Below are 44,609 nucleotides of genomic sequence, written 5' to 3'. Positions count from 1 at the left end.
GCGGCTGCCCTCGGCGTCATACATGTACGCGCCCTGCGCACGCGCGATGAAGCGCGGCGTGCCGCCGACGGCGCGGAATGCGCGCACCGGCGAGTTGACGCCGCCGGGGATCACGCGCCGCGCGCGCTCGAACAGACTCTCGTTGGTTTTCGTCATCTCACGCCGTCTCAATGCACATGCCGGGGGTCCTTGGGGGCCTCATCGTCGTTGGCGGCGCCGCCGCTGCCGGGCTCGCCTTCCTCGCCTTCTTCTCCAGGCGGCAGCGCCCAGAAGAAGCGGTCGGGAATCACGTTGCCCATGCCGGGGCGGAAGCCGGCGTCCAGCGCCTGGTCGAGGAACGCCAGCGATTCGCCGACGGCCGCGTGCAACTCGCTGCCGGCGGCCAGCAGCGCGGCCAGTGCCGACGACAGCGTGTCGCCGGCACCGACGAAGCTCACCTCGAAGCGCTCGAACTTCTCGCCGGTGATCGCGCCCTGCGGCGAGGCCAGCACGTTGTCCATGAACTGGTCGGGAAGCGGCACGCTCGTGACCAGCACGAAGCGCGTGCCATGCTGCGCGGCGGCCACCGCCAGCTCGCGCGGCGAGGCCGGGCGCTCGCTGCTCCACTCGGGCAGCAGGAAATCGGTCAGCGTCTGGTGGCTGCCGACCAGCACCTCGGTCTGCGGCAGCACCAGCTCGCGGAACGAGTCGAGGTAGGCCTGCTGGTCATCCTCTTCGAGCCACGACAGGTTGGGCATGTACGCGACCAGCGGCACCTCGGGGTAGTCGGACAGCACCTCGGCCACCGCGCTGACACCCTCGGCAGACCCGAGGAAACCGACCTTCCAGGCGGCGATGCTCACGTCCTCGAGGATGCTGCGGGCCTGCTCGACCACCACGTCGGCGTCGATCGCGCTGTGGTCGAACACCTCGGCGGTGTCGCGCAGCACGATCGAGGTGACCACCGGCAGCGCGTGCGCGCCCATCGCCGCGATCGTCGCGACATCGCCGGCCAGGCCGCCGGCGCCGCTCGGGTCGCTCGCGTTGAAGGTCATCACGCAGGCGGGGGCGGGCGCTTCCTGGTTCGGGTCGGCCTGAGGGTCCGCGGGGGGGGCGTCTGGGGTCATGGGGGGTCCGTCAGGAAGGTGAAGACGAGTCGGGTTTGCCGGCACTGACTTCTAGAAAAATGTGAGGAATGTGGCGTAGGTGCCCAGGAATCAATGGTTTTTTGTCAATCTGCGTCGCTACAATCTTTTCTCATTGTAGTGAAGCGACAAAAACAAAGTGAGCAATGACCTCAGCGGTACCCGAACCTGGATGTGCCTGATCTGCGGCTGGATTTACGACGAAGCGGCAGGGGATCCTGAACACGGTATCGCGCCGGGCACCGCATGGGAATCCGTTCCCATGAACTGGACCTGCCCGGAATGCGGCGCACGCAAGGAAGATTTCGAAATGGTCCAGATCTGATGGTCGCTGGGGCTCTTACATGGTGTGCCGGGCAGGTGCCACGGCCGCTTTCAGTCATTGAGGGGATTCTCGGTGAGCAATGAAGCCATCGCAGGCATCAAGGTGCTGGTGATCGACGACAGCAACACGATCCGCCGCAGCGCGGAAATCTTCCTGAAGCAGGGCGGCCATACCGTGCTGCTCGCGGAAGATGGTTTCGACGCGCTGTCCAAGGTCAACGACCACGATCCGGACCTGATCTTCTGCGACATCCTGATGCCGCGCCTGGACGGGTATCAGACCTGCGCCATCATCAAGCGAAACGCGAAATTTGCCGACGTGCCGGTCATCATGCTGTCCTCGAAGGACGGCCTGTTCGACAAGGCGCGCGGACGGATGGTCGGCTCGGAGGACTACCTCACGAAGCCGTTCACCAAGGACCAGTTGCTGCAAGCCGTGGCACAGCACCGGCCGGCCCGCGCCTGATGCGCACACCTGCTGTTTCCCGGTAACGTTGCCCTGCAAGAGAGTTGAAGGAGTAAGACGATGGCGATTCAGAAGATTCTGTTGGTCGACGATTCGAAGACCGAACTGCACTACCTGTCGGAGCTGCTGACCAAGCGCGGCTACGCGGTGCGAACTGCCGAGAACGGCGAAGACGCGATGCGCCGGCTGGGCGAGGAAAAGCCCGACCTGATCCTGATGGACGTGGTCATGCCGGGCCAGAACGGCTTCCAGCTGACCCGTGCGATCACGCGCGACCCGCGTTTCACCGACGTGCCGGTGATCATGTGCACGAGCAAGAACCAGGAAACCGACAAGGTGTGGGGCATGCGCCAGGGCGCACGCGACTACATCGTCAAGCCCGTCGACGCCGACGAGCTGGTGTCGAAGATCCGCGCGTTCGATTGAACGCCGCCGGCATCCGTCACTCCACCTCACCGTCACACGTCGCCCCGCAGGCAGAGAACTGAATGGCCAACAAGGAAGCATTGCGCGAACTGCAAAGTCGCCTGGCCGAGAGGCTGCAGGCGGCGCGTACGCAGGAGCGCGGCCGCGCCTGGCTGGCCGTCGAGTGCGGCAGCCACGGGTTCCTGTTCCCGCTGCAGGAGGCCGGTGAAATTTTCCCGTTCGCGCCCGCCATGCAGGTGCCGTACACCAGCCGCTGGTTCATGGGCGTGGCCAACCTGCGCGGCCGGCTGCACGGGGTGGTCGACCTGGCCGGCTTCCTGGGTGTGCGCGGCAACGAGCCGGTGCGCGAGCAGTCCTGGTTCGTCGCGTTCAACTCCGACCTGAACATCAACTGCGCGGTGTTGGTGGACCGGCTTGCCGGGCTGCGCAACCTGCAGCAGCTGACGCCCGAACCCGACGACGGACAGGCCAAGCCGGCCTTCGTCGGAACGCATTACCGCGACGAAGGCAAACGCCTCTGGCGCGAACTGAACCTGGCACAGCTGGCCACCGAGGCCGCTTTCCTGAAGATCGCAGGCTGAGGCGCACCCGCGCCGGCCCTCCTGACTGCATTACCCAAGACGACGCAACGAGGCACCTATGAGCTTCCTGAACAAAATCAAAGGCAAGGGCAAAGGCCGTGACGACGCATATGGCGCCGACGGTGCCGTTGCGCTGGACGACGTGGCCGGCCTCGACCTGGGGCACGGTGACGACGGGCGGCCGGACGGCGGTGCCAACACGGTGAACCTCGACTCGTCGATCATCTCGGAGGCTGCGCCGTCCGAACTCGCCGATTTCTCCGAAACCCGGCTGCCGAGCGGCGACAACGCCGCGCTGATGTCGGGCACCGGCGTGCCGCTGATCGGCAACCGGCCGGTCGGGCAGCAGCAGCGCGTGCTGGGCGTCATGGTGCTGCTCGGCCTGGTCGGCCTGGTCGGCATGACGATCAGCTCGCTGAACCAGGCCAACAAGGGCGCGGCCCAGGTGGGCTACTCCGGTCAGGCGCTGATGCAGTCRCAGCGTCTGGCGAAGTCGGTGTCGCAGGCCCTGATCGGCAGTGCGCAGGCCTTCCCCGAGGTGAAGGAAAGTACCGAGGTGCTGGCGCGCAACGTGCGCGGCCTGGCCAAGGGCGACCAGAACGTCGATGCGGCGCCGGGCGTCGTGCAGGACACGCTGGAGCCGCTGCTGCCGCTGATCGACCGCGCCGAGAAGAACGCGAACACCGTGCTGGCACAGCAGAAGATCCTGACGCAGGTCGGCCAGGCGCTGCGCGCGATCAACCGCCAGTCGTCCGACCTGCTGGAAATCGCCGAGACGGTGTCGTCGCTGAAGCTGCAGCAGGAAGCCTCGCCGGCCGAGCTGTCGGCGGTCGGCCAGCTCGTGATGCTGACGCAGCGCATCGGCAAGTCGGCCAACGAATTCCTGACCATGGAAGGCGTGAGCCCCGAGGCCGTGTTCCTGCTGGGCAAGGACCTGAACTCGTTCCGCGAAATCGCCGACGGCCTGTCGAACGGCAACGCCGAACTGCGCCTGCCGGGCACCAAGGATCCGCAGACCAAGGAGCGCCTGACCGCGCTGCTGAAGCAATACGAAGAGACGCGGACCCAGGCCAGCTCGATTCTGGGCAACCTGCAGGGCCTGGTGTCGGCCCGTGAAGCGCAGTCCGCGATCATTGGCGACAGCGAACCGCTGCGCAAGGGCCTGGAAACGGTGCAGGACCGCCTGTCCACCGTCACCGGCTTCAACGTCGTGAACCTGGGCCTGCTGGTGCTGTCGGCCGTCGTGCTGGCCCTCGGCGGCGCGGGCTTCCTGCAGCTGTWTGTGCGAGACCAGGCGCAACGTGCCGCGCTCGCCGAAAACCAGCGGCTCGAAGCCGAACGCCAGGAACAGGAAGCCAAGCGCGTCAACGACGCGAACCAGGCGGCCATTCTGCGATTGATGAACGAACTGCAGACGGTTGCTGAAGGCGACCTGACGCAGCAGGCCACCGTGACGGAAGACATCACGGGCGCCATCGCCGACTCGGTGAACTACACGGTGGAAGAGCTGCGCACGCTGGTGTCGCAGGTGCAGGGCACGGTGGGTCGGGTGACCGAAACGACGCAGCAGGTGGAAGCCACGTCGACCGAACTGCTGGCCGCGTCCGACGAACAGCTGCGCGAGATTCGCGAAACCGGCGAGTCGGTGCTGCAGATGGCCGGCCGAATCAACGACGTGTCGAGCCAGGCGCAGCAGACGGCCCAGGTGGCGCGTCAATCGCTGCAGGCTGCCGAGACCGGCCTGACCGCGGTGCAGAACACGATCGGCGGCATGAACTCGATCCGTGACCAGATCCAGGAAACCTCCAAGCGGATCAAGCGGCTGGGCGAGTCGTCGCAGGAGATTGGCGAAATCACCGAACTGATTTCCGACATTACCGAACAGACCAACGTGCTGGCACTGAACGCCGCCATCCAGGCCGCATCGGCCGGTGAAGCGGGTCGAGGCTTCTCGGTGGTTGCGGAAGAAGTGCAACGGCTGGCAGAACGTTCCGGCGACGCCACGCGGCAGATTGCGGCCCTGGTGAAGACCATTCAGACCGACACCCAGGATGCTGCGGCGGCCATGGAACGCTCGACGCAGGGCGTGGTGGAAGGAACCCGGCTGTCCGACGCGGCAGGTAACGCACTGGGCGACATCGACCGCGTGTCACGCCAGCTTGCCGACCTGATTGCGCACATTTCCAGCCAGGCGTCCCGCGAAGCCGAATCGGCCAACGTGGTGGCGGCCAACATCCAGCACATTTTCGCGGTGACCGAGCAGAYCGGTGAAGGTACCCGTTCCACCGCACAGATGGTGCGCGAGCTGTCCCGGACGGCCGAGGAACTGAAGCAATCGGTTGCACGGTTCAAGATCGGTTGAGCTAGTGTGTTGCCTGCGGCCCTGAATGGGCCGCAGCCCCTCACCCCACACAGGCATCAGATGGATTGCCACCGCCCCCAACGCGACGATGAGCGACACCATGAGTGAGACGACAGACGACCTCAGCGCGCTCGCGTGGGTTCACGAAGAACTGCGCAAGTCCCTGGACACCGCCCACAAGGCGCTGCGCCGCTACGTGAAGGAAGCCGAGGCGAACAGCGGCTCCGACGTCGACGCCGTCGATCCGTCGGTGCTGCGCACGGCGCGGCAGCAGATCCACCAGGGGGTGGGTGCGCTCGAACTGGTCGGCCTGCCGGCCGTCGCACGCCTGCTGGCCGCCAGCGAGGCGGCGGTGCAGCGCTTCGTCGCGAAGCCGCAGAAGCTCACGTCGGCCGAGGTCGACACCATCGAGCGCGCGTCGTTCGCGCTGCTCGACTACCTGCAGCGCCTGCTGGCCGACAAGCCGGTCTCGCCGCTCGCGCTGTTCCCGCAGTACCAGGCGGTGCAGACGCTGGCCGGTGCCGAGCGCGTGCACCCCGCCGACCTGTGGAACATCGACTGGCGCTGGCGCGAGCTGCCGACCGACACCACGGTCAAGCCGCGCGCCCCCGATTCGATCGCCCGCGGCCTGATGGAACGCCAGCTGCTGCTGATCATGCGCGGCGAGCCGATGCCGGCCGTGCAGCGCATGAGCGACATCTGCGCCGGTCTCGGCGCGCAGGCGTCCGATCTGACCCACTCCACGCTGTGGAAGCTCGCGGCCGCCTTCTTCGAAGGCCAGGCCAACGGCCTGCTGAAGGGCGACGTGCACACCAAGCGCGTGGCCTCGCGGCTGCTCGCGCAGCTGCGCACGCTGGAGCGCGGCCAGCCCGACGTCTCCGAGCGCCTCGCCCAGGACCTGCTGTTCTTCTGCGCGCAGGCCGCCTCGCCCGGCGACGGCCGCAAGACGCCGCGCCTGGCGGCCGTTCGCCTGGCCTACGGCCTCGCGCAACACCTGCCGGTCGACTACGACACCAGCCGCCTCGGTCGCTTCGACCCGGCGCTGATCGTGCAGGCCCGCAAGCGCGTCTCCACCGCCAAGGACGCCTGGTCGTCGGTGGCCGGCGGCGAAATGCACCGCATGAGCGGCCTGGCCGAACAGTTCTCGCTGGTCGGCGATTCGGTCAAGCGGCTGTACCCGAGCGGCGAGCTGCTGGCCGATGAGCTGCAGCAGGCCGTCGTGCAGACGCAGCAGTCGAATGTCGCGCCGGAAGCCGCGCTCGCGATGGAAGTCGCGACCAGCGTGCTGTACCTCGAAGCCTCGCTCGAGGATGCCGATTTCGACCACCCCGAGCAGGCCGCCCGCGTGCGCCGGCTCGCACAGCGCATCGCCTCGGTGCGCGCCGGCAACACCCCCGACCCGCTCGAAGCGTGGATGGAGGAGCTGTACCGCCGCGTCTCCGACCGCCAGACCATGGGCAGCGTCGTGCAGGAACYGCGCGCCTCGCTGTCCGAGGCCGAGAAGTCGATCGACCAGTTCTTCCGCAACCCGGCGCAGCGCGAGCTGCTGGTGCCGGTGCCGAACCAGCTGTCCGCGATGCGCGGGGTGCTGTCGGTGCTGGGCATGGACCAGGCCTCGCATGCCGTGCTGCGCATGCGCGAAGACGTCGATGGCCTCATCACGACCGAGGTCGACCCGCAGCAGGTCGTGCAGTCGGGCACCTTCGACCGGCTGGCCGGCAACCTGGGTGCGCTCGGCTTCCTGATCGACATGCTCAGCGTGCAGCCGCAGATGGCGAAGTCGCTGTTCGTGTTCGACGCCAAGTCCGGCACGCTGAGCCCGCTGATGGGCCGCAGCGCCGCCGCGCGCCAGGCCTCCAACCTCGCGATGGCGCATGCGCCTGCACCGGTGGAGCCGCGCCTGATCGAGCAGGCCCAGTCGCTGTCGCTCACCGCGGCGAGCGACAACGTGCCGCTCGATGAAGTCACGCGTGACCTCGACCGCCTGTCGCATGAAGCGCAGGCCGCGGCGCAGCCCGAACTGGTCGCCGCCGTCGAGCATGCCAAGGACGCGATCGCGCATTCGCACAACACCGAAGAGGTGGCGGCCGCGCGCGAACAGCTCTCCGAGGCGCTGTCCGATTTCGTCCACACCGCCACCGACCCGGTGCTCGACATGCCCGAGGCCGCGCCGGCCAAGGTGCAGCCGGCCCTGTCGACGGCCCCGGCCGGCACGGCCACCGACCTCGGCGACGATCCCGAGATGCGCGAGATCTTCCTCGAGGAAGCGCGCGAGGTGATCGAGACCGCCGAGACGGCGCTGAAGACCCTGGCGCATGCCAGCGCCGACGTCGAACAGCAGACCACCGTGCGCCGCGCGTTCCACACGCTGAAGGGCAGCTCGCGCATGGTCGGGCTGAAGGACTTCGGCGATGCCGCGTGGGCCTGCGAGCAGGTCTACAACACCTGGCTGGCCGGCCAGAAGGCGGCCGACCCGACGCTGCTGAATTTCTCCAACGAAGCGCTCGCCTACTTCGCGAAGTGGGTCGATGCGATCGCCGCCCAGAACGTCACCGGCTTCCATGCCGCGGTGGTGAAGGCCGCCGCCGACGCGCTCGGCCGTGGCGATCCGGTGCCGCCGATCAAGGCCGGCCCGGCCGCGCCGGTCCCGCTGATGTCGCTGTCGTTCGGCGACGCCACCGCGGCGAAGCCGGCCGCCGTGGCGCCGGTGGCCGCCAGGCCGGTGGTCACCGCGCCGGTGTCGGCACCGGCTCCGCTGACGCCGCTGTCGATCACGCCGCCACCCGCGGCCCGCCCGGTGGCGCCGCCGCCGGTCGCTGCTGCGCCGGTTGCCGCTCCAATCTCCCAGCCGCTCCCGCTGGCCGACCTGTCGTTCGACCTCGACCTGGGCGCGTTCGACGAGGCCCCGGCCGCTGCGCCGGCCGCCATGGCGCCGACCGGCACGCTGCCGAGCATCGAACTGCCCGACACCTCGATGCTCGACCAGCTCGGCGCGGCCGCGCCGATCGACGCCGTGCTCGAGCCGCTGCCGGTCGCCGAGAGCAGCGAGCCGCAGCTGCTGTCGGCCGATTCGGTCGAGCTGATCGAACTCGACCTGGGCGACGACTTCTTCGGCAGCGCACCGGCCGTCGAGGCCACGCCGCTGGTCACCGAGCTGTCGCCGTCATCGGCCGCGGCGCCGCTGTCCGACGACGACCAGGTCAAGATCGTCGGCCCGCTGCGCATCGGCATCCCGCTGTTCAACATCTACCTGAACGAAGCCGACGAACTGTCGCGCCGCCTGACGACCGAAGTCGCCGAGTGGGCGATGGAGCTGCACCGCCCGATCGGCGAGATGCCGATCGCGCTCGCGCACTCGCTGGCAGGCAGTTCGGCCACGGTCGGTTTCAGCGAGCTGTCGCATCTCGCGCGGCTGCTCGAGCATTCGCTGATGCGTTCGCAGGCGATCGGCGCCGGCACGACCGACGAAGCCCGCCTGTTCGTCGACTCGGCCGAAGAAGTGCGCCGCCTGCTGCACCAGTTCGCCGCCGGCTTCCTGAAGCCCGCCGCACCGGAACTGCTGGAGCGCCTGGCCGCACACGAGATCAGCTCGGCCCGTCGCCTCGAGGCCGCCAACGCGGCGGCCGAGGTGGCGCAGGCCTCGCCGTCGACCGACGACATCCCGGCACCGCAGCCGGAAGAAGGCTTCGGCGACCTCGACGTGTCGTTCGACGACCTGGCCGCCTTCGAAGCGGCCCCCGAGATCGTGCTGAGCGAGCCGATGGCGCTGGCGCCGGAGCTGCCGGCCGTGCCCGAGGTTCCCGAGGTTCCTGAGGCATTCGACCCCGAAGCGCTGTCGGCCGCGGCCGAAGGCTCGTTCGGCACCAACGACACCAACTTCGCCGGCCTCGGCCTGCCCGAGCTGAAGGCGTTCTCGCCGCTCGCCRCCGAGCCGCAGCGCTCGGCACCGGTGCGCGTCGACGTCGACGACGAGGGTGACGACGATGACGACGACATCGATGCGATCGATGCCGTCGACGCCGAGCTGTTCCCGATCTTCGAGGAAGAGGGCGAGGAACTGATCCCCGAGCTGGCGACCAAGCTGCGCGAGTGGTCGCGCCGCCCGACCGACAACTCGGCGGCCGCGGCCTGCATGCGCACGCTGCACACGCTGAAGGGCGGTGCCCGCCTGGCCGGCGCCATGCGGCTGGGTGAAATGGCCCACCGCCTGGAAACCCGCATCGAGCACCTGCTGCAGCAAGCGGCACCGGCGACCACTCAGGACGTCGAGGCGCTGCAAGGCCGTGCCGACGGCCTGGCGCATGCCTTCGAGACGCTGCGCTCGCGCGACGCCCAGGCTTACGCCGAAGCGGCCGCTGCGCCGGTCGCACCGCCGCCCGCACCGGTCGCCCGTCCGCCGGTCGCCCCGCCGGTGGTGTTGGCACCGATGACGGTGGCCGCGCCGGTGATGCCGGTGTTCACCGCGCCGCCGATGGTGGCTGCTCCTGTCGTGGCGGCCCCTGCAGTTGCAAGCCCTGTGGCGCCCGTCGCCCCGCCGGTGGCCGAGCCGGCCCCTGCGCCGGTGACCCAACCGACGCCGCTGGCCGCCGAGGCCGCGCCGTTCATCGAGCCGCTGGCACCGACCCTCCCTGCGCCGGTGGTGGCCGCGCCGGTGGCGGCACCGGTCGCCCCGGTGGCCAAGCCGGCGACCCCGCCGGTTGCCGCTCCGGTGCTGACACCGGCACGCGCTGCCGCCCAGGCCCAGGTGCCGGGCGGCGACATCGACTGGTCGCGCTTCGCCGCCTCGCCGACGGCGGTGGCTGCGGCGGTCGAACAGGCCGTTTCGCCGACGCACTCCGCGGTGCGCGTGCGCGGCCCGCTGCTCGAACGGCTGGTCAACCAGGCCGGTGAGGTCAGCATCACGCGCTCGCGGATCGAGGCCGAAGTCGGCAACATCCGCGGCTCGCTGTCCGACCTGACGGACAACCTGGAGCGTCTGCGCGGCCAGCTGCGCGACATCGAGCTGCAGGCCGAGACGCAGATGAGCTCGCGGCTGGAGCAGGCGAAGGCGCAGGCCCAGTCGTTCGATCCGCTGGAGTTCGACCGTTTCACGCGCTTCCAGGAACTGACGCGGATGATGGCCGAGTCGGTGAACGACGTGGCCACCGTGCAGCGCACGCTGCACCGCACGCTGGAAACGACCGAAGACGAACTGGCGGCACAGGCCCGCCTGACGCGCGACCTGCAGGATGACCTGCTCCGCACCCGGATGGTCGAGTTCGAAAGCGCCTCCGACCGCCTGTACCGCGTGGTGCGGCAGGCCGCGAAGGAAACCGGCAAGCAGGTGCGCCTGGACATCGTCGGCGGCTCGATCGAAATCGACCGCGGCGTGCTGGACCRCATGACGCCGGCCTTCGAGCACCTGCTGCGCAACTGCGTGACGCACGGCATCGAGCGCCCCGACGTGCGCACCGGCATCGGCAAGGAAGCAGCCGGCAGCATCGTCGTGTCGCTGCACCAGGAAGGCAACGAAGTCGGCGTGGAATTCCGCGACGACGGCGCCGGCCTGAACCTGATGCGCATCCGCGACAAGGGCATCGCGATGGGCCTGATCAAGGCCGATGAATCGAAGAGCGACGCCGAGCTGGCCAACCTGATCTTCACGCCGGGCTTCTCGACCGCCGACCAGGTGACCGAGCTGGCCGGCCGCGGGGTCGGGATGGACGTGGTCCGCTCCGAAGTGAACGCGATGGGCGGCCGCATCGAGACCGCGACCTCGGTCGGCCAGGGCACCAGCTTCAAGCTGCTGCTGCCGTTGACGACCGCGGTGACGCAGGTCGTGATGCTGCGCTGCGGCAGCACGGTGGTCGCGGTTCCCGCGACGCTGATCGAGATCGTGCGCCGCGCCAAGGTGGACGAACTGGAGCACGCCTACGCGAGCGGCACCTTCACGGTCGGCGACCGTTCGCTGCTGTTCTTCTGGCTGGGCGCCTTGCTGCAGCAGACGGCCATCAGCCAGGAAGTGACCCGCATGCGCCCGGTGGTGGTGGTGCGCAGCGCGCAGCAACGCATCGCGCTGCACGTCGACGAAGTGCTGGGCAACCAGGAAGTGGTCGTGAAGAACCTCGGGCCGCAACTGTCGCGCCTGCCGGGTCTCGCGGGCATGACGCTGCTGGCCTCCGGTGCGGTCGCGCTGATCTACAACCCGGTGGCGCTGGCCACGCTGTATGGCGATGCGGCCCGTGCCGCGACGCTGGCGGCACGCCACGCGCCGACGCAGGCGCAGATCATCGAGGCCGCGGCGGCCGAGGCGCCGCAACGCCTGGCACCGCTGGTGCTGGTGGTCGACGATTCGCTGACGGTGCGCCGCGTCACGCAGCGCCTGCTGGTGCGCGAAGGCTACCGCGTGCAGCTCGCCAAGGACGGCATCGACGCGCTGGAGCGCCTGGCCGAAGACCTGCCGCAGGTCGTGCTGAGCGACATCGAGATGCCGCGCATGGACGGCTTCGACCTGGTGCGCAACATCCGCGCCGACGCGCGCCTGCGCGACCTGCCGGTGATCATGATCACCTCGCGGATCGCGCAGAAGCACCGCGACTACGCGGCCGAACTGGGCGTCGACCACTATCTGGGCAAGCCGTATTCGGAAGAAGACCTGCTGGCCTTGATCGGGCGCTACACGGCCGACGTCACCTTGGTGTAATCCGGCCACCATGCGCTCACACGAGAACACCCGATGTCCGAGCTGGTCGACCATCTCGCCGAGCTGACGGGGTTTCGCGACCGCGACATTCTCGATGTGACGCTGGTGGGCGCGCTGCGCGACTTGTTGCGCCCGCTGTCGGTGGCGATCTACCGCAGCGTCGGCGACCAGGGGCAGGAGCGCTGGCTGACACGGGCCCACCTGGGCCTGCACGACGCGGTGGCGCGTGCCGATCCGGTGTGGGCCGATGTCGACAGCCTGCCCGCGCTCGACGCCTTCCCGGCGCGGCTGCAGGCGATGAACGGGCAGACGGTGCTCGCGGTGCCCGGCACGCCGAACCTCACGGTCTTCGCCGTCAGCACCGACCGCGAGGTGGTCGGCGTGCTCGAGGTCGAGACCGAGGCGGCGATGAGCGATGAGTCGCAGCGGCTGGTCTGCAGCATCCTGCGCATCTACCGCAACTTCGAAGGCCTGCTCGACTACAGCGAACGCGACACGCTGACCGGCCTGCTGAACCGCAAGACCTTCGACGAGAGCTTCCTGAAGGCGACCAACACGCCGGTGCTGGTGTCGCATGCCGACACGCGCCGCGCGCCGCCGTCATCGCACCAGCACTACTGGCTGGGCGTGATCGACATCGACCACTTCAAGTCGGTCAACGACAGCTATGGCCACCTGATCGGCGACGAGGTGCTGCTGCTGCTGTCGCGGCTGATGCGCAGCAGCTTCCGCTTCCACGACCGCCTGTACCGGTTCGGCGGCGAAGAGTTCGTCGTGCTGATGCGCTGCGCCCGCGAGGAAGACACGGCCATGGCGCTGGAGCGGATGCGGCAGAACACCGAGGCCTATGCGTTCCCGCAGGTCGGGCGCATCACGATCAGCATCGGTTTCACCGAGGTGAAGCCCGGCGACACCCCGAGCGGTGCGTTCGAGCGGGCCGACAAGGCGGTGTACTACGCGAAGGGCCACGGCCGCAACCAGGTGCGCAGCCATGCGGCGCTGGTGGCCAGCGGCGCGCTCGAGGACGACTCGATCATCGGGGACGTCGAGCTGTTCTAGCCCGGGCGTTCGTCGCTGCCGGTGGCCTGGCGGTTCGCCGTCGAATCCACGGGCTGGACTGACGACTGGTGCATCGCTTCGGCACTGCGCACCACGCCCGAGACGACCGCGCAGAACGCGATCAGCAAGACAGCCGACAGGGTCAGGCCCGCCAGCATCAGCGCGTTCTCCGAACGCCAGTGCGGGGGAATGGCCGGCCTGCGATTCCAGAAAGCGGCCGCACCGCCAGGTGACGTGGGCGACGACGCAACGGCGCTCATGGCTTCGACGGCAAGGCGTCAGGCCAGTGGCGCGCCTGCAGGGCCGGGTGGGCCGCTTCGTAGCCCAGATCGTCCGGCAAGGCCGCTGCCGGCACATCGGAGGGCTCGGCTGCCGGCCGGTGCGGCTGCGGGTCACCCAGGGCCCAGCGCCGCACGTCTTCCAGCCAATCTGCATCGCTTGCCATCGTCACTGCTCCTCGGCGAGCGCTCCCACGGGGTGGGGAGCATGACAGGCATCGTCGCGTGCACTCGGCGCCGCTGCCATCGGCCGAGGCTGCAAACGAGCGTAGGAGCGTGCCTACAGTCGTTGCATCTGCTCACGCTGCCCCGGTGCACGTCGGCGTTGCCCTACAGCCGGGAACGCAGGCTTCCTGCGCCGCGACGCGGCCCGCGGCGACAGCCTTCCCCCCGCCACGGCGCGACGATCCACCGCATCCACCGGCCGGTGCCGGCAGCGAAAGGAAGCAACATGAACACGAAGAGCTGGTACACCCCGGGCGTGGTCCTGAGCGCGCTGTGCGCTGCGATGGTCGTCAGCGCCTGCGGACCGCAGAACGGCGAACCGGTGGCAGCCGCGCCCGTGCCTGCCGCCCCCGTCACGACACCCGCGCCGGCACCGGTGCAGGCCGTGCCGGCACCCGCGCCGACCTACCGCGTGGCGGCACCCGCGCCCGCCCCGGTGCGCAGCGACCGCGCAGGCCAGGTCAGCAGCATCGAGCCGATCACCGAGACCCCGAAGGCAACCGGCGTCGGTGCGGTCGCGGGGGGCGTGCTCGGCGGCGTGCTGGGGCACCAGATCGGCAACGGCACCGGGCGCGACGTGGCGACGGTCGCAGGCGCGGTCGGCGGCGCCGTCGTCGGCAACAAGATCGAGAAGAACCGCTCCGAGAAGGTGGTCGGCTACCGCGTGCACGTGACGCTCGACAACGGCGAGCAGCGCACCTTCGAGCAGAGCGGCAGCACCGGCCTGCGGGTCGGTGACCGCGTGCGGGTCGACGGCAACCAGGTGCGTCGCAGCTGAGTTCCCGCAGGCCGGCGCAACACGTGCCGACCTGCTTACACTGCGCCATGGCCGCCGCGGCGCGGCCTTCAGGAGTCCGCCGTGGCCATCAGCTGGATCAGCGCGCTCAAGGTCATCCCGTGGGGTGACGTGATCGAGGCGGCGCCCGGCCTCGTGAAGGGCGCGCGCAAGGTGTTCACCCGCACGCAGCCGGAACCGGTGGTCGTGCAGGATCCTGCAGCGCCGCCGCAGCAGCGCATCGAACAACTCGAAGCCGCCGTGGCCCGGCTCGGTGAGCAGCAGCAGGCGGCCGCGGCGTTGATCGAATCGCTGGCCGAGCACAACGCCAAGGTCGTCGAGGCGATCGAGCGGCTGCGGCTGCGCAGCCGGCTGCTGATGGGCACCTGTGCGGTGCTGCTGGCCGCCGTCGGCGCGCTGGCCTGGCTGGTGTTGCGCTGATCCTCCGCCGCGCCGTGACCATGGGCAGTTCCGAACTCGATGCGGTCGCCGTCACGGCCGACGAGGCCGCCGCCGCGCAGCCGGTGCGCCACTTGCGGCAGATCCTGCTGTGGCCGCTGCGGCTGATCCCGCCGGAAAGCCCCGCGGCGCGGCATGCCAGGCCATGGGAATTGCTGCGCGACCTGCCCGACTCGCCGTGGCGCGAAGAGGTCGACGAGTACACCGGCGACGCGACCCGCTTCCACGAGCGCCACTACAACGAGTTCGTCAGCTTCCTGCCCTACGTGCAGCGCTTCCTGTACGGCGATGGCCGCGCGAAGCGTGATGCAGCGACGGGCGACGGCGCYTCGCCGATGCGTGTGTTCCGCCGCCACGACGTGAAGGCGGTGCGCGTGGTGCCGCGGCCGGGCGACGCGCCGCTGACGCTGGAGGTGGTACATGCCGACCTGTACTTCTTCTACGACCTCGACATCGTGATGCTGAACCTCGAGGTCGGCATCAGCGACCTGAGCCTCGCGCAGGCGCAGGACCTGCTCTACCGCTTCGGCCGCGGCTACCCCGCCGGCTGGGATGCCGGGGGCACGCCGCTGCACGGCATGCACGGCGTCGAATGGCTGGGTGCCGACGGCCAGGTCCTCGCGCGCTCCGACTCCGGCCAGCGCGAGGCCTTCCTCGCGCACGTGGCCGAGCACCGCGCGCCGCGCATCGCGTCGCACTGGGCCTTCATGCTGCAGCCGCTGGTCAGCGACCACTCGGGCGAGCCCGGCCTGCTGCGCTACCGCCAGATCGAATACCACCGCATGCCGGTGATGGGCTTCCTCGCGGTCGACGATCCGGCGCGGCTGACGCGCGGCGATTTCATCCGCCTCGGTCTCGTCATCGGCGGCAGCGAGGCCGAGACCGCCTTGCCCTATCTCGAATCGACGGTGCAGGGCCGCGCCGCCGACTTCGAGCAGCGCTTCTGCTACGACCGCTTCTGGATCGACGCCGGCATGGCGCCGCGCACGCGCTACCTGTGCAGCGGGCATTCGCTGATCGTCGTCGGCGACGCCCGCTCCACCTTCTACAACTGCCGCGACCGCGGCGTGCTGGCGCAGTTTCGCCACCAGCATTTCCTGCTGTTCCTGATCGCGCACTTCCAGAAGGCGGCGCTGCTGAGTTTCTCGGACACGCTGGTCGAGGCCTTGCGGCAACTCGACATCGGCCACCCCGCCAGCGTGCGGCGCTTCAAGCGGGCGATCCGCGCGAGCTTCGAATCCTTCCTGCGCTTCACGCACCGCTACTGGTTCCATTCGGTGTCCGACCAGGCACAGGTGCGCGCGTTGTTCCACATGTGCTCGACGCACCTGGGGCTCGATGCGCTGTACGCCGAGGTGAAGGAGCGCATCGCCGACATGAACAGCTACCTCGACGCCGACAGCCTGCGCCGCCAGGCCAACACGGTGGTGCGGCTGACGGTGGTCACCATCCTCGGGCTGGTCGGAACCGTGACGACCGGCTTCCTCGGCATGAACCTGCTGTCCGAGGCCGACGCGCCGCCCGGGCGCAAGCTGTGGCTGTTCGGCATCGTGTTCGTCGCGACGACGGTGCTGACCTTCTACACGATGGCCAAGTCGAAGGGCCTGTCAGACTTCCTCGATGCGCTGAGCGACGAGCGGCTGTCGGTGTGGACCAAATTCAAGGCGCTGCTGGCGGTGTGGCGCCGGCCCGTCGACTGATCACTGATCAGGCCGGCACGGCGGCCCGCGCGCGTGCGTTCGACGCCGGGATGTTGTCGCGCGCCATCGTGCGCCCGGCCTGCACCGCGGCGATCCAGTCGTCGGTGCCGGTGACCGYGGCGAAGCGGCTGTGGAACACGACGCTGAACACGCGGTGGATCTCCTCGGCGCTCGCCCGGCCGGCGGCGTTCTCGTACGACAGCGCGCCGCTCGCGTCCGACAGCAGCTCCACCGCGAAGCCGCGGTGCGTCGCCTCGATCACCGTCGACGCATTGCAGTTCTGCGTCATGTAGCCGACGATGCTCAGCGTGTCGATGCCGGCCGCGGCGAGCCAGTCGGCGAAGCCGGTGCCGGTGAAGACGCTCGGCCACTGCTTCTCGATGAGGTGGTCGCGCGCGCGGCTCGCCACCACCTCGTGCAGCGCCCAGCCGTGCGAACCGGTCGCGAACAGCGGCGCGGTCGCGGCCTCGCTGTGCTGCACCACCAGCACCGGGATGCCGGCCGCGCGCGCCGCATCCATCGCGCGGCCGATCTGCAGCAGGCTGCCCGCCACCGGCGGGTGCTCGATCGGCAGCTTGCCGCTGACGTACTCGTTCTGCACGTCGATGACGATCAGCGCACGGCGCGGGGTGGGCAGGGTGGACATGGCATTTCTCCTGGAAGGGGGACGGCTGCGTGCCGTCGACGGGATCGATTGTTCGCCCGATCGCGGCCCGGCGACAGTGGCCCGAATACCCGACTTCGATAGGATCGGGCCATGAGATCGCCCGAACCGCACCGTGTCGCCGTCGTCGCATTCGACGGCATCAGCCCGTTCCACCTGTCGGTGCCGTGCATGGTGTTCGGTCCCGACATGGCCGGCGACGGGGTGCCGCCGTTCCGGCTGCAGGTCTGCGCCGGCGAGACCGGCCCGCTGCGCACGACCGCCGGTTTCACGATCGGCGCCACGCAGCGCCTCGCGGCGCTGGCACGGGCGCACACGATCATCGTCCCGTCGTGGCGCGATGCCGCCGAGCGCCCGCCCGAGGCCCTGCTGCAGGCGCTGCGCCGCGCGCATGCCCGCGGTGCGCGCATCGTCGGGTTGTGCATCGGCGCCTTCGTGCTGGCCGAGGCCGGCCTGCTCGACGGACGCCGGGCCACCACGCACTGGCACCTGGCGGCGGAATTCGCACGGCGCTTTCCGCAGGTCGAGCTGCATGCCGAGGTGCTCTATGTCGACGACGGCGACGTGCTGACCTCCGCCGGCACGGCCGCCGCGATCGACTGCTGCCTGCACCTGCTGCGCGAGCTCGCCGGTGCCGAGGTGGCCGCGCGGGTTGCGCGGCGCATGGTGGTCGCGTCGCACCGGCAGGGTGGCCAGGCACAGTACATCGAGCAGCCGCTGCCGCGCAGCGGGGCGGACCAGCGGCTCGCGGCCGTGATGGCCTGGGCGCTCGCGCGGCTCGACCAGCCGCATGGCCTCGACGGGCTGGCGGCGCGCGCGGCGATGAGCCGGCGCAGCTTCACGCGGCATTTCCGCGCGGCCACCGGCACCACGGTGCTGCAGTGGCTGCAGAACCAGCGCCTGGCGCGCGCGCAGCGCCTGCTCGAGACCGGCACGAAATCGATCGAGGCGGTGGCCGCCGAGGCCGGCTTCGGCTCGGCGCTGTCGCTGCGCCAGCTGTTCGCGGCCCGGCTGTCGGTGACGCCCACCCAGTACCGCCGCGCCTTCCGCGGCCGCTGACGCGCGGGCGCCACTGTCGGGCAACGACTACAGCGGCATGCGCCGGGCACCGACGCGGCCGCGCGGTCGCCGCCGATTCGTACGCGACCTGCCGGCGCGGACGATKGCACCGTCGGTCCACAACAGGAGCAGACCATGATCGCTCGATCCATCGCTTCCCTCGCTTCCATCACCGTCGCCGCGGCCTTGTGCGCCTGCGGTTCCGCGCCGCGCGACGAGCGCCGGACGGTCGCCGAGGCACCGGTGGCCGCTGCGCCGGCGCCGGCCTATGCCCAGTACGGCCGCGTGCGCGACATCGAGGTGGTGCCGGTGGCCAGCCGCACCTCGGGCGGCGGTGCGGTGCTCGGGGCCGTGCTGGGCGCCGTGGTCGGCAACCAGATCGGCTCCGGCACGGGCCGCGTCGCGGCGACCGGGGTCGGTGCGGTGGCCGGCGGCGTGGTGGGCAACCAGATCGAGCGGCGCAACCGCCGCGACGACGAGATCTACCGCGTCAGCGTGCGCTTCGACAACGGCAGCGTGCAGAGCTACGACTTCCAGCGCGTCGACGACCTGCGCGTCGGCGACCGCGTGAAGTGGGAGGGCGGCCAGCTGCACCGCGTGTAGGGCCCGGTTGTCACTTGCTGTCAGGGCACGGTTGCGGGGATGATCGCGCTTCACTTCCGGGAGCAAGCGCGTGGGTATCTCTGAATCGACAGCGCCTGAATCGACAGCCCGCAGCCTGATCCGCGTCGGCATCGGCGGCTGGACCTACGAGCCCTGGCGCGACAACTTCTTCCCCGCCGGCTGGCCCCATGCGCGTGAGTTGGAGTACGCGAGCCGCCGGCTCACCGCGATCGAGGTGAACGGCACCTACTACAGCACGATGAAGCCGGCCACGTTCGCCAAGTGGCACGACGAGACGCCGGACRGCTTCATGTTYKCSCTSAAGGCCTCGCGCTWCKSSACCAACCGSCGSGTGCTGGCCGAGGCGGGCGAGTCGATCGGGCGCTTCATCGGCAGCGGGCTGTCCGAGCTGCGGTCCAAGCTCGGCCCGATCGTCTGGCAGTTCGCACCGACCAAGCGCTTCGATGCGGCCGATTTCGAGGCCTTTCTCGAGTTGCTGCCCGCCGAGGTCGACGGCCGGCCGCTGCGCCATGTGATGGACRTGCGGCACGACAGCTTCCGCTGCGCGCCGTACCTGGAACTCGCGCGCCGCCACCGCGTCGCGACGGTGTTCACCCATTCCGACGACTACCCGTCGTTCGCCGACGTGACCGGCGATTTCGTCTACGCCCGGCTGATGTCGGCGCAGGCGGCCGTGCCGACCGGCTACGAGCCGAAGGCGCTGGAGGCGATCGCCGGTTGCGCGAAGCACTGGGCGTCCGGCGGCGAACCCGACGGCCTGCCGCGTGTGGAAGCCCCGCGCGATGCCGCGCCGCGCGACGTGTTCATCTTTTTCATCAACGGCGCCAAGGAGCGGGCGCCCGCCGGCGCGATGGCCCTGATCGAACGCCTGGGCCGGCCGGCCCCGTGAGAATGTCCCGCGGCCGGCCAATGCCGCGGGCGGGCTGCACAGTTTCTCGACGATCTCTCGCTACAACGGCGGATCACCGCCAGCGAGTGCAGCGCTCTTGGACATCCAGCAGTTCCGTTTCGAAGACATCGAGGTCGACGCGGCAACCCGCCAGGTGACGCGCGCGGGCCAGGCCGTGCGCATCGAGCCCAAGGTCTTCGACGCACTGGTATTGCTGCTGCGCCAGAAGAGCGGCGACACCGAGAAGCGCGAGCGGCTGTTCCTGATCACGCCGCGCATCGTGCAGTCGGCTGCCATCGCGATGCCGCCCGCGATGCCGCCCACGATGCCGATCACCACGCTTCCCGTCGTTCGCTGAGGCCGTCCCATGCTCGTCGCAGCCATCGCCACCCCACCGGCCACCCCCCTCTGCGCCGCACCCGCCGCGGCCCCGCCCCGCCGTGCGCCGCCCGGCCACACGCCTTCGCACTTCGACACGCTGGTCGCGAGCGCCTGGGCCGAGACGATCTGCGCGTACTGGGATGACCTGCAACAGGCCGGCCTGCTGGACGGGCAGGCGCCGCTGGACGTCGTCGACTGGATGCCGGGTGACGGCGGATCCGCGCGGCTGATGCTGCAGGCCTTGCTGCAACGGGCACGCGGGCGGCCCGGCATCGAGCGGCGACTGCGCTACCTGGCCTGCGTCGCGGACGAGGCGCAGGTCGCCGCGTGGCGGCACGAGCCGGAGCTGCACGGCCTGCTCGATCGCCACCTGCTGGTGCCGGTGCTGTGGCCGCTGGACGGCGAAGAACCGCCGCATCTGCTGGCGAGCGGCGGCGCGCTGCGCTGGTGCGGAGCGAACCCGGTGGTGGTGCTGGCGCACGACCGCTTCCGCCACCTGCCGCAGCGCCTGCTCGGGACGCACTATGGCCGCCTGCTGGAGGCCTCGCCGCACGAGCTGGTCGATGCGCGCGACGGCGACGATGCCAGCCGCTGGCGCGCGGTCGACGAGGGGGCGCTGACGCCGGCGCAGCGCACGCTGGTGGAACGGCACGTGGCCGGCCTGAACAGCGCGCCGGTGTGCCTGCCGGTGGGCGCGATGCAGGCGCTGGCGCGGGTGGCGGCGTTGTGCCCGGCCGGCTACCTGGTGCTGTCGACTGCGCGCGGCTTCGCGGACGACCGCGGCGTGCGGCTCGGTGGCTTCGACAGCGTGCTGTCCGCGTTCCGCCGCGATCGGCTGCTGCCGGCCGACTTCAGCCTGCTCGCGACCCACCTCGGGCAGCAGGGCGTGCGGGTGTGGCAGCGCGCCGTCGGCGATGGCGACGTGGTGCAGGCGGTCGCGGGGGGCGCCGGCAGTTCGCAGGCGGCGCTGCAGCGCTGGGCGGCGCCGCTCGCGCGCGGCGACTGCGGCGATGGCGCGGCGCTCGCGCGCGTGATGCGCGCCGCGGTGCGCGATGCCGGTGCGGCCGCGGGCCTGGTGGTGCTGCGGCGCGCCCACCACGATCCGCGCGTGTTCGCCGCGGCCTGCCCCGACCTGCACCTGCGCTGGCTCGGGCGCAGCGGCGTCGACCGCGAGGCCTGGGCCGAAGCGCTGCGCTGCGTCTGGGCGCAGCACCTGCCGTCGCCGGATGCGCCGCCGCTGTTCCGCGACGTCGCGCTGTCGGCGATGCGCATCGCCGAATGGGGCTTCGCGCGGCGGGTCTGGCTGCGCGGCCTGGCGGTGCACGGGCCGAGTGCGCCCGACCTCGCGCAGCTCGCCTGGTGCGAGTCCTGCCGCGGCGATCTCGAGGCCGCGTTGCGCCATGCCGCGGCCGCGCTCGCGTGCCGGCCGGACGATCCGCTGGCGCGCGACGTGCAGCAGCGCCTGGACGAGCGCCTGGCCGGCTGGGACGAAGCGCCCGGCGGCTGGCTGCGCTGCATCGCGCGGCAGCCGGGCGGGCTGGCGCTGGAGCCGCTCGACGGCAGCCATGCGCCGGCCCTCGGCCACCAGTTCCGCGATCCGCAGATCGCGGTGATGTCGGGGTTCGATCCGATCGACGAGAAGCGCGATGCGGCGACCTGGGTCGACGAGCGGCGCCGCGAGACCGACCGCATGGACTACGCCGTGATGCATGCGGAGCACGGCTTCGTCGGCCACACCGGCCTGTACCGCTGGGCGCGCGCGGGCTTCTTCTATTTCTGGATCGGCATCGATTTCCAGGGGCGCGGCCTGGCCGCCCAGGCGGGCGCGCTGCTGTGCGAGTTCGCCTTGCGCAACGGCGTCGACTGCCTGCTGACCTCGGTCTATGACGACAACGTGCGCTCGAGGCGTGCGCTGGAACGCATCGGCTTCCGGCGCCTGCCGGTGCGCCGGCGCAGCGACAAGGAGCCGCTGCATTACATGGTCCTGGTGGCGCCGGGCGTGGAGGTCGACGCGATGGCGGTGCTGCTGGACTACCACGTGCGCGAAGAGCAGGCGACCGACTTCGAGCCCGATCCCGATCCGAAAACGGAAACGGTCGGGGTCGGCGGATCGGGGCGGCCGTGAGCTCGGTGTCGGACGATCGGCGCCGCGCCGACGAGGCCCGCGTGGCGCAGCTCGCCGAGAGCATGCGCCGCCGGCACCAGGTCGACGACGCGGTCCGGGGCGAGGCCTCGCAGCCGATGTCTGCGCAACGGGTGCTGCGCGAGGAAGCGGTGTTCAGGGATGCGGTGCAGGCTGCGCTCGACGACGGCCTGCCACGGCCGCCGGTGTGCTCGGTCGAGCCGGACGAGCCGCCGCGGGAAGAACCTGCCACCGAGCCTGTTGCGGTGCCGTTGCCGCCATCGCCATCGCCATCGCCATCGCCGCTGCGGTCGTCTTCGCCTCCCGCTGCGCCTGTGGCCACGGTGCACGTGCCACCACCCTCCACGGACACCGATCCGCAAGCGATGCCGACGGCCTCACCGGTGCCTGCGCGAGAACCGGCCCGCGGGGCGCCACCGCCCCAGGCCACGCCACTGCGTGAGCCGGGGATCGCATCGCAGTCGGCGTCTGCGCCCCCGCTCTCGCCCCCGCCAGCGCCTGCGCCAGCGCCAGCGCCAGCGCCTGTGGTGGCTCGGGCGCCTGCCCGTGCGCCTGCATCCGCACCGCGGCGCGTGCAGCCACCGAGGCCGCAGCCGGCGCAGACGCCGGCTCGCCCGGCCGATCCAGCGGTGGCGTCCGACTTCGAGGCTGGCTGGCGCGAGGCGCAGGCCGCGGTGCACGATGCGCCGCACGCCGTGGATCCGCCCGGCGACGAGGGCAGGTCGGCGCGCGAGCTGTTCGAGCAAGGTTTGCGCGAAGGGGCGACGCTGCCTGCTGCACCCGGCCCCGTTTTCGCACCGGCCCCAGCACCGGTGCGGCAGGCGCCGGTCTCCGGCGGTGAGGCGCATGCACCGACTTCGCCTCTGCCTCCGCCTCCGGTGCGTCCGGCGCCACGACGGGCGCCATCGCAGTCACCCGCGCCCGCGCAGCTTCTGCCACCGGCCGCCGTCCCGATCGCCACGCTGCAGCAGATGCTCGAACCGCGGACGGCACCCCCGGGGCAGGCCGATCCCACGGGCGCGACGGCCGCGCCGCCGAGCCCGGTGTCGCAGGCGAGCCTCGACTTCTGGCGCGCCTATGCACAGGAACTGCCGCCCGGCCATGCGCTGCGCGGCCCGCTGGAGCAGGCCGTCCAGGCGCCGCGCGGCGCAGCGCCGCCGGCCGCTGGCGCCACCCCCCCGCAGGCGCTGCGCGACGATGAGGGTGACGATCCCCGCAGCGACGGGGCCGGGACCCTGGCCGCCGCACAGCAGGCGCTCGATGCGCACCTCGCGCTGCTGACGCCTGCGTTGCAGCTGGCCAAGGCCACGTAGGCCACCGGACTCAGCCGGCCGGGTCGGCGGGATCGGACGGGTCGGCCGGATCGGCCCACCGCCCGGTGTCCGCGAGCTGCGGCGCGAACTCGGCTGCCGACCAGCGCAGCGGCAGCGCCTGCGGCCGCCACACGCCGGCCTGCACCTGCACCCGCAGCAGCCGCTGCGCGCCGGCGAAGGCCTGCAGCTCGGGGCCGTCCCAGACCAGCTCGGCGTCGCCGGTCAGCTGCAGCACGTCGCCGCGCGCGTAGTCGATGAACAGCAGCCCGGCGTGCGGGTGGGCCGCGATGTTGCCGAGCGTGTTGAAGAGCCGGTTGCCGCGGAAGTCGGGGATCGTCAGCACGCTGTGCGCGCCGACCGTCTCGACCCGCACGAAGCCCGGCCGGCCGCCGCGGTGCGAGACGTCGACACCGTCCGCGCCCGCCTCGCCGCGCGCATGCGGCGACGCCGACGCGATGAACAGCGTGTCCGCTCCGCGCACCAGCGCGCTCGCCTGCGGGCTCAGCAGCGGACCCAGCAGCGTGGCTTCCGGTCGCGTCGCCGAAGCCGGTCGGTCAGCCGGCGCCACGTCGCGCGCCTGGATGTACTGCGGGCAGTTGCCGAAGCTCGCGTCGACCTGCACCTCGATGCGCGCGGCGTCCAGCTGCGTGACCGTCCCGTTCAGCCGGTTGCGCCGCCGCGTGTGCGGCTCCAGGCCCAGCAGGCCGATCGGGTCGCCGACGGCCAGGTGGGCCGACAGCGGATCGGCGGCGTCGCGCGCGGCGCGGATGCGCAGGTGCCGCGCGTCCTGCGCATCGGCGAAGCCCGGCGCACCGCTCAGCACCGAGGCCCACGGGCGACGCATCGCATCGAGGCTGCCGACGAACAGCGTCGGCAGCTGGGCGAAGAACTGCTGGTGCTGCAGCGGCATCGCGTCGCGGATCATGTGCGACGCGAAGCCGTCGACCATCGCGCGCACGCCGGCACGTTGCTGAACCGCCAGTTCGCCGGCGTGGAAGAGGGGGGTGTCGTTCATGCCCCTACCTTAGGCGGCGGCGCCGCGCAGCGGAATCCCCGCCGGGCGCATTTGATTCTTCCGCCGCGCGGAATGGCGAGAATGCGCGGATGGACCGACTCGAAGGGATGCGGGTGTTCGTGGCCGTCGCCGAGGCGCGCGGCTTTGCGCCGGCGGCGCGGCTGCTCGGCATGTCGCCGCCGGCCGTCACGCGGGCGGTCGCGGCGATCGAGCAGCACGTGGGCGCGCAGCTGCTGCGGCGCACGACGCGCAGCGTCTCGCTGACCGATGCCGGCACGCGCTTCCACGCCGACTGCAAGCGCATCCTGGCCGACATCGCCGAGGCCGAGGCGGCCGCGGGCGGTGCGTACACCGCGCCGCAGGGGCTGCTCGCGATCACCGCGCCGGCGATGTTCGGGCGGCTGCACGTCGCGCCGGTGGTGCTCGACTTCCTCGCGGCGCACCCCCAGGTCAGCGCGCGCACCTGGTTCGCCGACCACGTCGTGCACCTGCTCGACGAGGGCTTCGATGTCGCGGTGCGCATCGCGCGCCTCGCCGATTCGGGCTTGCGCGCGGTGCCGCTCGGCCAGGTGCGGCGCGTCGTCGTCGCGTCGCCCGGCTACCTGGCGGCGCATGGCGTGCCGCGCACGCCGGCCGACGTGGCGCAGCATGCGGCGATCGGCTTCTCGCAGCACGGCGCGGTGAACGTGCCGTGGGCGTTCGGCACGCGCGGCGAGAGCGTGCAACCGCGCATGCAGCTGGTGGGCAACACCGGCGAGATGGCGATCGCTGCCGCGCTGGCCGGGCACGGGTTGGCGCGGGCGATGTCATACCAGGTGGCCGACGACGTGCGCGCCGGGCGGCTGCGCATCGTGCTGGCCGGGCACGAGCCGGCACCGGTGCCGGTGCAGCTGGTGCACCTCGAAGGCCGCCGCGCCACCGCGAAGCTGCGCGCCTTCATCGATTTCAGCGTCGCGCGGCTGCGCGACGTGCCGGTGCTGAACGGGCGCTTCCCGTGGCCCGAGCCGGCATGATCCACCTTCCCCTCACCTGGATTCCATGATGAAGCTGATTCGCCTGAGCCTGCTGGCCTTGTGTTCGATCGCGGGCGCTGCGCACGCGGCGCCCGACCCGGCGCCGTTCCCGGACCAGCCGGCGCTGCGCGAGATCGCCGCCGCCGTCAGCCCCGACGAACTGCGCAGCACCATCACCCACCTGGTCGCCTTCGGCACGCGCCACACCGCCTCGGACACCACCTCGCCGACGCGCGGCATCGGCGCGGCGCGCCGCTGGGTGCAGTCGCGCTTCGCCGCGCTGTCGCGCGACTGCGGCGGCTGCCTGCAGGTGGCGACGCCGTCGCAGACCTTCACCGGCCCGCGGCTGCCGCAGCCGACCGAGGTGATGGACATCGTCGCGGTGCAGCGTGGCACCACCGAGCCGCAGCGCGTGATCGTGATCACCGGCCACCTCGACTCGCGCGTCAGCGACGTGATGGATGCGACCAGCGACGCGCCCGGCGCGAACGACGACGCGTCGGGGGTCGCCGCGCTGATGGAGGCGGCGCGGGTGCTGTCGAAATACAAGTTCCGCGCGACCATCGTCTATGCCGCGCTGTCCGGCGAGGAGCAGGGCCTGTACGGCGGCAAGGTGCTGGTCGACCATGCCAAGGTCGAGGGCTGGCAGGTGCAGGCCGACCTGAACAACGACATCGTCGGCAACAGCCGCGGCCAGGACGGCGTGCACGACAACGGCACGGTGCGCGTGTTCTCCGAAGGGACCAAGGCGGTCGAGACGCCGGCGCAGGCCGGCAAGCGGCGCTACAACGGCGGCGAGGTCGATTCGCCGTCGCGCAACATCGCGCGCTTCATGGCCAGCCTGTCGGAACGCTACCTGACCAACTTGCGCGTGCAGATGGTCTACCGCACCGACCGCTACGGCCGCGGCGGCGACCAGGTGCCGTTCCTCGATGCCGGCATCCCGGCGGTGCGCGTGACCGAGGCGCACGAGGACTACACGCGCCAGCACCAGGACCTGCGCACCGAGGGCGGCATCGCCTACGGCGACACGATCGACGGCGTCGACTTCCCGTACCTCGCGCAGGTGACGCGGCTGAACGCGGTGACGCTGGCCGCGATGGCGAACGCGCCGATGCCGCCGAAGGGGGTGTCGATCGGGGGTGCGGTGACGCCGGACACCACAGTCAAGTGGCAGGCACAGCCGGGCGTGGCCGGGTACCGTGTCTGGTGGCGCGAGACGACCGCACCGCAGTGGCAGCGCAGCCGCTTCGTCGCGGGCGATGCAACCCAGCTGGTGCTGAAGAACGTCGTGATCGACGACTGGTTCTTCGGTGTGTCGGCGGTGTCGGCCGACGGCTACGAATCGCCGGTGGTGTTCCCGGGGGATCCAGGCAGCTTCTAGGCTTCGATCGGATCGGCCCGCAGGTCCGCCGCCAGCACCTGGTTGCGCCCGCTGCGCTTGGCCTCGAGCAGCCGGTCGTCGGCGGTCTTCAGCAACTGCTCCATCGCCGCCAGCTCGGCGAGCGAATCGGCGACACCGGCCGAGAAGGTGTTGCCGTGCAGCGTACCGGTCTCGAACTGGAACACCTCATCGCGCCACGCGCCGAGCAGCGCCTCGACCTTGCGCTGCGCGGCGAACGCATCGGTGCGCGGCATCAGCAGGCAGAACTCCTCGCCGCCGAAGCGGAACGCGATGTCGCTGCGCCGCCCGTGCGCGATCAGCAGTGCACCGAACGCGGCCAGCAGCTTGTCGCCGGCCACGTGGCCGTGCCGGTCGTTCACCGACTTGAAGTGGTCCAGGTCGATGATCGCGGCCGCCAGCGGTTGCTGCTCGCGCTGCGCGAGCAGCAGCATCTGCGGCAGCACGTCGTTCAGGTGGCGGCGGTTGAACAGGCCGGTCAGGAAGTCGCGCGTGGCCTGCTGCCGCAGCTCGGCCTGCAGCGCCTCGACCTCGTCGATCTTCTGCGACAGCTGCTGGTTGATGGCCTCGAGCTCGGCCTTCGCGCGCTCGGTGCTGCGGCGGCGCGCCTCGATCTCGTCGAGGTTCTGCTGCAGCCGGCGCAGCTCGGTCTGCAGCGAGGCCGCCTGGTAGCGCGCCCGCGAGGCCTGCTGCGCGCGCTCGACGTGCAGCGCCTGCCAGATGCGCAGCGAGGCCAGCGCCTGCGCCGCGTGGCCCAGCCGCTCATGGGTGTCGGCCATCGCCTGGTGGAACAGGCAGCGCACGCGCAGGCTCAGGCCTTCGGCCGCGGCGTTCAGCACCGCCGGCTGCGCCTGCGCGAGCAGCGCAGCGGCCTGCGGCAGCAGGTCGCGCGCGGCCATCACCTCGGCGGTGGCGACCACCAGCGTGATGCGCTCGTCGGGCACCTTGATGCCGCTCTTGTCCTGCGAGGCGCGCTCGATCAGCTCGGCACCGAGCGCGGTGTTGCCGGCGCGCAGCGCGGCGATCGCCATCGTCTCGAAGTTCGCGTTGGTGCTGCCGCGCCCGCTCGCGTCGGTCGGCAGCGCGAGCAGCCGCTCGACATCGCCCAGCGCATCGGCCGCGCGCTCGAGGTTGGTCAGGCAGATCACGCGGTTGATCAGCAGCACGCTGAGCAGCCGCGGGTTGTCGAGCCGCGCATAGCGGGCGATGCCTTCCTCGACGTGGCTGAGCGCCTGGTGGTAGTCGCCGAGCTGGATCAGCTCGTGCGCGAGGTTGCAGTACAGCACCACCTCGAAGCCGTTGCCGCGTGCCGGGCGCGATTCGTTGAGCGCCTGGAACATGTACGCGAAGGCCTGCTCCGACTGGCCGAGCGAGGCATAGCAGCCGGCGATCACGTTCAGCAGCATGCCGAGCTCGTCGTGCTTCAGCACCGCCAGGCCCTCGGCGCGCAGCGGCAGCGCGCGCTCCAGCGATTCGCGGTACTTGCCCTCGCGCCACAGGCAGCGCGCGATGCCGACCTCGGCCAGCAGGTGGCCGGCGCGGTCGTGCGTGGCGTCGAAGCAGCGGTCGGCCTCGGCCAGCTCGCCGGCGGCTTCGAGCGGTGTGGAATACCAGATCAGGTGCAGCCCGCGCACCAGCCGGGCCCAGCCTTCGGCGGCCTGGTCGCCGTGCGCGAGGCTGCGCTCGAGCGCCTGGTCGGCCAGCGCGATGCAACGGCGCGAGTCGCTGTACAGCAGCCGCCATGCGCGGCGTGCGGTGGCGAGCGCGGTGGACGTCGATCGTCGGATGGGCGGCGCTTTCATGGCACCGGATTGTCATCGCTTTTGGCGTGTGCCGGCATCCCCAAGCTTGCCGGCAGGCGCCGGCCCGGCTACATGCTGCGCCGGTACTGCCCGCCCACCTCGAACAGCGCCGCGGTGATCTGCCCGAGCGAGCAGCAGCGCACCGCGTCCATCAGCACCTCGAACACGTTGCCGTTCGCGATCACCGCCTGCTGCAGCCGCGCCAGCATCGCCGGCGCCGCATCGGCATGCGTTGCATGGAAGGCGGCAAGCCGCGCGAGCTGCGACTGCTTCTCGTCGTCGGTCGAGCGCGCCAGCTCGATGTGATCCTGCACCGGGTCGCCGTGCGGGTTGCGGAAGGTGTTGACGCCGATGATCGGGTACTCGCCGGTGTGCTTGAGCATCTCGTAGTGCATGCTCTCCTCCTGGATCTGGCCGCGCTGGTAGCCGGTCTCCATCGCACCCAGCACGCCGCCGCGCTCGGCGATCTTCTCGAACTCGGCCAGCACCGCCTCTTCCACCAGCTCGGTCAGCTCGTCGATGATGAACGCGCCCTGGTTCGGGTTCTCGTTCTTCGCCAGGCCCCATTCGCGGTTGATGATCAGCTGGATCGCCATCGCGCGGCGCACGCTGTCCTCGGTCGGCGTCGTGATCGCCTCGTCGAAGGCATTGGTGTGCAGCGAGTTGCAGTTGTCGTAGACCGCGATCAGCGCCTGCAGCGTGGTGCGGATGTCGTTGAACTGGATCTCCTGCGCATGCAGCGAGCGGCCCGAGGTCTGCACGTGGTACTTCAGCTTCTGGCTGCGCTCGTTGGCGCCGTAGCGCTCGCGCATCGCCACCGCCCAGATACGCCGCGCGACGCGGCCCAGCACGGTGTACTCCGGGTCCATGCCGTTGCTGAAGAAGAAGCTCAGGTTCGGCGCGAAGTCGTCGACGTGCATGCCGCGCGCGAGATACGCCTCGACGAACGTGAAGCCGTTGCTCAGCGTGAACGCGAGCTGGCTGATCGGGTTCGCCCCCGCTTCGGCGATGTGGTAGCCGCTGATGCTCACCGAGTAGAAGTTGCGCACCTGGTGGTGCACGAAGTATTCGGCGATGTCGCCCATCACCTTCAGGCTGAACTCGGTCGAGAAGATGCAGGTGTTCTGCCCCTGGTCTTCCTTCAGGATGTCGGCCTGCACCGTGCCGCGCACGTTCTGCTGCACCCACGCGCGGATCTTGTGCAGTTCATCGTCGCTCGGCTCGCGGCCGTTGTCGGCCTGGAAGCGCTCCAGCTGCTGGTCGATCGCGGTGTTCATGAACATCGCGAGGATCGTCGGCGCCGGCCCGTTGATCGTCATGCTGACGCTGGTGGCCGGGTTGCACAGGTCGAAGCCGCCGTACAGCACCTTCATGTCGTCCAGCGTCGCGATGCTGACACCGGAGTTGCCGACCTTGCCGTAGATGTCGGGCCGCAGCGCCGGGTCGTTGCCGTACAGCGTGACGCTGTCGAACGCGGTCGACAACCGCTTCGCCGGCATGCCTTCGGACAGCAGCTTGAAGCGCCGGTTGGTGCGGAAGGCATCGCCTTCGCCGGCGAACATGCGCGTCGGGTCCTCGCCCTCGCGCTTGAACGCGAAGGTGCCGGCGCTGTACGGGAAGCTGCCGGGCACGTTGTCGAGCAGCAGCCACTTCAGGATCTCGCCGTGGTCCTCGAACTGCGGCAGCGCCACCTTGCGCACCTTGGTGCCCGACAGGCTCTGCGTGGTCAGCGCGGTGCGCAGTTCCTTGTCGCGGATCTTCACGACGTACTCGTCACCCGCATAGGCGGCCTGCAGCTGCGGCCACTGCGCCAGCAGCTTGCGCGACGCGGCATCGAGCCGCTGCTCGCGCTGGTCGGCGAGCTGCGCCGCGGCATTCGCGTGAGCCGGTTGCGCCGCATCGGCCTCCAGCAGCATGCGCGCCGCACCACGCAGCTGCTGCACCTCGCGCGCGAGCCGGGCCTGCGCGCGCGCGTGCTGCTTGTAGCCGCGCACCGTGTCGCTGATCTCGGCCAGGTAGCGCACGCGCGCGCCGGGCACGATCGGCACCTGGTGGGTGCTGTGGCGCGTCGCGGCCGGCGGCAGCACGCCCGCGCGCACCGGCATGCCGAGGGCGGCCAGCCGCGGCAGCAGCGCCTGGTACAGCGCGGTCACGCCGTCGTCGTTGAAGCGGCTGGCCATCGTGCCGAACACTGGCATCTCGTCGGGCCGCGTGCCCCAGGCCTCGCGGTTGCGCTGCACCTGCTTGGCCACGTCGCGCAGCGCGTCGGCCGCGCCCTTGCGGTCGAACTTGTTGATCGCGACGAACTCGGCGAAATCCAGCATGTCGATCTTCTCGAGCTGGCTCGCGGCACCGAACTCCGGCGTCATCACGTACATCGGCACGTCGACCAGCGGCACGATCGCCGCATCGCCCTGGCCGATGCCGGAGGTCTCGACGATCACGAGGTCGAAGCCGGCGGCGCGGCAGGCGGCCAGCACGTCGGGCAGGGCCTGGCTGATCTCGCTGCCGAAGTCGCGCGTGGCCAGGCTGCGCATGAAGACCCGCGGTCCGGCCCGCCACGGTGCGATCGCGTTCATGCGGATGCGGTCACCGAGCAACGCGCCGCCGCTCTTGCGGCGCGACGGGTCGATGCTGATCACCGCGACGTGCAGTGCGTCGCCCTGGTCGAGGCGCAGCCGGCGGATCAGCTCGTCGGTCAGCGAGCTCTTGCCGGCGCCGCCGGTGCCGGTGATGCCGAGCACCGGCGGCGCGTTCTGCTGCGCGACGGCGTGCAGCTCGGCCTTCAGGGCCTCGGGCACGGCGCCGTTCTCGAGCGCGGTGATCAGCTGTGCCAGCGCACGCCGCTGCGGCTCGCCGCGGCCTTGGATCGCCGCCAGCGCCGTGGGCGCATGCGGCGACAGGTCTTGGTCGCAGCGCATCACCATCTCGCCGATCATTCCCTGCAGGCCCATGCGCTGGCCGTCTTCGGGGCTGTAGATGCGGCTCACGCCGTAGCGCTGCAGCTCGGCGATCTCGGCCGGCACGATCACGCCGCCGCCGCCGCCGAACACCTGGATGTGCGCGCCGCCGCGCTCGCGCAGCAGGTCGACCATGTACTTGAAGTACTCGACGTGCCCGCCCTGGTAGCTGCTGATCGCGATGCCCTGCACGTCTTCCTGCAGCGCCGCGGTGACCACCTCGTCGACCGAGCGGTTGTGCCCCAGGTGGATCACCTCGGCGCCCATGCCCTGCAGGATGCGCCGCATGATGTTGATCGCCGCGTCGTGGCCGTCGAACAGGCTCGCGGCGGTCACGAAGCGCACCTTGTGCGTGGGCCGGTAGTCATGACTGCCCCTCGTCGAAGGGGTACCTTCGCCGATCCCCCGAGGGGATGCCGGCCGGCTTGGGAGCGGCCCGGCGCTCGGCCGGTTGCGCGTTGAAGGATCAGCGGTCATCAGTGTCTCCGTGTCAGCGCACGCGCAGCTTCGCGAGGTCGTCGCTGGCCGGCGGGTAGCGCAGCTTCAGCCCGAGCAGCGCGCGCTTCACCAGCGTCGCGATCATCAGGTTGCGGTGCGTCTTCGAATCGGCCGGCACCACGGTCCACGGCGCCCAGCGCGTGCCGGTGGCTGCGATCGCATCGGCATACGCCTGCTGGTAGGCCTTCCACTGCTTGCGCACGGTCAGGTCCTCGGGCGCGAACTTCCAGTTCTTCGTCGGGTCGTCCAGCCGCTCCTGCAGCCGGGCGCGCTGCTCGTCCTTCGAGATGTGCAGCATGAACTTCAGCACCACGGTGCCGGTCTCGGTCAGCATGCGCTCGAAGTCGTTGATGTGGGCGTAGCGCTGGCGCGCCTGCTGCGGCGTGATCCAGCCGTTCACCACCGGCACCAGCACGTCTTCGTAGTGGCTGCGGTTGAAGACCATCACCTCGCCGGCACCCGGCACCTTCTGGTGGATGCGCCACAGGAAGTCGTGGTCGCGCTCCGGGGCGGTCGGCGCCTTCCAGCCGACCGTCTGCACGCCCAGCGCGCTCATCTGGCCGAACACGCCGCGCAGCGTGCCGTCCTTGCCGCTGGTGTCGGTGCCCTGCAGCACCACCAGCAGCTTGAAGCGGCGGTCGGCGAAGAACAGGTTCTGCAGTTCGTCGAGCTCCAGCGCCAGTGCATCGACAGCCGCCTTGTCGGCCGGCTTGKCGCCGGTCGAGAACGGCTTTGCGCCGGGATCGATCGCGGAGAGGTCGAAGGCGCGCTTCTTGCTCCCGGCGTCCGCATACTGGAAATCCGCCCCATCCGGTGCCTTGGTCGTCACGTGGACTCCGTTCGTTGCAATTGACGTATACGTCAATCGCGAGTGTATCGCCGATACTTCGCAGCGGGCGGCCGCACTCCGTTGCGGGGAATCATGGTCTACCCGACCCGATTCCGGCGGCACAATCGCGCCGTTCAGAAGTACAGCGCCGGAGGGGGCGCCAGGGCAGAACATCAGGAGTGGTTCCGTGCCGAGCATCAATATCCCCGTGAAGACGCCGGAAGGCGTCGACGAGTTGGGCAGTCGACAACGAAAACTGGGACAGCGGCATCGCACGGTCTTGCTGCTGGTCGATGGTCGCAGGCGCGAGAGCCAGGTGCGGCAGCTCGCCGTGCAGGCCGGGGTGCCCGACCAGATCTTCGACGAGCTGGTGGCCATGGGCCTGATCATGTTCACGCAGGGCACCGGTTCGATGCAGGGCAATTCCGGCCTGGCACCGCTCGATGTCGACCTGCCGCTGGACACCGTCTCCGGCCCGTTGCCGCCGTCGCTGAGCCTGCAGCCGGAGTCGGTGCTCACCGATTCGATGCTCGGCGAGTTGCCGATCTCCGACCTGGCGCCGCTGGACGAAGCCGACGCCGCGCTCGACGAAGCGCGCGCGATCCTGATGCGCGCCGTGAAGGCCGAGGCGCCGGTCGCCGGCTCGCTGACGCTGATGCGCCTGAAGCGGGCGCGCTCGCGCAACGACATCGAGGCGCTGCTCGACGAAGTGGAGCAACGCATCACGAAGCCGTTCAAGGGCATCTGGGCGGCGCAGACGATTGCCCGCGTGCGCGACCTGCTGCGCACCGTCAACTCGCCGTCGGCGGCCTGAAGCGGCTGGCGCGCGGCGGGCCCGGGACTTTCCCGGGTTTGCCGGATGCCGGCCTGTCGCCCGGGCGGCAGCGGTTACCCTTGCGGCCATGACGTTCCTGGCCATCGACATCGGCAACACGCGGCTCAAGTGGGCGCACTACGGCAGTCCGCAACCGGGCGCGCGGCTGCTGGCGCACGGCGCCGTCTTCCTCGAAACCATCGACCGGCTGGCCGACACCGAATGGAAGAACCTGCCGCCGCCGAGCAGCATGCTGGGCTGCGTGGTGGCCGGCGAGGGCATCCGGCGCGAGGTCGAGGAGCAGCTGGAGCAGCTCGCGCACTGGCAGATCGAGCCGCGCTGGGTGGTCTCGACCGCGCATGCCGCCGGCGTCACCAACGGCTACGACCACCCGAACCGCCTCGGCACCGACCGCTGGGTCGCGTTGATCGGCGCCTGGCAGCGCGTGCGGGCGGCCGGTGCGCCGCGGCCCGCGCTGGTGGTGATGGTGGGCACGGCCGTCACCGTCGATGCGCTGGATGAAACCGGACGTTTCATCGGCGGCATGATCCTGCCGGGCTTCGGGCTGATGCTGCGTGCCCTCGAGATGGGCACCGCGGGCCTGAAGGCACCGACCGGCGAGGTGGTCGATTTCCCGACCAACACCAGCGATGCGCTGATGAGCGGCGGCGCGCATGCGATGGCCGGAGCGATCCTGCGCATGGCGGACAAGCTGCGTGCGCGCACCGGCCAGGAGCCGGTGTTCGTGATGACCGGCGGCGCGGCCGTGAAGCTGGCGCCGATCGTGCCGCTGCCGTTCGAGACCGTCGACACGCTGATCTTCGACGGGCTGCTGGAGCTGCAGTCGCACCGCCTGGCGCTGTGATCCCGGCGCTGTGATCAGCCGCTGACGCGGATGACCACCTTGCCGAGGTGCGCGCCGTCGGCCAGGTGCCGGTAGGCGGCCTCGGCCTGATCGATGGGGAACACGTGATCGATCACCGGCCTCAGCCGGTGCGCGGCGATCAGCCGGTTCATCGCCTCGAAGTCGCTGCGGCTGCCGACGGCAATGCGGCGCAGCGTCAGCAGCCGGCCGCTGAAGGCGCGCGGGTCGAGGCGGGCGTCGTCGGTGCCGAACACGCCCATCAGGCCGATGTCGGCATCCCACGCGGCGCAGCGCAGCGAGCGCTCCAGCGTGGCCGGCCCGACCGCCTCGATCACATGGTCGGCGCCGCGGCCGTCGGTCAGGCGCAGCACCTCGCGGTCCCAGTCGGCCCGCTGCCGGTAGTCGACGACCTCGTCCGCGCCGAGCGACTTCAAGCGCGCTGCCTTGTCGTCGCCGGACGTCGTCGCGATCACGCGGGCGCCGAGCGCCTTCGCGAACTGGATCGCGAACACCGCGATGCTGCCGGCGCCCAGCGTCAGCACCGTGCTGCCGGCGCGCACCGGCCGGCCGCCGGTCAGGCCGTTCCACGCGGTCAGCGYGGCGCAGGGCAGCGTGGCCGCTTCGTCGAAGCCGAGGTGGTCCGGCATCGCGAGCACCGATCCTTCGTCGACCACCACCTCGCTGGCCAGCCAGCCCGGCAGGCTGCAGCCGGTCTGCTGCATCGCCTGCGCCAGGCTCAGCCGGCCTTCGGTCCACTGCGGGAAGTAGGTGCTGGTCACCCGATCGCCGACCGCGAAGCGCGTCACCGCGCGGCCCACCTCGATCACCTCGCCCGCACCGTCGCTGACCGGCACGACCCCCGGCGTCAACGGAACCGGGTAGGTGCCGGCGCGGATCATCAGGTCGCGCCGGTTCAGCGACACCGCGTGCACGCGCACGCGCACGTCGTGCGGGCCGGGCGATGCCGGTGGCGCGTCTCGCACCACCAGGGGCGCTGCAGGGTTGTCGGCATCCAGGTGAAGGCTTTGCATCGCGGTCTCGTCGAGAAGGGGATGGCCCCATTCTGGGAGGCAGGTCCAGGACGATGAATACCTGCTACGCTCGATCTCTTGCCTGACCGTCCAAAAAATGATGGACCCCCTCGATGACATCTTTGCCGCGATGCGGGTGCGCAGCGCGTTGTACGCACGGCTCGAACTGAGCGCGCCCTGGGGCCTGGATTTCGCGGCCGGCCGCATGGCGCGCTTCGGGCTCGTCGTGCGGGGCAGTGCGCTGCTGCAGCTGGACGGCGCCGGGCCGCCGCTCGCGCTGGCGGCGGGCGATTGCTTCGTGATGGTGCGCGGCTCGCGCTACGTACTGAGCGACGCTCCTGGTTCCGCGACGCGGCCGTGCAGCGAGACGGTGCGCGACCACGTCGGCGGCGTCGTGACGCTGGGCGGCGGCGGTGCGCCGGCCACCGCGATCACCGGGTGGTTCGAATTCGATGCGCTGGCGGCGAAGCCGCTGGTCGAGCTGATTCCCGCGCTGCTGCTGGCGCGGCTGGACGACGACCGCAGCCGGCTGCTGCAGGCCACGCTGCAGATGCTCGCGGTCGAAACTGGCACCCCGGCGCTCGGCTCTGGCACCGTGATCAGCCGGCTCGCCGACATCCTGTTCGTGCATGCGGTGCGCTCGCATGCGCAGGCGGTCGCGCTGGACGAGGGGGCGGGTGCGAGCTGGCTGACGGCCTGGGCCGACCGCCGCATCGGCGCGGCCTTGCGCCGCATGCACCATGAACTCGCGCGGGCCTGGACCGTCGACGAACTGGCGTCGGCGGCCGGCCTGTCGCGCTCGGCGTTCGCGCAGCGCTTCCGCCAGCAGGTGGGTGAGCCGCCGCTCGAATACCTGACGCGCTGGCGGATGTTCCGTGCCGGCTGCCTGATGCGCGCCGGCGATGCGCCGCTCGCGGGCATCGCGGCCCAGGTGGGCTACGACTCCGAGCCGGCCTTCAACAAGGCGTTCAAGCGCGTCACCGGCCTGCCGCCCGGCGCCTGGCGGCGCGAGGCGGCCGCGCAGGCTCAGAGGATGTAGCGCGACAGGTCTTCGTTCTTCGCCAGCTCGCCGAGCTTCGCATCGACCTCGGCGGCGCCGATCGACACCGTCTGGCCCGACAGCTTCGGTGCGTCGAAACTCACCTCGTCGAGCAGGCGCTCCATCACCGTCGACAGGCGCCGCGCGCCGATGTTCTCGGTGCGCTCGTTCACGTCGAACGCGATCTGCGCCAGGCGGCGGATGGCGTCGGGCCGCAGCTCGAGTGTGACGCCCTCGGTCGCGAGCAGCGCCTGGTACTGCTTGACGAGGCTCGCGTGCGTCTGCGTCAGGATGGCCTCGAAATCGTCGACGCTCAGCGAGCCGAGCTCGACGCGGATCGGGAAGCGCCCCTGCAGCTCGGGGATCAGGTCGCTCGGCTTGCTCAGGTGGAACGCACCCGACGCGATGAACAGGATGTGGTCGGTCTTCACCATGCCGTACTTGGTGTTGACGGTGGTGCCCTCGACCAGCGGCAGCAGGTCGCGCTGCACGCCCTGGCGCGAGACATCGGCGCCGCTCGATTCGTTGCGCGACGCGACCTTGTCGATCTCGTCGAGGAACACGATGCCGTTCTGCTCGGTGTTGTGCAGCGCGGCGGTCTTGATCTCGTCCTCGTTGACGAGCTTGGCCGCCTCGTCGTCGACCAGCAGCTTCAGCGCCTCGCCGATCTTCAGCTTGCGCAGCTTGCGCTTGGCGCTGCCGAGGTTGGCGAACATGCCCTTCAGCTGCTCGGCCATCTCGTCCATCCCCGGCGGGCCGATGATGTCCAGCGTCGGCTTGGTGTCGGCCACCTCGATCTCGATCTCCTTGTCGTCGAGCGAGCCTTCGCGCAGCCGCTTGCGCATCACCTGGCGGGCGGTGTTGTCGGCCGCCGGTGCGGCCGGGGTGGTCGGTGTCAGGCCGAAGTCGCTGCTCGCGGCGCGCGGCGGCGGCACCAGGATGTCGAGCACCCGGTCTTCCGCGGCGTCTTCGGCGCGCACCCGCTGGCGCTTGATCTGCGTCTCGCGCTCCTGCTTGACGGCCATGTCGACCAGGTCGCGGATGATGGTGTCGACGTCCTTGCCGACGTAGCCGACCTCGGTGAACTTGGTCGCCTCGACCTTGATGAACGGCGCATCGGCCAGCTTGGCCAGCCGGCGCGCGATCTCGGTCTTGCCGACGCCGGTCGGGCCGATCATCAGGATGTTCTTCGGCGTGATCTCGCCGCGCAGCGCGCCGTCGACCTGCTGGCGGCGCCAGCGGTTGCGCAGCGCGATCGCGACCGCGCGCTTGGCGCCGGCCTGGCCGACGATGTGCTTGTCCAGCTCGGACACRATCTCTTGCGGGGTCATGGAGCTCATCGGGTGCTTTCGCCCAGGATTTCGATCGTGTGGTTCTGGTTCGTGTAGATGCACAGGTCGCCGGCGATCTCGAGCGATCGCTTGACGATGTCCTGCGGCGCCAGGTCGGTGTGCTCCAGCAGCGCGATCGCGGCGGCCTGCGCATACGAGCCGCCGGAGCCGATCGCGACGATGCCCTTCTCGGGCTCCAGCACGTCGCCGTTGCCGGTGATGATCAGCGAGGCTTCCTTGTCGGCCACCGCCAGCATCGCCTCCAGGCGGCGCAGCACGCGGTCGGTGCGCCAGTCCTTGGTCAGCTCGATCGCGGCGCGCACCAGGTGGCCCTGGTGCTTCTCGAGCTTGGCCTCGAAGCGTTCGAAGAGGGTGAAGGCGTCGGCGGTGGCCCCGGCGAAGCCGGCGAGCACCTGGTCGCGGTACAGCTTGCGCACCTTGCGGGCCGTGGCCTTCACGACGACGTTGCCGAGGGTGACCTGGCCGTCGCCGCCGAGCGCGACGAGGTTGCCGCGCCGCACGCTCAGGATGGTGGTGCCGTGGTATTGATCCATGGGGTCTCAGATTCGGGCGAAGCGCGAGGCTTCAAGCCGAAGATTGTGACCCGGGAATCAGACCACCCGAACCTTGACCTTGGCGTGCTCGTTGATGCCCATCGCGCCGAAGAACAGCGCGACGAGGCGGTGCGCTTCGGAGAAGGTCACGGCGCGGTTCTCGCCGCGGCGCGCCAGCACCCAGTTCAGCAGGTCGCCGGCCGCGATGAAGTCGACGCGGATCAGGCGGGCGCACGAGACGTTGACGACCTCGGCATGGCCCAGCTCGTCGTTCATCTTCGTCAGCGTGGCACCGATGTCACCGACCAGCTGGCCGGACAGCTCGACCCCCGCGACCTGCACGCCCGGTTCGTCGGGCATCTGCGATTCGAGGAAGCTGGTCGACACATCGCTGACGACCGACATCGGCGGCGATTGCGTGCTCATGTTCGAGCCGCTGATGCGCACCTGGCATTTCGCGCTCTCCCACGACGGCGGCGACACCTCGTAGGTGACGCAGTAGTCGATGGCCGCTTCGTCGAACTGGTCGGCGCGGTTGGCCATGCGCAGCGCATCGAGGCGCAGCTGCCAGAAGACGGGGTCGGCATCGCGCACGCCGGTGGGCGCGGCATCCTGCAGCACCTGCATCAGGCGGTCGCCGCCCAGCCAGCGCATGTCGAGCGGTTCGTTGATCCAGCCGCGGAACAGCTCGCTCATGCGCGCGCAGGCCTCGGCGTCGATGCTTTGCAGCGAGCTCCAGTCGAACACCCACGGCAGCGGCATCTGCAGCGATTGCGAGCGCAACCGGGCCACCGCGTCGGCATCGACGATGCTCGGGCACACCCAGCCGACCTGGCCGTCGATGCGCGAGCTGGGGCGGCGCTCCTCGCCGGCGGCCTCGGCCACCAACTTGGGCATCGAGAACCACTGTGGCGCCGACCAGCCGAACTGCTGGGCGTAGTCGATCGCAAGGCTCTCGAACTTGTGGTGCTGGCCGATCGCGCGGTACAGGTCGAACAGCGCCAGCCAGGTTTCGGCGTGCTGGGCGCGCGGGCCGCCCTGGCCGGTCAGCGCGGCGAGCGACGATTCGCAGCTCTCGAAATCGGCATTCGCGAACGCGATCACCGCCTCGTCGAGTTCGGGGTCGTGGGCGACTTCGCTCACTTCCACCGCATACGGGTTGCCCAGGTCGCCGCCGGCGATGTCGAGGTTCAGCGGCGACAACGGCGACAGGCCGGCACCCATCACGACCGTGGCCGGCGCGCCGGCGGGCGGGCGGGCGGGGGTGACCGGTTGGGCTGCGGGCGGGCGCGCACCGTTCGCACGGGCCGGCTCGGGCCGGATGCGGCTCTGGTCGGGCTCGGTCGCCGCGTAGCCGATGGCCGCCGGCTGGGTCGGTGCGTCGTAGAAAGAGGGTGGGCGGCGCGACGGCGAGGCGAGGCCGTCACCGACCATCTGCTGCTCGATCTCGTCGATCTTGGCCTTCACGCCGACATCCGGCTTGGCGCCGCTGTCCTGCATGCGGGCTTCGGAGTCATCGAGGCGGGAGGATCCACCCAGTGCCGCCAGCTGCTCGCTGGTCAGGCCTTCGCGGCGCACCTTGCGCAGCATGTCGAATTCGCGCTTGCGSACGAAATCGTTGCGCCGCTTGCGCTCGATCATCGCCTTCAGCTCGGACTTGGCGTACTCGCTCTCGCGGGCTTCTTCCGTGGGGGTGCCGAGCTGCGCCCAGTCCGTGGCCGGGTTGGCCACGAACTTGACAACCTTTCGGAAGAAGCTGGTGTTGTCTTTCTGATCCGACATGTCGGGTGACGGGGTGCGCGAAGGGTACTTGTCAGTCGCCGAACATCTTCTGCTTCAGCTCGCGCCGTTGCTGGGCTTCGAGGGACAGTGTAGCGGTCGGCCGTGCGATCAGGCGGCCCAATCCGATCGGTTCGCCAGTTTCGTCGCAGAAACCATAGTCACCGGCTTCGATGCGGCCCAGGGATTGTGAGATTTTCTTCAGAAGCTTGCGCTCACGGTCGCGGGTGCGCAGCTCGAGCGCGTGCTCTTCCTCGATGGTCGCGCGATCGGCAGGATCGGGGACGATCGAGGTGTCTTCGCGCAGATGCTCGGTGGTTTCGCCGGCGTTGCTGAGCAGATCGTCCTTCAGCTGCTGCAGCCGGGCCTTGAAGAAGGCCAGCTGCTTCTCGTTCATGTACTCGCTGTCGGGCATGGCCTGCAGCTCGTCGTCGGTCAGCGCCTCGCCGGGCTTGTTCTTCCAGGCGTTGGCGAGCTTGGGGTCGGCTTTGTGTTCGTGCTTGGAAATGTCGGTCACAAGAGAATTCATCTGTCGGGTGGGCGGCCGCGGAGGCGCGAAGCGGTCTGCGAAACGGGATGTGGCCGGTGGAATCGGGGCCGGGGACGAGGCCGCTGCCGAAGCCCGGGCGGCGGCGGAAAGCTTGGGGGCGGGCGGCGGCTTGACGGCCACCGGTTTCGGTGCAGCCACCTCGACGGCCTTGGCGACCGGCTTGGCCGGCGCGGCCACCGGTGCATGCACCGCCTTCGCCGCGGGCTTGGCCGCCGGTGCCTTGGCGGCTGGCGCCTTCGGCGAAGCGGCTGCCTTGGCCGGGGCCTTGGCAGCAGGTTTGACCGCGGTCTTGACAGCAGTCTTTGCGGCCGACACCGGCTTTTTCGCCGTTGACGCTGATGGTGTTGCTCGCTGGGCCGGGGTCTTTGTCACTGAGATCTCCTCGCAACGGCTGTTATACCCGCTCCGCGGGGTGGGCAATCACCCCGCAGCCAAACTTGGGCGCCGCGGATTGTAGCCACGTTGTTTTCCGACTCAACGGGAATTTCGACGGAATCACACGAGGCACTGCTCCAGCCCCTGCAGGAAGATTTCCTTCGGCAGGTCCAGGCCGATGAACACCATCTTGCTGGTCTTCTTCTCGCCCTTGGCCCAGGCGGGGCCCAGGTCGCTGCCCATCAGCTGGTGCACACCCTGGAAGATCACCTTCTTGTCGCTGCCCTTCATATTGAGCACGCCCTTGTAACGAAGCATCTTCGGGCCGTAGACCTGCACGATCGCGCCCAGGAAATCCTCCAGCTTGGCCGGGTTGAACGCCCGGTCGGAGCGGAAGACGAAGGATTTCACGTCGTCGTCATGCACATGGTGGTGCGGGTGGTCGCAGTGTTCGCCGTGCTCGTGGTCATGATCATGATCGTGGCCATGGTGGTGATGGTGGTCGTGGTCGTCCGCCTTCAGGAAATCGGGGTCGATGTCGAGCTTGGCGTTCAGGTTGAAGCCGCGCAGGTCGAACACCTCGGCCAGCGGCACCTCGCCGAAGTGCACCTTGCGTTGCGGCGCCCGCGGGTTCATGTGCTTGATCCGGTGGATCAGCGCATCGACCGCCGGGGCGTCGACCAGGTCGGTCTTGCTGATGAAGATCTGGTCGGCGAAGCCGATCTGGCGGCGCGCCTCCTGGCGGGTGTCGAGCTGGGATTCGGCGTGCTTGGCGTCGACCAGGGTCAGGATCGAGTCGAGCAGGTAGCTCTCGGCGATCTCGTCGTCCATGAAGAAGGTCTGGGCGACCGGGCCGGGGTCGGCCAGGCCGGTGGTCTCGATCACGACGCGGTCGAAGCTCAGTTCACCCTTGCGGCGCTTCTCGGCCAGGTCGTTCAGCGTGGTGCGCAGGTCTTCGCGGATCGTGCAGCAGACGCAGCCGTTGTTCAGCTGGATGATCTGCTCCTGGGTGTCCTGCACCAGGATCTCGTTGTCGATGTTCTCGTCGCCGAACTCGTTCTCGATCACGGCGATCTTCTGGCCGTGCGCTTCGGTCAGCACGCGCTTGAGCAGCGTGGTCTTGCCCGATCCGAGGAAGCCGGTCAGGATGGTGGCGGGGATGAGGCTCATGGAATGTCGGTCCTTGACAAGGAAGCGGGCCAGATGCGGCCGAAAAACTTTTGTTCAAGGTATCAGATGTGTCAAGCCAGTGTGACTCCCTGCTTCGAGTAAGCTTTTGACCCTGTAGAACTCTCGCCCCGGCGCGATGTCAGACCCCCACCCGAGTCGATCTTCCAGAGGCGCCGACAAGCACCCCGCTCCCGCGGACAAGCGCGGCCTGTTCGAGCGGCTGATGGAATTCATGTCGCCCGGCCCCGACTCCAAGGACGAGCTGATCTCCACGCTGGCCGACGCGGAGAACCGCGAGCTGATCGCTCCCGAGTCGCGGATGATGCTCGAGGGCGTGATCCGGATGGCCGACCTGACCGCCGGCGACGCGATGGTGGCCGCCCCGCGCATGGACCTGCTCGACATCGAGTCCCCGTACGACGAACTGCTGGCGCTCGTGATCGGCACCGGCCACTCCCGTTTCCCGGTCTTCGAGGGCCAGCGCGAGAACATCGTCGGCACGCTGATGGCGAAAGACCTGCTGAAGCTGCAGCGGGCGCCCGAACTGAACCTGCGTACGCTGCTGCGCCCGGCGGTGTTCGTGCCCGAATCGAAGGGCCTGAACGAGCTGCTGCGCGATTTCCGCTCCAACCGCAACCACCTGGCGATCGTGATCGACGAGTTCGGCAACACCGCCGGGCTGATCACGATCGAGGACGTGYTGGAAGAGATCGTCGGCGAGATCGAGGACGAATTCGACGAGAAGGACGGCGAATCCGGCATCTACACGCTGGCCGACGGCAGCCACCGGGTGGCTGGCGACACCACGATCGAGGCGGTCAACGAATCGTTCGGCGAGGTGCTGCCGCTGGACGATTTCGACACCATCGGCGGCCTGGTCGCCCAGGAACTGGGCCGGGTGCCGCGGCGCGGCGAGGCGGTGCCGGTCGGCAGCCTCATTTTCACGGTGATGCTGACGCGCGGCGGTGCGGTGCGCTGGTTCAAGGTGACGCGCGCGCCCGAGGCGGCCGTGGGTGAAGACGGTGCCTAGGGCGGTGCCGCAGGCGGCGGCGCCTGGGCCCGGCAAGGGCCGTCGCAGCGCGCGCCGCGAGGTCGGCGCCTCCGAGAACATGTTCCTCGGCCTGGACCTGCTGATGGTGCTGGTGCTCGGCGGCGTGCACAGCTTGGCCGCGACCTGGACGCACGCGTGGATCCTGCAGCTGCTGGCGGTCGCCGGCCTCGCGTTCCGCGTCAGTCGGGCCTCGCCACGCCGGGCGGCGCTGCTCGGCTGGGCGTTCGCGACGGCCTGGTTCGTGGCCGGCACGTTCTGGCTCTACGTCAGCATGCACCGCTACGGCGGCCTGCCGGCCTGGATGGCGGGCGCTGCCGTGGTGGCGCTGTCGGCCTTCCTGGCGCTGTATTTCGCGGCGGCGATGGCGCTGTTCGGCGTGCTGCGGCGCAACGTGCTGGTCGTCGATGCGCTGGTGTTCGCCGCCTGCTGGCTGCTGGCCGAGCTGGCGCGCGGGCTGCTGTTCACCGGGTTCCCGTGGGCGGCCTCGGGGTATTCGCACGTCGACAGCCCGCTCGCGCTGCTGGCGCCGTGGATCGGCGTGCACGGCATCGGCTGGGTGGCGGCGCTGCTCGGCGCGCTGGCGGTGATCGGCTTGCGCAACGGCGTCGGGCCGGGCGGGCTGGGTGTCATCACGAGCGTCGCGGTGGTCGGCGGGTTGGCCGCGATGCAGCCGGTCAATTTCACGCGCGGCAGCGGCAGCCTGCAGTTGTCGTTGCTGCAGTCGAACGTCGCGCAGGACGAGAAATTCGCCGAGGACAAGCTGCCGCAGGCCTTGGTGTGGGCGGCGACCACGCTGCAGTCGGCGCGCGGCGACCTGATCCTCGCGCCCGAGACCATCGTGCCGCTGCTGCCCGACCAGTTGCCCGAGGGCTACTGGGCCACGCTGGCCGCCGGCTTCCAGCATGGCGACCGGGCGGCCTTGATCGGCGTTCCGCTGGGCAGCTTCGAGGCCGGCTACACGAACTCGGCGGTCGGGCTGTCGCGCGAGACGGCCAAG

Annotated in this window: 37 protein-coding genes and 1 pseudogene; 23 read left to right on the top strand and 15 right to left on the bottom strand. The window is 70.2% G+C overall.

The window, feature by feature from the left end; translation table 11 throughout:
- Together AC1D12_RS01100 and thiD are read right to left on the bottom strand one after the other, a co-directional pair.
- Positions 1–156, bottom strand: a pseudogene (locus AC1D12_RS01100) (aspartate aminotransferase family protein); the annotation flags it as partial.
- 11 nt (positions 157–167) lie between these two features.
- A complete protein-coding gene (gene thiD, locus AC1D12_RS01095; RefSeq protein ID WP_052212899.1) occupies positions 168–1,106 on the bottom strand; it encodes a bifunctional hydroxymethylpyrimidine kinase/phosphomethylpyrimidine kinase in 939 nt (312 codons plus the stop codon).
- Between the two features lie 190 nt (positions 1,107–1,296).
- Here thiD and AC1D12_RS01090 point away from each other — a divergent pair, with 190 nt between their 5' ends.
- The 7 genes from AC1D12_RS01090 (at position 1,297) to AC1D12_RS01060 (ending at position 13,024) form a co-directional block, all read left to right on the top strand.
- Entirely contained in the window at positions 1,297–1,449 is a 153-nt protein-coding gene (locus AC1D12_RS01090; protein WP_082004612.1) for a rubredoxin, read from the top strand.
- 72 nt (positions 1,450–1,521) lie between these two features.
- The gene (locus AC1D12_RS01085; protein ID WP_052202924.1) at positions 1,522–1,914 is read left to right on the top strand and encodes a response regulator; all 393 of its coding nucleotides are present in this window, start codon (positions 1,522–1,524) and stop codon (positions 1,912–1,914) included.
- Between the two features lie 60 nt (positions 1,915–1,974).
- The gene (locus tag AC1D12_RS01080) at positions 1,975–2,340 is read left to right on the top strand and encodes a response regulator transcription factor (protein ID WP_047509914.1); all 366 of its coding nucleotides are present in this window, start codon (positions 1,975–1,977) and stop codon (positions 2,338–2,340) included.
- Between the two features lie 62 nt (positions 2,341–2,402).
- Complete coding sequence (locus AC1D12_RS01075; protein ID WP_047509916.1) at positions 2,403–2,921, top strand: chemotaxis protein CheW; 519 nt, start codon at positions 2,403–2,405, stop codon at positions 2,919–2,921.
- Between the two features lie 58 nt (positions 2,922–2,979).
- A complete protein-coding gene (locus tag AC1D12_RS01070) occupies positions 2,980–5,283 on the top strand; it encodes a methyl-accepting chemotaxis protein (RefSeq protein ID WP_477838470.1) in 2,304 nt (767 codons plus the stop codon).
- 100 nt (positions 5,284–5,383) lie between these two features.
- Positions 5,384–11,965, top strand: a complete 6,582-nt coding sequence (locus tag AC1D12_RS01065) for a hybrid sensor histidine kinase/response regulator (RefSeq protein WP_477838468.1) — start codon at positions 5,384–5,386, stop codon at positions 11,963–11,965.
- 33 nt (positions 11,966–11,998) lie between these two features.
- Positions 11,999–13,024: a GGDEF domain-containing protein gene (locus AC1D12_RS01060; protein ID WP_047509919.1), complete on the top strand. Its 1,026-nt coding sequence runs from the start codon at positions 11,999–12,001 to the stop codon at positions 13,022–13,024.
- Here AC1D12_RS01060 and AC1D12_RS01055 read toward each other — a convergent pair.
- Positions 13,021–13,284: a hypothetical protein gene (locus AC1D12_RS01055; protein ID WP_477838466.1), complete on the bottom strand. Its 264-nt coding sequence runs from the start codon at positions 13,282–13,284 to the stop codon at positions 13,021–13,023. The two genes, AC1D12_RS01060 and AC1D12_RS01055, sit on opposite strands and share 4 nt — an antisense overlap.
- Entirely contained in the window at positions 13,281–13,469 is a 189-nt protein-coding gene (locus AC1D12_RS01050) for a hypothetical protein (RefSeq protein ID WP_156155058.1), read from the bottom strand. Before AC1D12_RS01050 ends, AC1D12_RS01055 begins: the two co-directional genes overlap by 4 nt.
- 284 nt (positions 13,470–13,753) lie before the next feature.
- Here AC1D12_RS01050 and AC1D12_RS01045 point away from each other — a divergent pair, with 284 nt between their 5' ends.
- From AC1D12_RS01045 to AC1D12_RS01035, 3 genes are all read left to right on the top strand, one after another.
- Positions 13,754–14,305 (top strand): glycine zipper 2TM domain-containing protein, encoded by a 552-nt coding sequence (locus tag AC1D12_RS01045; RefSeq protein ID WP_465112835.1) that lies wholly within the window; start codon positions 13,754–13,756, stop codon positions 14,303–14,305.
- A gap of 81 nt (positions 14,306–14,386) precedes the next feature.
- Positions 14,387–14,743 (top strand): hypothetical protein, encoded by a 357-nt coding sequence (locus tag AC1D12_RS01040; RefSeq protein ID WP_477828994.1) that lies wholly within the window; start codon positions 14,387–14,389, stop codon positions 14,741–14,743.
- A gap of 20 nt (positions 14,744–14,763) precedes the next feature.
- Positions 14,764–16,461, top strand: coding sequence for a hypothetical protein (locus AC1D12_RS01035; protein ID WP_477838463.1), 1,698 nt, complete (start codon positions 14,764–14,766; stop codon positions 16,459–16,461).
- 7 nt (positions 16,462–16,468) lie between these two features.
- On the opposite strand, the gene AC1D12_RS01030 is transcribed toward AC1D12_RS01035, so the two are convergent.
- Positions 16,469–17,107: a cysteine hydrolase family protein gene (locus AC1D12_RS01030; protein WP_477838461.1), complete on the bottom strand. Its 639-nt coding sequence runs from the start codon at positions 17,105–17,107 to the stop codon at positions 16,469–16,471.
- A gap of 111 nt (positions 17,108–17,218) precedes the next feature.
- On the opposite strand from AC1D12_RS01030, the gene AC1D12_RS01025 reads away from it, so the two are divergent.
- From AC1D12_RS01025 to AC1D12_RS01000, 6 genes are all read left to right on the top strand, one after another.
- Entirely contained in the window at positions 17,219–18,184 is a 966-nt protein-coding gene (locus tag AC1D12_RS01025; protein ID WP_477826407.1) for a GlxA family transcriptional regulator, read from the top strand.
- A gap of 135 nt (positions 18,185–18,319) precedes the next feature.
- Positions 18,320–18,787, top strand: coding sequence for a glycine zipper 2TM domain-containing protein (locus AC1D12_RS01020; RefSeq protein ID WP_477826406.1), 468 nt, complete (start codon positions 18,320–18,322; stop codon positions 18,785–18,787).
- Between the two features lie 70 nt (positions 18,788–18,857).
- On the top strand, positions 18,858–19,697 hold the full coding sequence (locus AC1D12_RS01015; protein WP_477838459.1) for a DUF72 domain-containing protein: 840 nt from the start codon (positions 18,858–18,860) through the stop codon (positions 19,695–19,697).
- A 97-nt stretch (positions 19,698–19,794) separates the two neighbouring features.
- Positions 19,795–20,055, top strand: coding sequence for a hypothetical protein (locus tag AC1D12_RS01010; RefSeq protein WP_477838457.1), 261 nt, complete (start codon positions 19,795–19,797; stop codon positions 20,053–20,055).
- Positions 20,056–20,064: 9 nt separating this feature from the next.
- Positions 20,065–22,203 (top strand): GNAT family N-acetyltransferase, encoded by a 2,139-nt coding sequence (locus tag AC1D12_RS01005; protein ID WP_477838455.1) that lies wholly within the window; start codon positions 20,065–20,067, stop codon positions 22,201–22,203.
- Between the two features lie 590 nt (positions 22,204–22,793).
- Positions 22,794–23,534 carry a hypothetical protein gene (locus tag AC1D12_RS01000; RefSeq protein WP_477838454.1) on the top strand — a complete coding sequence of 247 codons (741 nt, stop codon included), beginning with the start codon at positions 22,794–22,796 and terminating at the stop codon, positions 23,532–23,534.
- A gap of 10 nt (positions 23,535–23,544) precedes the next feature.
- On the opposite strand, the gene AC1D12_RS00995 is transcribed toward AC1D12_RS01000, so the two are convergent.
- Positions 23,545–24,549 carry a flavin-nucleotide-binding protein gene (locus AC1D12_RS00995; protein ID WP_477828917.1) on the bottom strand — a complete coding sequence of 335 codons (1,005 nt, stop codon included), beginning with the start codon at positions 24,547–24,549 and terminating at the stop codon, positions 23,545–23,547.
- An 89-nt stretch (positions 24,550–24,638) separates the two neighbouring features.
- Between AC1D12_RS00995 and AC1D12_RS00990 the strand changes: the two genes are divergently transcribed.
- Both AC1D12_RS00990 and AC1D12_RS00985 read left to right on the top strand, forming a co-directional pair.
- Complete coding sequence (locus AC1D12_RS00990) at positions 24,639–25,562, top strand: LysR family transcriptional regulator (RefSeq protein ID WP_477838452.1); 924 nt, start codon at positions 24,639–24,641, stop codon at positions 25,560–25,562.
- A gap of 28 nt (positions 25,563–25,590) precedes the next feature.
- Entirely contained in the window at positions 25,591–26,946 is a 1,356-nt protein-coding gene (locus tag AC1D12_RS00985; RefSeq protein ID WP_477828004.1) for a M28 family metallopeptidase, read from the top strand.
- On the opposite strand, the gene AC1D12_RS00980 is transcribed toward AC1D12_RS00985, so the two are convergent.
- The 3 genes from AC1D12_RS00980 to AC1D12_RS00970 all read right to left on the bottom strand — a co-directional run bounded on the left by AC1D12_RS00980 (position 26,943) and on the right by AC1D12_RS00970 (position 33,053).
- Entirely contained in the window at positions 26,943–28,766 is a 1,824-nt protein-coding gene (locus AC1D12_RS00980; RefSeq protein WP_477838450.1) for a diguanylate cyclase, read from the bottom strand. The genes AC1D12_RS00985 and AC1D12_RS00980 overlap by 4 nt on opposite strands.
- A 68-nt stretch (positions 28,767–28,834) precedes the next feature.
- A complete protein-coding gene (gene icmF / locus AC1D12_RS00975) occupies positions 28,835–32,128 on the bottom strand; it encodes a fused isobutyryl-CoA mutase/GTPase IcmF (protein WP_477838472.1) in 3,294 nt (1,097 codons plus the stop codon).
- A gap of 88 nt (positions 32,129–32,216) precedes the next feature.
- The gene (locus AC1D12_RS00970) at positions 32,217–33,053 is read right to left on the bottom strand and encodes a PPK2 family polyphosphate kinase (RefSeq protein WP_477838448.1); all 837 of its coding nucleotides are present in this window, start codon (positions 33,051–33,053) and stop codon (positions 32,217–32,219) included.
- 187 nt (positions 33,054–33,240) lie between these two features.
- Between AC1D12_RS00970 and AC1D12_RS00965 the strand changes: the two genes are divergently transcribed.
- Entirely contained in the window at positions 33,241–33,867 is a 627-nt protein-coding gene (locus AC1D12_RS00965; RefSeq protein ID WP_477825906.1) for a hypothetical protein, read from the top strand.
- Between the two features lie 88 nt (positions 33,868–33,955).
- Positions 33,956–34,732 carry a type III pantothenate kinase gene (locus AC1D12_RS00960; RefSeq protein ID WP_047509960.1) on the top strand — a complete coding sequence of 259 codons (777 nt, stop codon included), beginning with the start codon at positions 33,956–33,958 and terminating at the stop codon, positions 34,730–34,732.
- A 14-nt stretch (positions 34,733–34,746) separates the two neighbouring features.
- Here AC1D12_RS00960 and AC1D12_RS00955 read toward each other — a convergent pair whose 3' ends face one another.
- The gene (locus AC1D12_RS00955) at positions 34,747–35,763 is read right to left on the bottom strand and encodes a zinc-dependent alcohol dehydrogenase family protein (protein WP_477838446.1); all 1,017 of its coding nucleotides are present in this window, start codon (positions 35,761–35,763) and stop codon (positions 34,747–34,749) included.
- Between the two features lie 100 nt (positions 35,764–35,863).
- Between AC1D12_RS00955 and AC1D12_RS00950 the strand changes: the two genes are divergently transcribed.
- Complete coding sequence (locus AC1D12_RS00950; RefSeq protein WP_477838444.1) at positions 35,864–36,802, top strand: AraC family transcriptional regulator; 939 nt, start codon at positions 35,864–35,866, stop codon at positions 36,800–36,802.
- On the opposite strand, the gene hslU is transcribed toward AC1D12_RS00950, so the two are convergent.
- The 5 genes from hslU to AC1D12_RS00925 form a co-directional block, all read right to left on the bottom strand.
- Positions 36,790–38,142, bottom strand: coding sequence for an ATP-dependent protease ATPase subunit HslU (gene hslU, locus AC1D12_RS00945; protein ID WP_047509966.1), 1,353 nt, complete (start codon positions 38,140–38,142; stop codon positions 36,790–36,792). The two genes, AC1D12_RS00950 and hslU, sit on opposite strands and share 13 nt — an antisense overlap.
- On the bottom strand, positions 38,139–38,687 hold the full coding sequence (gene hslV / locus AC1D12_RS00940; protein WP_047509968.1) for an ATP-dependent protease subunit HslV: 549 nt from the start codon (positions 38,685–38,687) through the stop codon (positions 38,139–38,141). Before hslV ends, hslU begins: the two co-directional genes overlap by 4 nt.
- Before the next feature lie 57 nt (positions 38,688–38,744).
- Positions 38,745–40,469 (bottom strand): hypothetical protein, encoded by a 1,725-nt coding sequence (locus tag AC1D12_RS00935; RefSeq protein WP_465112812.1) that lies wholly within the window; start codon positions 40,467–40,469, stop codon positions 38,745–38,747.
- A 31-nt stretch (positions 40,470–40,500) separates the two neighbouring features.
- Complete coding sequence (gene dksA, locus AC1D12_RS00930) at positions 40,501–41,388, bottom strand: RNA polymerase-binding protein DksA (RefSeq protein ID WP_477838442.1); 888 nt, start codon at positions 41,386–41,388, stop codon at positions 40,501–40,503.
- Positions 41,389–41,511: 123 nt separating this feature from the next.
- The gene (locus AC1D12_RS00925) at positions 41,512–42,561 is read right to left on the bottom strand and encodes a CobW family GTP-binding protein (RefSeq protein WP_477826776.1); all 1,050 of its coding nucleotides are present in this window, start codon (positions 42,559–42,561) and stop codon (positions 41,512–41,514) included.
- 136 nt (positions 42,562–42,697) lie between these two features.
- Here AC1D12_RS00925 and AC1D12_RS00920 point away from each other — a divergent pair, with 136 nt between their 5' ends.
- On the top strand, positions 42,698–43,591 hold the full coding sequence (locus AC1D12_RS00920) for a CorC family transporter (protein ID WP_477826775.1): 894 nt from the start codon (positions 42,698–42,700) through the stop codon (positions 43,589–43,591).
- Positions 43,575–44,609: apolipoprotein N-acyltransferase (locus AC1D12_RS00915; protein ID WP_477838440.1), on the top strand; the 1,035-nt coding region annotated here is incomplete at its 3' end. The genes AC1D12_RS00920 and AC1D12_RS00915, both read left to right, overlap by 17 nt.

It is taken from the genome of Rhizobacter sp. P1_G5 (assembly GCF_056405435.1).
The sequence above is the reverse complement of the archived record's forward strand: the minus strand, read 5'-3'. Positions and strand labels throughout refer to the sequence as shown.

What these genes read in the sequence shown, in the direction of transcription:
- AC1D12_RS01020 (WP_477826406.1), top strand. Translation starts at nt 18,320, where the DNA reads ATGATCGCTCGATCCATCGCTTCCCTCGCTTCCATCACCGTCGCCGCG.
- AC1D12_RS01005 (WP_477838455.1), top strand. Translation starts at nt 20,065, where the DNA reads ATGCTCGTCGCAGCCATCGCCACCCCACCGGCCACCCCCCTCTGCGCC.
- AC1D12_RS01045 (WP_465112835.1), top strand. Translation starts at nt 13,754, where the DNA reads ATGAACACGAAGAGCTGGTACACCCCGGGCGTGGTCCTGAGCGCGCTG.
- AC1D12_RS01090 (WP_082004612.1), top strand. Translation starts at nt 1,297, where the DNA reads ATGTGCCTGATCTGCGGCTGGATTTACGACGAAGCGGCAGGGGATCCT.
- AC1D12_RS00980 (WP_477838450.1), bottom strand. Translation starts at nt 28,766, where the DNA reads ATGAAAGCGCCGCCCATCCGACGATCGACGTCCACCGCGCTCGCCACC.
- AC1D12_RS00950 (WP_477838444.1), top strand. Translation starts at nt 35,864, where the DNA reads ATGGACCCCCTCGATGACATCTTTGCCGCGATGCGGGTGCGCAGCGCG.
- AC1D12_RS00960 (WP_047509960.1), top strand. Translation starts at nt 33,956, where the DNA reads ATGACGTTCCTGGCCATCGACATCGGCAACACGCGGCTCAAGTGGGCG.
- AC1D12_RS00925 (WP_477826776.1), bottom strand. Translation starts at nt 42,561, where the DNA reads ATGAGCCTCATCCCCGCCACCATCCTGACCGGCTTCCTCGGATCGGGC.
- hslV (WP_047509968.1), bottom strand. Translation starts at nt 38,687, where the DNA reads ATGGATCAATACCACGGCACCACCATCCTGAGCGTGCGGCGCGGCAAC.
- AC1D12_RS01050 (WP_156155058.1), bottom strand. Translation starts at nt 13,469, where the DNA reads ATGGCAAGCGATGCAGATTGGCTGGAAGACGTGCGGCGCTGGGCCCTG.
- AC1D12_RS01055 (WP_477838466.1), bottom strand. Translation starts at nt 13,284, where the DNA reads ATGAGCGCCGTTGCGTCGTCGCCCACGTCACCTGGCGGTGCGGCCGCT.
- AC1D12_RS00985 (WP_477828004.1), top strand. Translation starts at nt 25,591, where the DNA reads ATGAAGCTGATTCGCCTGAGCCTGCTGGCCTTGTGTTCGATCGCGGGC.
- AC1D12_RS00990 (WP_477838452.1), top strand. Translation starts at nt 24,639, where the DNA reads ATGGACCGACTCGAAGGGATGCGGGTGTTCGTGGCCGTCGCCGAGGCG.
- thiD (WP_052212899.1), bottom strand. Translation starts at nt 1,106, where the DNA reads ATGACCCCAGACGCCCCCCCCGCGGACCCTCAGGCCGACCCGAACCAG.
- AC1D12_RS01080 (WP_047509914.1), top strand. Translation starts at nt 1,975, where the DNA reads ATGGCGATTCAGAAGATTCTGTTGGTCGACGATTCGAAGACCGAACTG.
- AC1D12_RS01075 (WP_047509916.1), top strand. Translation starts at nt 2,403, where the DNA reads ATGGCCAACAAGGAAGCATTGCGCGAACTGCAAAGTCGCCTGGCCGAG.
- AC1D12_RS00995 (WP_477828917.1), bottom strand. Translation starts at nt 24,549, where the DNA reads ATGAACGACACCCCCCTCTTCCACGCCGGCGAACTGGCGGTTCAGCAA.
- AC1D12_RS01060 (WP_047509919.1), top strand. Translation starts at nt 11,999, where the DNA reads ATGTCCGAGCTGGTCGACCATCTCGCCGAGCTGACGGGGTTTCGCGAC.
- AC1D12_RS01025 (WP_477826407.1), top strand. Translation starts at nt 17,219, where the DNA reads ATGAGATCGCCCGAACCGCACCGTGTCGCCGTCGTCGCATTCGACGGC.